The organism is Nocardioides sp. SRI_004 (assembly GCF_057586415.1).
The window spans coordinates 56,251-102,917 of the sequence record NZ_JBYCZV010000019.1; the positions used below are offsets into that span (position 1 = coordinate 56,251).

The 46,667-nt window shown below is 72.1% G+C and carries 51 protein-coding genes and 1 tRNA gene (1 of these 52 running past the window's edge); 14 read left to right on the plus strand and 38 right to left on the minus strand.

From position 1 onward, the window contains the following. Both AC2YHB_RS21825 and AC2YHB_RS21830 read right to left on the minus strand, forming a co-directional pair. Positions 1–371 carry the 5' end (the start) of a cellulase family glycosylhydrolase gene (locus AC2YHB_RS21825; protein ID WP_179650341.1) on the minus strand. The gene continues 1,117 nt to the left of window position 1, outside the view, so only the first 371 of its 1,488 coding nucleotides appear in the window; the start codon lies at positions 369–371; its stop codon lies off the left edge, out of view. A gap of 33 nt (positions 372–404) precedes the next feature. Beyond that, entirely contained in the window at positions 405–1,121 is a 717-nt protein-coding gene (locus tag AC2YHB_RS21830) for an SAM-dependent methyltransferase (RefSeq protein ID WP_179650339.1), read from the minus strand. Between the two features lie 126 nt (positions 1,122–1,247). Between AC2YHB_RS21830 and AC2YHB_RS21835 the strand changes: the two genes are divergently transcribed. Beyond that, positions 1,248–1,877, plus strand: a complete 630-nt coding sequence (locus tag AC2YHB_RS21835) for a ClpP family protease (protein WP_487354610.1) — start codon at positions 1,248–1,250, stop codon at positions 1,875–1,877. Further along, positions 1,874–2,476: a ClpP family protease gene (locus tag AC2YHB_RS21840; protein ID WP_036540962.1), complete on the plus strand. Its 603-nt coding sequence runs from the start codon at positions 1,874–1,876 to the stop codon at positions 2,474–2,476. The genes AC2YHB_RS21835 and AC2YHB_RS21840 overlap by 4 nt, the downstream gene beginning before the upstream one ends. An 11-nt stretch (positions 2,477–2,487) precedes the next feature. On the opposite strand, the gene AC2YHB_RS21845 is transcribed toward AC2YHB_RS21840, so the two are convergent. From AC2YHB_RS21845 to eno, 9 genes are all read right to left on the minus strand, one after another. Then, on the minus strand, positions 2,488–2,799 hold the full coding sequence (locus tag AC2YHB_RS21845; RefSeq protein WP_036540960.1) for a helix-turn-helix domain-containing protein: 312 nt from the start codon (positions 2,797–2,799) through the stop codon (positions 2,488–2,490). A 70-nt stretch (positions 2,800–2,869) separates the two neighbouring features. Next, a tRNA-Leu gene (locus tag AC2YHB_RS21850) sits at positions 2,870–2,943 on the minus strand. Positions 2,944–2,971: 28 nt separating this feature from the next. Beyond that, positions 2,972–3,526, minus strand: coding sequence for a peptide deformylase (locus AC2YHB_RS21855; protein ID WP_179650337.1), 555 nt, complete (start codon positions 3,524–3,526; stop codon positions 2,972–2,974). Next, complete coding sequence (locus AC2YHB_RS21860; RefSeq protein WP_308645618.1) at positions 3,523–4,047, minus strand: glycine cleavage system transcriptional repressor; 525 nt, start codon at positions 4,045–4,047, stop codon at positions 3,523–3,525. The genes AC2YHB_RS21855 and AC2YHB_RS21860 overlap by 4 nt, the downstream gene beginning before the upstream one ends. A 21-nt stretch (positions 4,048–4,068) precedes the next feature. Further along, positions 4,069–4,791 carry a uracil-DNA glycosylase gene (locus AC2YHB_RS21865; RefSeq protein ID WP_308645617.1) on the minus strand — a complete coding sequence of 241 codons (723 nt, stop codon included), beginning with the start codon at positions 4,789–4,791 and terminating at the stop codon, positions 4,069–4,071. Next, entirely contained in the window at positions 4,788–5,702 is a 915-nt protein-coding gene (locus tag AC2YHB_RS21870) for a Ppx/GppA phosphatase family protein (protein ID WP_179650335.1), read from the minus strand. Before AC2YHB_RS21870 ends, AC2YHB_RS21865 begins: the two co-directional genes overlap by 4 nt. 13 nt (positions 5,703–5,715) lie before the next feature. Then, the gene (locus AC2YHB_RS21875; RefSeq protein ID WP_179652408.1) at positions 5,716–6,210 is read right to left on the minus strand and encodes a DUF501 domain-containing protein; all 495 of its coding nucleotides are present in this window, start codon (positions 6,208–6,210) and stop codon (positions 5,716–5,718) included. A gap of 26 nt (positions 6,211–6,236) precedes the next feature. Continuing rightward, a complete protein-coding gene (locus tag AC2YHB_RS21880) occupies positions 6,237–6,845 on the minus strand; it encodes an FtsB family cell division protein (protein ID WP_179650334.1) in 609 nt (202 codons plus the stop codon). A 19-nt stretch (positions 6,846–6,864) separates the two neighbouring features. After that, positions 6,865–8,142, minus strand: a complete 1,278-nt coding sequence (gene eno, locus AC2YHB_RS21885) for a phosphopyruvate hydratase (protein ID WP_179650332.1) — start codon at positions 8,140–8,142, stop codon at positions 6,865–6,867. A 134-nt stretch (positions 8,143–8,276) separates the two neighbouring features. On the opposite strand from eno, the gene AC2YHB_RS21890 reads away from it, so the two are divergent. Further along, positions 8,277–8,660, plus strand: a complete 384-nt coding sequence (locus AC2YHB_RS21890; RefSeq protein ID WP_036540949.1) for a YidH family protein — start codon at positions 8,277–8,279, stop codon at positions 8,658–8,660. On the opposite strand, the gene AC2YHB_RS21895 is transcribed toward AC2YHB_RS21890, so the two are convergent. Then, positions 8,661–9,293: a TetR/AcrR family transcriptional regulator gene (locus AC2YHB_RS21895; RefSeq protein ID WP_487354611.1), complete on the minus strand. Its 633-nt coding sequence runs from the start codon at positions 9,291–9,293 to the stop codon at positions 8,661–8,663. 67 nt (positions 9,294–9,360) lie between these two features. On the opposite strand from AC2YHB_RS21895, the gene AC2YHB_RS21900 reads away from it, so the two are divergent. Continuing rightward, positions 9,361–10,269: a sterol desaturase family protein gene (locus AC2YHB_RS21900; protein WP_179650326.1), complete on the plus strand. Its 909-nt coding sequence runs from the start codon at positions 9,361–9,363 to the stop codon at positions 10,267–10,269. On the opposite strand, the gene AC2YHB_RS21905 is transcribed toward AC2YHB_RS21900, so the two are convergent. Further along, the gene (locus AC2YHB_RS21905) at positions 10,247–10,693 is read right to left on the minus strand and encodes a nuclear transport factor 2 family protein (RefSeq protein WP_036540941.1); all 447 of its coding nucleotides are present in this window, start codon (positions 10,691–10,693) and stop codon (positions 10,247–10,249) included. The two genes, AC2YHB_RS21900 and AC2YHB_RS21905, sit on opposite strands and share 23 nt — an antisense overlap. A 12-nt stretch (positions 10,694–10,705) precedes the next feature. Then, positions 10,706–11,407 carry a ferritin-like fold-containing protein gene (locus tag AC2YHB_RS21910; protein WP_036540939.1) on the minus strand — a complete coding sequence of 234 codons (702 nt, stop codon included), beginning with the start codon at positions 11,405–11,407 and terminating at the stop codon, positions 10,706–10,708. Positions 11,408–11,669: 262 nt separating this feature from the next. Here AC2YHB_RS21910 and AC2YHB_RS21915 point away from each other — a divergent pair, with 262 nt between their 5' ends. Continuing rightward, positions 11,670–13,163 carry a DEAD/DEAH box helicase gene (locus AC2YHB_RS21915; RefSeq protein ID WP_487354618.1) on the plus strand — a complete coding sequence of 498 codons (1,494 nt, stop codon included), beginning with the start codon at positions 11,670–11,672 and terminating at the stop codon, positions 13,161–13,163. A 63-nt stretch (positions 13,164–13,226) separates the two neighbouring features. Here the strand turns inward: AC2YHB_RS21915 and AC2YHB_RS21920 are convergent, their stop codons facing one another. Together AC2YHB_RS21920 and AC2YHB_RS21925 are read right to left on the minus strand one after the other, a co-directional pair. Continuing rightward, complete coding sequence (locus AC2YHB_RS21920) at positions 13,227–13,910, minus strand: L,D-transpeptidase family protein (protein ID WP_487354612.1); 684 nt, start codon at positions 13,908–13,910, stop codon at positions 13,227–13,229. A gap of 48 nt (positions 13,911–13,958) precedes the next feature. Next, on the minus strand, positions 13,959–14,750 hold the full coding sequence (locus AC2YHB_RS21925) for a ParA family protein (protein ID WP_487354613.1): 792 nt from the start codon (positions 14,748–14,750) through the stop codon (positions 13,959–13,961). A 48-nt stretch (positions 14,751–14,798) separates the two neighbouring features. On the opposite strand from AC2YHB_RS21925, the gene AC2YHB_RS21930 reads away from it, so the two are divergent. Beyond that, positions 14,799–15,560: an SDR family NAD(P)-dependent oxidoreductase gene (locus tag AC2YHB_RS21930; RefSeq protein ID WP_036540934.1), complete on the plus strand. Its 762-nt coding sequence runs from the start codon at positions 14,799–14,801 to the stop codon at positions 15,558–15,560. 172 nt (positions 15,561–15,732) lie between these two features. Here the strand turns inward: AC2YHB_RS21930 and AC2YHB_RS21935 are convergent, their stop codons facing one another. From AC2YHB_RS21935 to AC2YHB_RS21950, 4 genes are all read right to left on the minus strand, one after another. Next, positions 15,733–16,341, minus strand: a complete 609-nt coding sequence (locus AC2YHB_RS21935) for a MarC family protein (RefSeq protein ID WP_036540932.1) — start codon at positions 16,339–16,341, stop codon at positions 15,733–15,735. A gap of 2 nt (positions 16,342–16,343) precedes the next feature. Beyond that, complete coding sequence (locus AC2YHB_RS21940; protein ID WP_487354614.1) at positions 16,344–17,213, minus strand: PHP domain-containing protein; 870 nt, start codon at positions 17,211–17,213, stop codon at positions 16,344–16,346. A 58-nt stretch (positions 17,214–17,271) separates the two neighbouring features. Beyond that, positions 17,272–17,952 carry a DUF6758 family protein gene (locus AC2YHB_RS21945; protein WP_487354615.1) on the minus strand — a complete coding sequence of 227 codons (681 nt, stop codon included), beginning with the start codon at positions 17,950–17,952 and terminating at the stop codon, positions 17,272–17,274. A 63-nt stretch (positions 17,953–18,015) separates the two neighbouring features. Beyond that, the gene (locus tag AC2YHB_RS21950) at positions 18,016–18,576 is read right to left on the minus strand and encodes a histidine phosphatase family protein (protein ID WP_036540927.1); all 561 of its coding nucleotides are present in this window, start codon (positions 18,574–18,576) and stop codon (positions 18,016–18,018) included. A 57-nt stretch (positions 18,577–18,633) separates the two neighbouring features. Here AC2YHB_RS21950 and AC2YHB_RS21955 point away from each other — a divergent pair, with 57 nt between their 5' ends. Beyond that, positions 18,634–19,836 (plus strand): MFS transporter, encoded by a 1,203-nt coding sequence (locus AC2YHB_RS21955; RefSeq protein ID WP_179650318.1) that lies wholly within the window; start codon positions 18,634–18,636, stop codon positions 19,834–19,836. On the opposite strand, the gene AC2YHB_RS21960 is transcribed toward AC2YHB_RS21955, so the two are convergent. Genes AC2YHB_RS21960 through AC2YHB_RS21990 form a run of 7 tightly spaced genes read right to left on the minus strand, consistent with a single transcriptional unit; the run spans position 19,802 to position 27,647 of the window. Further along, positions 19,802–20,458, minus strand: coding sequence for a TetR/AcrR family transcriptional regulator (locus tag AC2YHB_RS21960; protein WP_218864738.1), 657 nt, complete (start codon positions 20,456–20,458; stop codon positions 19,802–19,804). The genes AC2YHB_RS21955 and AC2YHB_RS21960 overlap by 35 nt on opposite strands. A 16-nt stretch (positions 20,459–20,474) precedes the next feature. Next, entirely contained in the window at positions 20,475–21,041 is a 567-nt protein-coding gene (locus AC2YHB_RS21965) for a hypothetical protein (protein WP_036540922.1), read from the minus strand. Positions 21,042–21,057: 16 nt separating this feature from the next. Further along, positions 21,058–22,665 carry a hypothetical protein gene (locus tag AC2YHB_RS21970; protein ID WP_179650314.1) on the minus strand — a complete coding sequence of 536 codons (1,608 nt, stop codon included), beginning with the start codon at positions 22,663–22,665 and terminating at the stop codon, positions 21,058–21,060. Beyond that, entirely contained in the window at positions 22,662–23,381 is a 720-nt protein-coding gene (locus tag AC2YHB_RS21975; protein WP_179650312.1) for an ABC transporter ATP-binding protein, read from the minus strand. Before AC2YHB_RS21975 ends, AC2YHB_RS21970 begins: the two co-directional genes overlap by 4 nt. Next, positions 23,378–24,187: an ABC transporter ATP-binding protein gene (locus AC2YHB_RS21980; protein ID WP_179650310.1), complete on the minus strand. Its 810-nt coding sequence runs from the start codon at positions 24,185–24,187 to the stop codon at positions 23,378–23,380. Before AC2YHB_RS21980 ends, AC2YHB_RS21975 begins: the two co-directional genes overlap by 4 nt. Position 24,188: 1 nt before the next feature. Beyond that, entirely contained in the window at positions 24,189–26,156 is a 1,968-nt protein-coding gene (locus tag AC2YHB_RS21985; protein WP_179650308.1) for an ABC transporter permease, read from the minus strand. 12 nt (positions 26,157–26,168) lie between these two features. Next, on the minus strand, positions 26,169–27,647 hold the full coding sequence (locus AC2YHB_RS21990; RefSeq protein ID WP_179650306.1) for an ABC transporter substrate-binding protein: 1,479 nt from the start codon (positions 27,645–27,647) through the stop codon (positions 26,169–26,171). Between the two features lie 195 nt (positions 27,648–27,842). Between AC2YHB_RS21990 and AC2YHB_RS21995 the strand changes: the two genes are divergently transcribed. Next, a complete protein-coding gene (locus tag AC2YHB_RS21995) occupies positions 27,843–28,364 on the plus strand; it encodes a DUF6174 domain-containing protein (RefSeq protein ID WP_487354616.1) in 522 nt (173 codons plus the stop codon). Here the strand turns inward: AC2YHB_RS21995 and AC2YHB_RS22000 are convergent. The 3 genes from AC2YHB_RS22000 to AC2YHB_RS22010 all read right to left on the minus strand — a co-directional run bounded on the left by AC2YHB_RS22000 (position 28,351) and on the right by AC2YHB_RS22010 (position 31,718). Continuing rightward, positions 28,351–29,391 carry a MaoC family dehydratase gene (locus AC2YHB_RS22000; protein ID WP_179650302.1) on the minus strand — a complete coding sequence of 347 codons (1,041 nt, stop codon included), beginning with the start codon at positions 29,389–29,391 and terminating at the stop codon, positions 28,351–28,353. The genes AC2YHB_RS21995 and AC2YHB_RS22000 overlap by 14 nt on opposite strands. Further along, a complete protein-coding gene (locus AC2YHB_RS22005) occupies positions 29,388–30,443 on the minus strand; it encodes a glycosyltransferase family 2 protein (RefSeq protein WP_179650300.1) in 1,056 nt (351 codons plus the stop codon). Before AC2YHB_RS22005 ends, AC2YHB_RS22000 begins: the two co-directional genes overlap by 4 nt. An 81-nt stretch (positions 30,444–30,524) precedes the next feature. Further along, positions 30,525–31,718, minus strand: a complete 1,194-nt coding sequence (locus AC2YHB_RS22010) for an acyl-CoA dehydrogenase family protein (protein ID WP_036540909.1) — start codon at positions 31,716–31,718, stop codon at positions 30,525–30,527. Positions 31,719–31,857: 139 nt separating this feature from the next. On the opposite strand from AC2YHB_RS22010, the gene AC2YHB_RS22015 reads away from it, so the two are divergent. Next, a complete protein-coding gene (locus AC2YHB_RS22015; RefSeq protein ID WP_179650298.1) occupies positions 31,858–32,307 on the plus strand; it encodes a hypothetical protein in 450 nt (149 codons plus the stop codon). A gap of 36 nt (positions 32,308–32,343) precedes the next feature. Here AC2YHB_RS22015 and AC2YHB_RS22020 read toward each other — a convergent pair whose 3' ends face one another. The 3 genes from AC2YHB_RS22020 to AC2YHB_RS22030 all read right to left on the minus strand — a co-directional run bounded on the left by AC2YHB_RS22020 (position 32,344) and on the right by AC2YHB_RS22030 (position 37,173). Then, positions 32,344–33,465 (minus strand): hypothetical protein, encoded by a 1,122-nt coding sequence (locus tag AC2YHB_RS22020; protein WP_179650296.1) that lies wholly within the window; start codon positions 33,463–33,465, stop codon positions 32,344–32,346. 45 nt (positions 33,466–33,510) lie between these two features. Then, positions 33,511–34,812, minus strand: coding sequence for an endonuclease/exonuclease/phosphatase family protein (locus AC2YHB_RS22025; RefSeq protein ID WP_179650294.1), 1,302 nt, complete (start codon positions 34,810–34,812; stop codon positions 33,511–33,513). Between the two features lie 285 nt (positions 34,813–35,097). Continuing rightward, the gene (locus tag AC2YHB_RS22030) at positions 35,098–37,173 is read right to left on the minus strand and encodes an acyltransferase family protein (protein ID WP_179650292.1); all 2,076 of its coding nucleotides are present in this window, start codon (positions 37,171–37,173) and stop codon (positions 35,098–35,100) included. Positions 37,174–37,274: 101 nt separating this feature from the next. On the opposite strand from AC2YHB_RS22030, the gene AC2YHB_RS22035 reads away from it, so the two are divergent. Next, positions 37,275–38,339 (plus strand): endonuclease/exonuclease/phosphatase family protein, encoded by a 1,065-nt coding sequence (locus AC2YHB_RS22035; protein WP_179650290.1) that lies wholly within the window; start codon positions 37,275–37,277, stop codon positions 38,337–38,339. On the opposite strand, the gene AC2YHB_RS22040 is transcribed toward AC2YHB_RS22035, so the two are convergent. The 5 genes from AC2YHB_RS22040 to AC2YHB_RS22060 all read right to left on the minus strand — a co-directional run bounded on the left by AC2YHB_RS22040 (position 38,287) and on the right by AC2YHB_RS22060 (position 43,094). Next, positions 38,287–39,372: a hypothetical protein gene (locus AC2YHB_RS22040; protein WP_179650288.1), complete on the minus strand. Its 1,086-nt coding sequence runs from the start codon at positions 39,370–39,372 to the stop codon at positions 38,287–38,289. The genes AC2YHB_RS22035 and AC2YHB_RS22040 overlap by 53 nt on opposite strands. 22 nt (positions 39,373–39,394) lie before the next feature. Then, positions 39,395–39,607, minus strand: coding sequence for a DUF6752 domain-containing protein (locus AC2YHB_RS22045; RefSeq protein ID WP_051931414.1), 213 nt, complete (start codon positions 39,605–39,607; stop codon positions 39,395–39,397). Beyond that, positions 39,598–41,187, minus strand: a complete 1,590-nt coding sequence (locus AC2YHB_RS22050) for a class I SAM-dependent methyltransferase (protein WP_179650286.1) — start codon at positions 41,185–41,187, stop codon at positions 39,598–39,600. Before AC2YHB_RS22050 ends, AC2YHB_RS22045 begins: the two co-directional genes overlap by 10 nt. A gap of 2 nt (positions 41,188–41,189) precedes the next feature. Continuing rightward, the gene (locus AC2YHB_RS22055) at positions 41,190–42,551 is read right to left on the minus strand and encodes a phospholipase D-like domain-containing protein (RefSeq protein ID WP_487354617.1); all 1,362 of its coding nucleotides are present in this window, start codon (positions 42,549–42,551) and stop codon (positions 41,190–41,192) included. A 123-nt stretch (positions 42,552–42,674) separates the two neighbouring features. After that, positions 42,675–43,094, minus strand: a complete 420-nt coding sequence (locus tag AC2YHB_RS22060) for a hypothetical protein (protein ID WP_179650282.1) — start codon at positions 43,092–43,094, stop codon at positions 42,675–42,677. Positions 43,095–43,164: 70 nt separating this feature from the next. Between AC2YHB_RS22060 and AC2YHB_RS22065 the strand changes: the two genes are divergently transcribed. The 4 genes from AC2YHB_RS22065 to AC2YHB_RS22080 all read left to right on the plus strand — a co-directional run bounded on the left by AC2YHB_RS22065 (position 43,165) and on the right by AC2YHB_RS22080 (position 46,592). Further along, the gene (locus AC2YHB_RS22065) at positions 43,165–44,427 is read left to right on the plus strand and encodes a magnesium transporter MgtE N-terminal domain-containing protein (protein ID WP_036540888.1); all 1,263 of its coding nucleotides are present in this window, start codon (positions 43,165–43,167) and stop codon (positions 44,425–44,427) included. Then, positions 44,424–44,981, plus strand: coding sequence for a DUF1003 domain-containing protein (locus tag AC2YHB_RS22070; RefSeq protein ID WP_051931410.1), 558 nt, complete (start codon positions 44,424–44,426; stop codon positions 44,979–44,981). The genes AC2YHB_RS22065 and AC2YHB_RS22070 overlap by 4 nt, the downstream gene beginning before the upstream one ends. A 50-nt stretch (positions 44,982–45,031) precedes the next feature. Further along, entirely contained in the window at positions 45,032–46,177 is a 1,146-nt protein-coding gene (locus AC2YHB_RS22075) for an Mrp/NBP35 family ATP-binding protein (RefSeq protein WP_036540885.1), read from the plus strand. A 64-nt stretch (positions 46,178–46,241) separates the two neighbouring features. Continuing rightward, positions 46,242–46,592, plus strand: a complete 351-nt coding sequence (locus AC2YHB_RS22080; RefSeq protein WP_036540882.1) for a sec-independent translocase — start codon at positions 46,242–46,244, stop codon at positions 46,590–46,592. Positions 46,593–46,667: the final 75 nt, after the last annotated feature.

Sequence of the window (46,667 nt, forward strand, 5' to 3'; positions counted from 1 at the left end):
CGCTGCCAGCCCTGGCGGTACGACGGGTCGCCCACCCCCGGCGCGTCCGGGGTGATCCCCGCCCACAGGGTCCCGAGCCGTACGCCGTTGAAGCCGTACCGCGCGAGCCACTGCGCGTCGGCCGCCGTGAAGCCCTCCGCGGTCGCGGGCGGGACGTAGGGGTCGAGCTTCCACACCAGGTTGAAGCCGTGGACGATCACCACCCGGCCCTGGTCGTCGACGAGCCACCGGCCCTCGCGGCGCAGCTGCGGCTCGTCCTCGTCGGCGCTCGCCGCCGGCGCGGACGCGGCGGCACCGACCAGGCCGAGCAGCAGCGCGAGCGCGACCACCGCGACGCGTCGCAGGAAACTAGAACAGGTTGCAGGGAGCACGCCCGGCAAGGTACTCCAGCGAGGTGACGCGCGTCACCCCTCGGCGCGGCCCTCTCCCCGTCGCAGCCGGACGACGGTGTCGCGCACGTGGAGCGGGCCGTCGGCCGTCTCCTGGACGCGGTCGGGAGTCTCGGCGACCTCGACCGTCCACGGCGAGCCGGGCTCCCCCACACCGAGGGCACCGAGGACGCGGTCGGGCTCGAACAGCAGGCCCGGCCCGTGGTCATGACGGCTGCCGCTCTCGACGTCGTGCGGGTGGTGGGCGGTGACCAGCAGCCGGCCGCCGGGCGCGACGGCGTCGGCGATGCCCCGGTAGATGGGCACGAAGTCCTCCACCGGCACGTGGAGGAAGCTGACGGTGACGAGGTCGAAGTGGCGGCGCCCCGCGGGCCGCGGGTCGTCGAGCGCGTCGTAGAAGCCGAGCTTGAGGCGGTCGGCCACGCCGGCGTCCTCGGCGTGCTGCGCGACCTTCGCCAACGCCACCTGGGAGACGTCGACCGCGGTGACCTTCCAGCCCTGCGCGGCCAGCCAGATCGCGTCGCCGCCCTCGCCGCAGGCGACGTCGAGCGCGGTGCCCGGCGCCAGGTCGGCGACCTGCTCGACCAGCCGCTGGTTGGGCCGGCCGCTCCAGACGCGGTCGCTGCCGGCGTACCGCTCGTCCCAGAAGCCGGCGGTCAGGGCGTTGCGGAGGGCCTCGAGCGAGCTGTCGTGCTGGTGGTCGTGCTCGTGGTCGCGGTGGTGACGGTGCATGGGTCAACTGTGCTGGTTCAGGTGGACCTGAAGTCAACCGACCCGCCCCTGCTGCTCCCAGCAGCAGCCCTCCGCCGTCGGCAGAATCCTCTGGTCCCGGTGCCGGAGCCGACGCAGGGTGGCGCCATGACCCACGACAACGGCCCCCGGCTCTTCGACGACAAACGGCGGCGCGAGCTCTTCCAGCAGCGCGTGCTGGTGATGGACGGCGCGCTCGACGACGACAACGGCGTGGTCCTCGCGACCCAGCTCGTCGAGCTCGCGACCGCCGACCCGAACGCCGACATCGCACTGTGGATCCACTCGCCCGGTGGCTCGGTCCCGGCGATGCTCGCGATCCGTGACGTGATGCGCCTGGTCCCGTGCGACGTCTCGACGCTGGCGCTCGGCGTCGCCTGCAGCGCCGGGCAGTTCCTGCTCTCGTCCGGCACCCACGGCAAGCGCCGGGCGCTGCCGCACTCGCGCATCCTGATGCACCAGGGCTCGGCGGGCATCGGCGGAACCGCCGCCGACGTGGAGCTGCAGGCCGAGGACCTGCGGCACATGCGCGACACCGTCCTCGGCCTCATCGCCGAGGACACCGGCCAGCCGGTCGAGCGGATCTTCGAGGACTCGCTGCGCGACCGCTGGTACACCGCCACCGAGGCGCTGGACTACGGCTTCGTCGACGAGGTGGTCTCCACCTTCGACGCCGTCGCCCCACCTGTACGACGCCCGGTCGGCCTCGGCACGTTCACGACAGGAGTCTCGCGATGAGCAGCTACACCATCCCCAACGTCATCGCCCAGCACCCGCGGGGCGAGCGGATCATGGACGTCTACTCGCACCTGCTGACCGAGCGGGTCGTCTACCTCGGGACAGCGATCGACGCCGGGGTCGCCAACGCTCTCGTCGCGCAGCTGCTCTTCCTCGAGGCCGACAACCCGGACCGCGACATCCAGCTCTACATCAACTGCGAGGGCGGCGACCCGAGCGCGATGCTCGCCGTGCACGACACCATGCAGTACGTCCGGCCGCAGGTCGCCACCACCTGCGTCGGCCAGGCCGTCGCCGTCGGTGCGGTGCTGCTCGCTGCGGGCGCGCCCGGCAAGCGGGCGGCGCTCCCCCACGCCCGGGTCGTCCTGCACCAGCCGGCAGCGCAGGGACGCGGCCCGATCCCGGACCTGATCCTGCAGGCCGACGAGGTGGTGCGGGTGCGGGCCGACATCGAGCGGATCCTCGCGAGGCACACCGGTCAGGACGTCGGCACGCTGCGCGCCGACACCGACCACGACCGGGTGTTCAGCGCCGATGCCGCGCGAGACTACGGGCTGATCGACCAGGTGATCGCGGAGCGGTCGCCCGTGCTGGCGTGAGTCCGCGCCGGTCAGGCGGCGAGCGCCAGCGCGGTCACGCCGGACGGGACCGACCGCAGCGGGCGGGCCGGGCGGGCGTCGTACAGCTCACCGGCGACGGCGGAGGTGAGGTCGAGCAGCGAGCTGCCGAGCGCGCCGGTCACCGCGGCGATCATCTCGCTGCTCGGCTCCTTGAGCCCGCGCTCGATCTCGGAGAGGTACTGCGGGGAGATGCCCGCCCGCTCCGCGGTCTCGGTCAGCGTCTCGCCGCGCTCACGCCGCAGCCGGCGCAGCTCGCGACCCAGCAGGTCCCGCCAGAGCGGTTCGGTGTCGTCCTCGGCCATGCCTCATCGTAGGTCGGCCGGGCCGACCGCCGGGCGGGTCGCGGAGGAGTTCTGCTGTGGGCAGAAGAGGTGCCCCCGCCGGGATTCGAACCCGGACTGCGCCGAGTTTAAGTCGGCTTCCTCTGCCAGTTGGGATACGGGGGCGGGCGGTCCGCAGCGGGACCGGTCACTCCTATAAGTAGGTCTGGCGGGGGTAGATCGCGTGCGCGCCCGCGACCCGGTCGAGGAACAGGAACCCGTCGGTGTGGTCGATCTCGTGCTGCAGCGCGCGGGCCTCGAAGGCGTCGGTCGCGAACTCGACCTGCTCACCGGTGCCCGGCAGCTGGCCACGGACCGTCAGCCGCGACGCGCGCTTCACGTCGCCGGTGAAGTCGGGGACGCTCATGCAGCCCTCACGGGCCTTCTCGTTGCGGCTCGACTCGACGACCTCGGCGTTGCAGAGCACGAAGGTGCCGTGCAGGGTGCGGGACTTCGGGTGCTCGGTGACGTCGACGCAGAAGACCCGGACGCCCACCCCCACCTGGTTGGCCGCGAGGCCCACGCAGCCGGGGCTGACCCGCATCGTCGCGACGAGGTCGGCGGCGAGCTGGACGATCTCGGCCGAGGTCGGGTCGACGTCGGCACCGCGCGCGGACAGCACGCCGGCCGGTGCCTTCACGACGTCGAGGACGCGGCCCTCGACGCCGAGCTCGGCCTCGGTCCAGGCCGTGACGCGCTCACTGCTCACAGCTCGTCGGCCTCGGCCGCGCGCAGGGTGGCCGTCACGCCGACCCGCTCGGCCGCGGCACGGATGGCACCCTCGACCGCCGAGACGTCGGCGCCGACCGGCAGGTCCAGCTCGGCGACCAGCAGGTAGAGGTCGCCCGCGAGGCGCGTGGTCAGGTCGGTGATGTTGCCGCCCGCGGACGCGACCTGGCCGACCACCTCGGAGACGATGCCGGGGCGGTCGCCGCCGTGCACGGTCAGCACCCACGACGTACCCCCGGCGCCGGGCGCGACCTCATCGGCCACCGGGCGCACCGAGACGTCGAGGTCACCGCCGGCCGCGAGCGACGCGAGCGCACCCTCGATGGCCGGCGCCTCGACCGTGCCACGGCACAGCAGCATCATCGCGAAGTGCCCGCGCAGCAGCGTCATCGTGGAGTCCTCGATGTTGAGGCCCAGCTCCGCGAGGCCCGCCGTGGTCTCGGCGATGATGCCCGGCCGGTCGTGGCCCAGGACGGTGACGGCGTACAGGTCGTTGCTCACGGGCCTCATCATCCCAGCCCCTCAGGCAGACGCCACCTCGCGGGCGCGCTCGAACACCGCGTCGGTCATCGGCTCGGTCAGCCGGCCGGTGAAGGTGTTGTGCTGGCTGGGGTGGAAGCAGCCGAGCAGCGTGACGTCGGTACGACGGGAGCGGCGCGACGCCGGAGCGAGCACCACCTCGGCGCCGTGCCCGAAGCGCGGGCGCGGGCGCGGCTCCACCCAGCCCGCGCGGCCGAGCGCCCGCAGGGAGGCGTCCCATCCGATCGCCCCCAGCGCGACGACGACCCGCACCGACGGCGCCAGGATCGCCAGCTCCCGGTCCAGCCAGGGCGCGCAGCTGGCGCGCTCCTCCGGCGTCGGCTTGTTGGCCGGCGGGGCGCAGCGGATGGGCGCGGCCATCCGCACGTCGTGCAGCTGCAGCCCGTCACCGATGTGCGTGCTCGTCGGCTGGTTGGCCAGCCCGACGCGGTGCAGCGACGCGAACAGCCAGTCCCCCGAGCGGTCGCCGGTGAACATCCGCCCGGTCCGGTTGGCGCCGTGGGCGGCGGGGGCGAGCCCGATCACGACGATCCGGGCGTCGGCCGGCCCGAAGCCGGGCACCGGGCGCGCCCAGTACACCTCGTCGGCGTACGCCGCCCGCTTCTCCCGGGCGACCCGCTCCCGCCACGCCACCAGGCGGGGGCACCTCCGGCAGCGGACGACGCGTGCGTCCAGCCGCGCCATCGCCTCGCCGGGATCGGTCACAGCAGGGACCAGGCGATCCCGTCGAGGATGTCGGTCTCCGCGACCGTGACGGAGGGGACGGCGATCCGGCCGAGCACCATCGAGACGATCAGCGCGCCGGCGTCGATCACGTCGGCGCGGCCCGGGTGCATCCACGGCAGGGCGCGACGCTCGGCGACGCTCATCGCGAGCAACCGGCCGACCAGGCGCTGCACGTCGGTGACGGCGAGCTCGCGGCCGTGGATGAGGTCGCGGTCGTAGTACGGCAGGTCCAGGACCCCGGCCGCGATGGTCGTGTTGGTGCCGGCGACCGCGATCACGGTGGCCGCCGCAGCCGGGTCGACCGGGCAGGCGTCGAGCGCGGCGTCGATGTCCGTCACGATCGCCGCGATCTCGACCACGTCGACGGGGTCGTGCCGCACGTGGCGCTCGTGCAGCCGGACGGACCCGATGTCCATCGAGTGCGCGGCGGTCGGTCCGGCCGCTGGGTCGCCCAGGATCAGCTCGGTCGAGCCGCCGCCGATGTCCACCACGAGCACGGGCCCGGGGACCGCGTGACCGATCCCGCGGACGGCGCCGTCGAACGCGAGGCGGGCCTCCTCCTCCCCCGACAGCACCTCGGGCACGACACCGAGGCGGGACAGGACACCAGCGGTGAAGACGGCGGCGTTGCCGGCGTCGCGGGTGGCGGAGGTGGCGCAGAAGCGGAGCCGCTCGACCCCGGCGTCGGCGATGATGGCGGCGTACTCGTCGATCGCGGTGAACGCGCGCTCGAGCGCCTCGGGCGCGAGCACGCCCGTGGCGTCGACGCCCTGGCCGAGCCGGATCATCCGGCTCTCGCGGCGCACGCCTTCGGGGTCGTCGGCGGGGTTGCCGACCAGCAGCTTGATGGTGTTCGTGCCGCAGTCGATCGCGGCGATCGGGCCGGTCACCGGGAGGTCGCGATCACTCGGACGCGACGGCTTCGTCGACCGTCACGCACGGCCCCTTCGCCCACCACTCGCCGAGCATCTCGAGGACCTCGTCGCCGAACGGGTTGACGCCCGGTCCCGCCGCCAGGGCGTGGCCCGCGAGCACGTGCAGGCACTTCACGCGGGTGGGCATGCCACCGGCGGAGATGCCCTCGATCTCGGGCACGTCGAAGCCGCCCGCCTCGGCGATGGCCGCCCGGTCGGCGAGATAGGCCTCGTGGGCGGCCTGGTACCTCGCGGCCAGCTCCGGGTCGGCGGTCAGCCGGTCCTGCATCTCCTTCATGACGCCCTCGGCCTCGAGCGTGCCGATGCGGGAGGTCGCCCGCGGGCAGGTCATGTAGTAGGTCGTCGGGAACGGCGTGCCGTTGGGCAGCCGGGGCTCGGTCGTCACGACGTCCGGGTTGCCGCACGGGCAGCGGTGCCCGATCGCGTGCACGCCCCGGACCGGACGACCGAGCTGGGCGGCCATGATGGCCTCGTCGGTCTCGCGCTCGGTCACTCTGCTGGGTCCTTCAGGTCTTCCTTCGGCGCCTCGATCTCGTCCTTCGGAGCGGGCACCTTCGTGGGCGGGTTGCCGGCGAGCTTCATCGAGTCCCACGCCTCGTCGTACCAGGAGCGCTCGTCGGGATCGGCCACCGTCGACGGGTCGCCGAGCTCGGCCGAGGCGTCGATCGGCTGGCCGTCGGGACCGAGGGCGACGAAGGGCGTCTCCCCCTTGGGCACGTAGCCGAAGCGGGCGCGGGCCTGCTGGCGGACGTACTCCTCGTCCTGCCAGCGCTCCTTCTCCCGCTTGAGGTCGGCGATGGTCGCCTTGCGGTCGTCGATCTGGCTCTGCAGGGCGTCGATGTGGTCGCGCTGCTGCAGGTAGGCCCGCAGCGACGACGCGTAGGAGACCGCGAGGACCGCCAGCACGAGCACCAGGATCGCGGCCCGGCCGGTGAGCCGGGACCTGCGCTGGTGCTCGGCGCGGGCGCGCACCAACGCGGCCTCACGGTCGCGGGCGGCCTTCTTGCGCTCGGCCTTCAGGCGCTCGGCGTACCGCGGCCCGGACCGCCCCGCTGCGGGGCGGCCCGGCTTGCGGGACGTACGGCGCTCGTCGGCCATGGCTCAGGCTCCGGTGGGCTCAGCCCTGGTAGCGCGGGAAGGCAGCGGCGCCGGCGTAGCGGGCGGCGTCGCCGAGCTCGTCCTCGATGCGCAGCAGCTGGTTGTACTTCGCCACCCGCTCGGACCGCGCCGGGGCGCCGGTCTTGATCTGGCCGCAGTTCGTCGCCACCGCGAGGTCGGCGATGGTGGTGTCCTCGGTCTCGCCCGAGCGGTGGCTCATCATGCAGCGGTAGCCGTTGCGGTGCGCGAGGTCGACGGAGTCGAGGGTCTCGGTCAGCGAGCCGATCTGGTTGACCTTCACCAGCAGCGCGTTGGCCTGGCCGCCGGCGATGCCGCGCTGGAGGCGCTCGACGTTGGTGACGAACAGGTCGTCGCCCACGAGCTGGGTCTTGTCGCCGAGGGCGTCGGTGATGGCCTTCCAGCCGTCCCAGTCGTCCTCGTTGAGCGGGTCCTCGATGCTGACGATCGGGTAGTTGGCGACGAGGTCCGCGTAGTAGGCGATCATCTCGTCGGCCGACTTCTTGGCGCCCTCGAAGGTGTAGGCGCCGTCGTCGAAGAACTCCGAGGCGGCGACGTCGAGCGCGAGGACGACGTCCTTGCCCAGCTCGTAGCCGGCCTTGGCGACCGCCTCGCCGATCAGGTCGAGGGCGGCGCGGTTGGACTCGAGGTTGGGCGCGAAGCCGCCCTCGTCGCCCAGGCCGGTGGCCAGGCCCTTGTCCTTCAGCACCGACTTGAGCGCGTGGTAGACCTCGGCGCCGACGCGCAGCGCCTCGCGGAAGGTGGGCGCACCGATCGGCGCGATCATGAACTCCTGGATGTCGACGTTGGAGTCGGCGTGCGACCCACCGTTGAGGATGTTCATCATCGGGACCGGCAGCAGGTGCGCGTTGGGGCCGCCGACGTAGCGGTAGAGCGGCAGGTCGGCCGAGTCGGCCGCGGCGCGGGCCACCGCCAGGGAGACGCCGAGGATGGCGTTGGCGCCGACCTGGGCCTTGTTGGGCGTGCCGTCGGCCTCGAGCATGACCTGGTCGATCAGGCGCTGGTCCGCGGCGTCGAGACCCTCGATGGCCGGGCCGAGCACCTGGATCACGGCCGTCACTGCCTGCTGGACGCCCTTGCCGGCGTACCGGTCGCCGCCGTCGCGCAGCTCGACCGCCTCGAAGGCACCGGTGGACGCGCCACTGGGCACGGCGGCCCGGGCGAAGGACCCGTCATCGAGGAGGACCTCGACCTCGACAGTGGGGTTGCCGCGCGAGTCGAGGATCTCGCGAGCGCCGACGGCTTCGATGGCTGCCACTTCAGATGTGCCTTCCGGTGCGGGGGACGTCGCGGACCAGACTAGTGCGCCGGGCGGCCTGCTTCCGGCAGCGCCCACCGCGCGTTCCGGACGTTCCCCGACGGGGCGCGGAGCCGACCCGGCATGCTGGTGCCGTGACCGAGCCCGAGAACCGGCCCCGCAGCCGCCGCCCGCACTGGGTGTACGACGCCGGGCAGGAGCCCGAGGCGCGCGACTCGCTCGCCAACGAGCGGACCTTCCTGGCCTGGCTGCGCACCTCGCTCGCGCTGGTGGCGGGCGCCGTCGCGGTCAGCTCGCCGGCGCTGGAGTTCTCGGTGACCGCGCGGCTGCTCCTCTCGCTGGGGCTGGTGCTCGTCGCCGCCGTGGCGCTCGGCGTCGGGTGGCACCGCTGGACCAGGACCGAGATCGCGCTGCGGACGAACTCGACGCTCCCGGGCTTCACGGGGGGCATCGTGGTGCTGGCAGCCGTGGGACTACTGATGGCAGGGGCGCTCGCATCCGCCGTCGTCAGCCACTGATCAGTCGCGGGCCGACACCTGCGGGACGGCGCCGAAGACCGCACCGAAGAGCCGCTCGCACCGCGCGCTCATCTCCTCGGGCGCGATGCCGGGGTGCTCGCACCACCAGGTGACGAGCGAGGCGAAGACGTTGCTCCACACGGTCGTCATCGCGTCCAGGTCGAGGGCGTCGTCGTCGCCCGCCAGCGACAGCAGCTCGCCGACGCCCTCGCGCGCCAGCTCCTCGAGCCGCCGACGGTAGGAGCCGCCCAGCTCCCCTGCTCCGTCGGTGGTCGGCGCGGTCGGGTCGTTGGCGACGGCCCAGGCCCACGGCCGCTCCGCGAGCACCACGAAGACGCCGTCGAGGGTGACCAGCGCGCGGCGCAGGCCGACGGCACCCAGGCCCGCCGAGCGCTCGATCTCACCGATCAGCAGGTCGGCGGCCTCGCGCAGGCAGCGCTCGAAGAGGCCCTCCTTGGAGCCGAAGTAGTGGTAGATCAGCGGCTTGGAGATGCCGGCCTCGCGGGCGATGTCGGCGACCGACGTGGCAGCGAAGCCCCGCGCCCCGAAGACCCGGCCGGCGACGTCGAGGATCTGCTCCTCCCGGTCGGCCCGGGCGACGCCCTTGGTGCCCGAGCGGCGTGCAGAGGTCATGCGGATCACCCTACCGGGGGAATTGACTCCGTGGTAACTTACCCACGAGTCAATTCAAGGAGACCCGATGCACGACCTGCTCGACCCGATGAAGAACCCGGTGACCTACGCGATCCCGTTCTTCCTCCTGACGATCCTGATCGAGCTCGCCGCCCTGAAGTGGCTCGACCACGACGACGACCCCGTCACCGGGCAGCCGCCGACGGGCTACCTCGGCAGGGACACCCGCACCAGCCTCGCCATGGGCCTGGTCTCCCTCGTGTTCACGCTGGCGTTCAAGGTCGGCTCGTTCCTCGTCTACACGCTGGTCTTCGTGCACCTCGCGCCGTTCGAGCTCCCCACCGACGCGTGGTGGTACTGGCCGGCCGTCATCGTCGCCGTCGACCTCGGCTTCTACCTCTCGCACCGCTTCGTGCACCGGGTCAACGTCGGGTGGGCCGCCCACCAGGCCCACCACTCCAGCGAGTACATGAACTTCGGGACCGCGCTGCGCCAGAAGTGGAACCCCTGGTTCGAGTTCTTCTTCTGGCTGCCGCTGCCCTTCCTCGGCTTCTCGCCGTGGACGATCTACGTCGCCTTCGGCTTCAACCTCGTCTTCCAGTTCTTCGTGCACACCGAGACCATCGGCAGGCTCCCGCGCCCCATCGAGCTGGTCTTCAACACCCCGTCGCACCACCGCGTCCACCACGGCTCGGACCCGGAGTACCTCGACAAGAACTACGCCGGGATCCTGATCATCTGGGACCGCATGTTCGGCACCTTCCAGCCCGAGCTGCACCGCCCGACCTACGGCCTCACGAAGAAGGTCGAGACCTACAACCTGCTGAAGCTCCAGTACGGCGACTACGCCCAGATCACCCGCAACGTCCGCAACGCCGGCTCGTGGAGGGAGCGGGCCGGCTACGTCTTCGGACCGCCCGGATGGGCGCCCGAGGCCAGGGCCGGCGAGCGGCTCAGCGCAGCAGGTGCTGACTGAGGTCGCCGGTGAGGTCCGCGCGCATCGTGCGGCTCTCGAAGCGCCACGCACCGTCGGCCCGCCGGAAGGTGTCGGCGTAGCGGCCGACGATGATCGCCTGCAGGGGCAGCGCGTCGGTCGCCTGGAAGACCGTGTACGTCGACGCGGCGCTCGCCGCCTCGCCGCCCGGATCGGTCTCGACGACCACGTTGGTGGTGACGTGCCGCGTGCGGGGCGTGCCGTCGTCGTACAGGCGGACGAGGGAGCGGTAGAACGCCTCGACCGCCGCGCTCCCCTCCGCGAGGGTCACCGGACCGTCCGGCGTCTCGCCGCAGATCCGTCCCTCGCGGAACAGCTCGCCGACGGCGGCGAGGTCACCGGCGTCGACGGCGTCGGCGTAGGCGAAGAGCAGGCGCTCGATCGCGCGGGCGTCCTCGGCGCTCATCCGGCACTCGCCTCAGGCGTCGAGCCCGAGCTCGCCCATCCGCTCCATGTGCCGCTCGGTGAGCCGCGTGAACATCCGGCCGAGCGCGGCCAGGTCGAGGCCGGGCCGGTCGGTGCCTCCGGCGAGCAGCGCCGTGAGCGCGTCGCGGTCGGCGGCCACACGCTGCGCCTGGGTGAGCGCCTCCCCCATCAGGCGGCGGCCCCACAGCGCGAGGCGGCCGCCCAGCCGGTGGTCCTGCTCGATGCCGGCCCGGACGCGGTCGACGACGAAGGCGGCGTGGGTGCCCTCCTCCATCGACGTGATGACCAGGTCGCGCGTCTCGGGGTCGAGGTACGCCGCGATCTCGCGGTAGAAGTCGTTGGCCAGGCCGTCGCCGACGTACGCCTTCACCAGGCCCTCGTACCAGTCGGCCGGGGCCGTGTGGCGGTGGAACTCGTCGAGCGGCTCACGGAAGGGCTCCATGGCCACGAACGGGTCGGCGCCGAACGCCCGGATCCGGTCCGACAGCGCGTGCACCTTGGTCAGCTCGCCGCTCGCCATGCTGGCCAGGTCGACCTTGTCGGCGAGGCTCGGCGCGAGCTTGGCGTCCTCGGCGAGCCGCTCGAAGGCGGAGATCTCGCCGTAGGCGATCGCGGCCAGGAGGTCGACGACGGCCTCCCGGTAGGCCGGGTCGGCGTCGGCGGTCAGCGGGGTCGCGTCGGCGGATTCAGCCATGCGCCGAGCGTACAAGTACGATGATGTACGGCGAGAGCCAGTCCGGTCCCCCGATCGTGACCGGCCCGCCCGGGCAACCTGCCCACGTATGTGCGCGGCTGAGTGTGAATCGGCCGCTTTGATTCTGGCGCCTGCCACCCGGCCGACGACACTCACGAAAGCGAACAGAACACTGACTTCCAACGACATCACTGCTGCGTCCAGCGAGGCCACCGAGGCCACCACCGAGGCCGCGGCACCCACCTTCCGCGACCTCGGCGTCATGCCGCAGATCTGCGACGCGCTCGACCGCGCGGGCATCATCCACCCGTTCGCCATCCAGGAGATGACCCTCTCCGTGGCGCTCCTGGGCACCGACCTCATCGGCCAGGCCCGCACGGGCACCGGCAAGACCCTCGCCTTCGGCATCCCGGTCATCCAGCGCAGCATCGCGCCGTCCGACCCCGACTACGCCGAGATCCCGCAGGGCAAGCCGCAGGCGCTCATCGTCGCGCCGACCCGCGAGCTCGCCCTCCAGGTCTCCAGCGACCTGACCCTCGCCTCGGCCGACCGCGGCCTGCGCGTCCTCACCGTCTACGGCGGCGTCGGCTACGAGCCCCAGATCGAGGCCCTCGAGGCCGGCGTCGACATCGTCGTCGGTACGCCGGGCCGGCTGATCGACCTCGCCAACCGCCGCGTCCTCGACCTCTCCCACGTGCACGCCCTCGTGCTCGACGAGGCCGACGAGATGCTCGACCTCGGCTTCCTGCCCGACGTCGAGAAGCTGCTCCGGATGACCCCCGAGACCCGGCAGACGATGCTGTTCTCGGCCACCATGCCGTCCGCGATCGTCGCGCTGGCCCGCATCCACATGCGCCACCCGATGAACATCCGCGCCGAGTCGTCGTACGAGAACGCGACGGTGCCCGCCACCGCGCAGTTCATCTACCTGGCCCACGACCTCGACAAGCCGGAGATCATCGGCCGCGTCCTGCAGGCCGAGGACGCCGGCAAGGTCGTCATCTTCACCCGCACCAAGCGCCAGGCCCAGCGCGTCGCCGACGACCTCGTCGAGCGCGGCTTCAAGGCCAGCCCGCTGCACGGCGACATGGCGCAGGTGGCCCGCGAGAAGGCGCTGACCAAGTTCCGCGAGGACAAGATCCAGGTCCTCGTCGCGACCGACGTCGCCGCCCGCGGCATCGACGTCGCCGGCGTCAGCCACGTCATCAACTACACCTGCCCCGAGGACGACAAGACCTACGTCCACCGGATCGGCCGCACCGGCCGCGCCGGCGCCTCCGGCATCGCGATCACGCTGGTCGACGCGACCGACGTGCACCGCTGGAAGATGATCAACAAGGCGCTCGACCTGCCCTTCGACGAGCCGGTCGAGACCTACTCCACCTCCGAGCACCTCTACCACGACCAGGGCATCGCCCCGGGCACGAAGGGGCGCATCGCTCCCCCGGCCCCGCCGGCGCCGCGCGCAGACCGTGGTGAGCGCGGCGAGCGTGGTGGCGACCGTGAGCGTCGTCCGAGCGGCGAGCGCAACCGCAACCGGACGCGCACCCGCACCCGCGGCGGCCAGCCGGTCGAGGGCGAGAAGCCCGCGACCTCCGCGGCCTCGTCGGCCTCGTCGGAGTCGGGCGCGGGCGAGGGTGCCGAGCGCCCCGCCGGCGCGAGCCGCAACCGCCGCCGTCGTCGCCGCAGCAGCGGCTCGGGCGGCCAGGCTGGCGCCGGCAACCAGAGCGGCGCCGCGGAGTCGCAGACCGCCTGAGGCAGGCACCAGCAACGCGTCGTCGGCGCGGACCGGGCAACCGGTCCGCGCCGACTGCCGTTCTCAGGCCGTGACGACGACCGTCGTACCGATGGGCGCGAACTCCCACAGCGCGATCGCGTTGCTGCGCTCCTGGCGGATGCAGCCGTGGGACTGCGGGGTCCCGAGCTGGCCCAGGGTCTGGACCGGCTTGCCCTCGTCGACCGGGATCGTGTGGAAGCCGATGGCGGCACCGCCGGTGCCCTGGGTGAACCGGACGAAGTACTCCATCGTCCCCGAGTCGTCGATGCCGACGGCGTTGCGGCTGCGGGAGTAGACCGAGTAAGTGCCCTCGAAGAGGTTGTCGGTGAGGCTGCCCGAGACGAGGTAGGTGCGCACGATCTTGCCCGAGTCGTCGACCAGCCAGACCCGCTGGCGGCCCTCGCTGAACACGATCCGCCTGCCCTCGCCGGAGTCGGGGGGCAGGCCGGTCGTCTCGCTCAGGGCGGCGATCCGGCTGCCGTCCACGTCCACCAGCCCTCGGCTCGGCGTGGACGCACGGGCGTCCGTGCGCTCGGGGGTGGCCTTCGGCGCCGACTCCTGGGCCGTCGTGGTGAGTGAGGCCGCGGCGTCGGAGCGGTCACCGCCCGAGGGCAGCAGGCCGAACCCGCCGGCGACGGCCACGGCGGTCACCGCGACCGAGGCGCCCAGGGCGGTGATCCGGCCGTAGCGGGGGCGGACCTTCGTCGCCCTCCGCTTGCCCGCCACCGGTGCCCGGTGGCGGCCCTGGGGGTGTGCCCGGTGTGCGCCCACGGCTCAGCGGGCCGCCCGGTCGAGGAGGGAGCCGGCCACGTCGCGGTAGGCCTGCGCACCCTTGCTGCTGCGGCTGGTCGCGAGGATCGAGCGGCCGGCGGCCGGCGCCTCGGCGAACTTGATCGTCTTCGGGATCGGCGGCTCGACGACCTCGAGGTCGTAGGTCTCCGAGATGGTGTCGAGCACCGCGCGCGCGTGGTTGGTCCGGCCGTCGTACAGGGTGGGGAGGACGCCCCAGACCGCGAGGTCGCGGTTGGTGAAGCGGCGTACGTCGTGCACGGTGTCGAGCAGCTGGCCGACGCCGCGGTGCGACAGGGTCTCGCACTGCAACGGGATCAGCACGCCGTTGGCGGCCGTGAGCGCGGCCACCGTCAGCACGCCCAGCGAGGGCGGGCAGTCGAGCAGCACCCAGTCGTAGTGCGTGCCGGCCGCGGCGAGGTCCTCCATCACGCCGCGCAGGACGTGCTCGCGGCCGGTGCGGGTCAGCAGGTCGGCCTCGGCGCGGGCCAGCTCGATCGTGGCCGGGAGCAGGTCGACGCCGTCCTCGGTCTCGATGATCACCTCGTCGACCGCCGTGCCCTTGGTCAGCACGTGGTGGACCGAGAGCTCGAGGTCCTCGGGGTCGATGCCCAGCGAGAAGGTCAGGCAGGCCTGGGGGTCGAGGTCGACGAGCAGCACCTTCTGGCCCCGTTCGGCGAGGGCCGCACCGATCGACGCCACGGAGGTCGTCTTGGCGACGCCACCCTTCTGGTTGGCGACAGCCAGGATCGTGGAGCGGGGGGCCTTCGCGTTCATCAAGGGACATCATGCCGGACGATGGGTCGTCTGGTGTTGACTGGCGCCATGTCGACCGCACTCGTCACCGGCGCCACCGCCGGGATCGGCCTCGAGTTCGCCCGCCAGCTCGCCGCCCGTGGCGACGACCTCGTCCTCGTGGCGCGGGACGCGACGCGGCTCGCGACCGTCGCCGAGGAGCTCCGGTCGTCGTACGGCGTCGGGGTGGAGGTGCTCTCCGCCGACCTCACCGACGCGGGCCAGCTCGGCACCGTCGAGGCCCGGCTCGCCGATCGCGACCGCCCGGTCGACCTGCTGGTCAACAACGCCGGCTTCGGGCTCAAGGAGCGCTTCCTCGACAACCCGCTCGACGTCGAGCAGGCCCAGCAGGACGTGCTGGTCCGCGCGGTCCTGAGACTCACCCACGCGGCGCTCGGCGGGATGGTCGAGCGCGGCCGCGGCGGGGTCATCAACGTCTCCAGCGTGGCGGCCTTCCTGCCGCGCGGCACCTACAGCGCGGCCAAGGCGTGGGTGAACTCCTTCAGCCAGTGGGCCCACGCCGAGTACGCCCCCCAGGGCGTCACCGTGATGGCCCTGTGCCCCGGCTTCGTGAAGACCGAGTTCCACGAGCGCCTCGGCATCGACCGCGACTCCTCCGCCCCCAAGCCCCTGTGGCTCGAGCCGGACCGCCTGGTCCGCGACGCCCTCGCCGACTTCGACAAGGGCCGCGCGATGTCGATCCCCTCGAAGCGCTACAAGGCGATCGTCACGGTGACCCGGCTGGTCCCCCGCTCGGCCCTCCAGCGCCTGCAGTCCCTCGGCCGCAAGTAGCCCTCTCCGCCGACTTGCCACTCTCGCGGGTCGAGTTGCCACTCTCGCGGGTCGAGTTGCCACTCTCGCGGGTCGAGTTGCCAGGTCGGCGCAGCCCGACGGGACAAAGTGGCAAGTCGACCGGCCGAAGTGGCAACTCGGCGCGGGAAAGTGGCAAGTCGGCGGGGCGGGATCAGCCTTCGCCGGCGATGAAGGCACGGACAGCGTCGGCGACGAGCTGGACCGCGATGGCCGACAGCAGGAGGCCGGCGATGCGGGTGACGAGCAGGACGCCGCTCTCGCGGATCAGGCGCAGGATGGGCAGGGAGTAGCGCATCGCGGCCCACAGGGCGAGGTGCACGGCGACGATGCCGAGGGCGACGGAGATGCCGCTGGCCCAGTCGTCGATGTCCTGGACGAACAGCATCGTGGCGACGATCGCGCCCGGCCCGGCGAGGAGCGGGGTGCCGAGGGGGACGAGCGCGATGTTCGCGTCCCCGCTGGCCTTGTGCTCCTCCTCCTTGCCGGTGAGCAGCTCGAGGGCGACCAGGAGCAGCAGCAGGCCGCCGGCGCACTGCAGCGCGGGCAGCGAGATGTGCAGGTAGTTGAAGATCTGCTGGCCGAAGAAGGCGAACAGCGTGATCACGAGGAAGGACACCGCCACCGCCTGCCACGCGGCCCGGCGGGCCGTCGCCGGACTGCGGCCGGCCGTGAGCGACAGGAAGATCGGCACGGTGCCGACCGGGTCCATGATCACGAAGAGGGTCACGAAGACCTCGACGAGCAGTACGTGCTCGACCATGCTCAGCGCTCCCTTCCGACGATCGTGGTGGGCGACCCGAGGGTCGCGGCCAGGTCGAGGATCCGCGCCAGCTGGTGGGGCGCCGTGGTCTCGCAGCCGAGGTCGTGGCCCGTCTTGCCGGTGCCGTGGTGGTCGCTGGAGCCGGTCACGACGAGGTCGAGGCGGCCCGCGATCTCGCGCAGCCGGTCGCGCGTGTGCGGGTCGTGGTCGAGGTGGTCGACCTCGAGGCCGACCAGCCCCGCCTCCTTGAGTACGACGATGGCGGGCTCGTCCAGGACGTGCGCCGAGCCGCGTCCCCACGGGTGGGCGATCACCGGGACGCCACCGGCACCGCGCACCAGCGCGATCATCTCGACCAGGTCGGCGGCGTACCGGTCGACGAAGGCGGGGCCGCCGTCGGAGAGGTACTCGGCGAAGGCCTGGTCACGGTCGCGGACGACGCCGAGGCGCACCAGCAGGTCGGCCACGTGGGGGCGCCCGGTGATCTCGCTGTCGCCCGCGGACGCGGCGAGCGCCTCCTCGGTGGCGGGGATGCCGAGGTCGCGCAGGCGCGCCAGCATGGTGGGCACGCGGTCCTCGCGGCCCTGGACGATCCGGGCCAGCTCGGCCTGCAGCGCGGTGTCGGCGGGGTCGGGCAGGTAGGCCAGCAGGTGCACGCCGGCGTCGTGGAAGCGCGTGCTGACCTCGATGCCACGGACCAGCCCGATGCCGACCTCCTCGGCGGCGGCCGCCGCCTCGTCCCACCCGAACGTGGTGTCGTGGTCGGTCAGCGCGACGACGTCCAGGCCCGCTGCCTTGGCGGCGTGCACCAGGTCGCGCGGCGCGGCGGTGCCGTCGCTGACGCGGGAGTGGGTGTGGAGGTCGATCGTCACTGGACGAGGTTAGTGCCGCGGATTGTCAGACAACGACGCGTCGTCGCGGTGAGCGTCGTCACCACGGGGGCGCCGCGCCGCCGAACGGCAGCGCCACCAGGCCGGGACCCGTGGCCGAGACGTCGCGCAGGATCCAGTCGTCGCGCAGCAGCAGGATCGCCGACGCCGGTCGCAGCACCAGCCACAGCCACCGTCCGCCGGCCTCGCCGGCGACGACCGAGCGGTCCCACTCCCCCGGCGTCGCGCTGACCGACACCGGCCACAGGCCCACCGGGTGCTGGTCGACGCGCACCCGCACCGGGGCCGGCCCGTCGCCGATCTCGTGGCCGGGGTCGAGCCGGGCGGCCCCCTCCTCGGTGAGTCCGGCGACCCGGGCGCCGAAGCCGGTCCCCGGCTCCTCGCTGACCACGATCACGTCGACCGGCCCGTCGAGCTGGCTGGCGCCCGACACGCAGGTCATCGTCGCCCGAGCCTCACCGTCGCCGGTCGCGACCGCGGCGAAGTCGGTGACGCTCCAGCCCGGTCCGAGCGGCCACGGGAGGTAGGTCGGGAACCCTCCGACGCGCTGCAGGTGGCTCGCGAAGGCGTCGTACGACGAACCGGTGGGCCGCCACAGCGGGACGACGATGCCGTGCTCGGGGCACGACCAGCGTCCGTCACCGGTCTCGGCGACCGGCGCGGGGCAGCGCGGGCACTCGACCCGGACGCCGCCCGCGGCGCCCTGCTGCTCGCTGGACATGTCCGCCACCGTGCTGCGCGAACGCGGGTTCGTCAAGTACCGCCGCGCCGGGCCGCGACGGCGTCAGGAGTTCCAGCGCAGCAGCACCGGCGTCTCGCGCTCGTGGCCGAGCACGGAGATCGTCGAGGTGTCCAGCCGGAACAGGCGTCCCTCCGACGGGGGCAGGCCGAGCCAGCGGGCGGTCAGCACGCGCAGCACGTGGCCGTGCGCGAAGACGAGGACCGGACCGGACGCGGCGCGGATCCGCTCGACGACGCGGTCGCAGCGCGCCGCGACCTCGTCGGCCGACTCGCCGCCCGGGGCGCCGTGGGTCCAGAGCGTCCAGCCCGGCACGTCCTCGCGGATCTCCGCCGTACGGCGGCCCTCGTAGTCGCCGTAGCGCCACTCGACGAGGTCGTCGCAGATCTCCGCGTCGGGGAAGCCGGCGAGCTCGGCGGTGCGGCGGGCGCGCTTCAGCGGGCTGGTGAGCACCTCCGCGAAGCTCGTCCGCTCCAGCCGGGCCGCCACGTCGAGCGCGCCCTGCTCGCCCTCCGGCAGCAGCGGCAGGTCGGTCGTCGAGGTGTGCTGCCCCGACACGCTCCACTCCGTGGCGCCGTGGCGGACGAGGGTCACGGTGTCGGCCATGGCCCCAATCCTGCCAGTCGCCGCGCCGCTGCCCCGCGGCAGTGGCAGGATCCGGACATGCCAGAAGCCGGGGTCCCGATCGCCCGCCGCCGCCTCGCCGTCGCCGGGGCCTTCGCCACCCAGGGCTTCGTGTTCATCGGGCTCACCACCCGGCTGCCCGACATCAAGGACCGATGGGACCTCGGCGAGCTCGGCGTCTCGGCCGTGCTGCTCGCGATCGTGCTGCTGGCAGGCCTCGGCTCGGTCGTCGCCGAGCGGCTGGCGCCCCGCACCTCCAGCGCCCACCTCCTGCGCGCCGGCCTCGTGCTGGTGGGTGCGGGCGCGGGGTTGATGCTGGCCGCGCCCGTGTGGGCGGCGTACCTCCTCGGCGTCGGCGTGTACGGCGTCGCGCTCGGCGTCGTGGACGCGTCGACCAACATGCAGGCGGTCGCCATCGAGCGGGCCTACGGCCGGCCGATCCTGCCGAGCTTCCACGGCGGGTGGACCTTCGGCGGGCTCCTGGGTGCCGCGACCACGCTCGCCACGGCGGACCTCGACCTCGGCTGGTCGGCGCTCATCGGCGTCGTGGCCGTCGCCATGGCGGCCGCCGGCTTCCTGCCCCGCGAGGCGAGCCGGGCCTTCGACCACGCCGCCGGCGGCGACCTGCCGGGCGTGCCGTGGCGGCCGATCCTGATGGTCGGCCTCGGCATGGTGGTCTTCTACATGGTCGACACCGCCGCCCAGACGTGGGGCGCGGTCTACATCGACGAGGTGCTGCACGCGCCGTCGCGCTGGGTCGCCCTCGCCACGCTGCCCTACCTGCTCGCCAGCCTCCTCGTCCGGCTCGCCGGCGACCGCCTCGTGCAGCAGTACGGCGCCGTGCCGGTCCTGCGCGTCGGGGCGGTCGTCGCCTCGGCGGGGCTGGTCGTGGTCAGCGTGGCCCCGTCCTGGCCGGTCGCCGTGCTCGGCTTCACGGTCGTCGGCACCGGCATCTCGGTGGTCGCGCCGCTCAGCTTCTCCGCGGCCGCGCGGATCGCCGGTGGCTCGGTCGAGCGGGTGGACGCGGTGATCGCCCGCTTCAACCAGTTCAACTACGTGGGCGGCCTGCTCGGCGCGGTGCTCACGGGCGTGGTCGGCCAGGACCAGCTGCGGTTCGGGTTCGTCGTACCGACCGTGCTGGTGCTCGCGCTGCTGCCGCTGGCCCGGTGGTTCAGCACCCCGTCCACGGCCGGTGCCGGCGCCGCGGTCAGCTCGTCAGGTAGGCCGTCAGCGCGTCCCTGAGGCCCTGCCGGGCCTCCTCGACGTCGACGTAGCCACCGAGGCCACCCTCGGCGAAGAGCCCGCGCAGCGCGCTCGGCAGCAGGTGTCGCACCCGCATCACCTTGCTCGCGTCGAGGCCGAGGCCGGCGAAGGAGCGCTCGCACAGGGCGGCCCACTCCTCGTCCCAGCGGGCGATCGCCTGGGCGGTGCGGGGGAAGGACTCCTCGAGCTGGTCGCGGCGGTGGGGCAGGCCGGACCGGAGCTGGTAGAAGGCGGCCGCGGTCGGCAGCTGGACCGAGCGCCACATCAGGTCGATGACGGCCTCCACCCGGTCGGCCACGCTCGGGTGGGCCGGCACGACCAGCTCGGCGAAGCCGGCGAGACCGGCGATGTGGTCGAGCACGGCCGCCCACAGCCCGTCGGCGTCGCCGAACTGGTGCTGGATCGTGCCCCACGTCGCGCCCGCCCGCCGGGCGACCGCGTTGGCGCTGACGGCCTCGGGACCGCCTTCGGCGAGGCAGTGGACCGCCTCGCGCAGCAGCAGCCGCCGGGTCTCCAGGCCGCGACGGTTGAGCCGGGTGCCCTTGGCGCTCAGCAACGTGCCGGGCGGTGCCCCTGGCGGTGTCTCCGTCGCGACGTCCACACCCGGCATCGTTCCACTACCTCGATCCCGGCCGGCAGACCCGACACGCGGTGAGGTGCGCGTTGGCCTCGCCGACCGGCGCCAGGTCGTCGCGATGGGCGATCAGGGCGCAGTCACGGCGGTGCATGGTCGTCCCGTCGCCGGCCGTGACCGGGATGGCGCCCAGGTCCACGCCGCTCGCGTCGGTGGTGGCACCGGTGGCGCTGACCTCGGCGAGCAGCAGCAGCGTGTCGGCCAGCCGCTTCGACGACTCCCGTCCGTCGGCGGCGATCCGCGCCAGCCACGCCCCGAAGTAGAGGAACCCGCCGCAGAAGGTCAGCCCGAGGCCGAGCAGGCCGCCGGAGACCAGGTAGGACAGCTGGTCGTACTGGTACGGCGTGTTCGCGGCGCCGTACCAGCCGAGCACGATGACCACGAGCCCGAGCGGCAGCAGGATCGCGCCCACCCAGAAGAGCACGACCTGCAGCAGGGCGGCGTTGTCGTTCTTCAGCGGCGCGATCCCGGAGCGGGACTGGCCCGCCTTCGGCATGGCCCCGAGGCTTCCGGTCCGGGCACCGCTGGCGGGGGTGGAGGAGACGGTCATGGCTCAGACCTTTCGATCAGGCTTTGCGGAGGTCGGGGAGGCCGCTCTCGAGGCCGTGGGCACAGGGGGCACCGGCGCCGAGGGCGGCGGCGCCGAGCCGTCGGAACCAGCTGCCCGCGATGGCCGCCGCCAGGAATGCGGCGACCAGGAGCATGCCGGGGATCGAGCCCAGCGGCGGCAGGCCCGAGCTGGCCGGGGCCGCGTCGACGAGGTCGGCGACCGGCGTGTCGGCGGCGGGCGCCGGAGCGGCGCCGGCGGGGGCCGGAGCACCGGCAGCCGGAGGTACGCCGACCGAGCCGGCCGCGGGCTTGGGCGTGCTGGTCGTCGGCGGGGTCACCGTCCCGCCCGGGGTGACGGGCGGGACGTCGATCGGGGGCACCGTGTCGACGCTCGCCCGGGCCACGCCGACGGTGAGCACGATCTTCGGCGACAGCGTCGAGAGGCCCGACAGGACGCCCTTGAGCTGGCCGGCCTGGCCGGGCATGTCCGGGATCAGGCTGGTGATGGTGCTGAGCGGGAGCGCCTTGAGCAGCGGCGAGAGGAGCTTGGTGTCGATGGTGATCCGCAGGCCGGCGGACTCGCTGGTGGCCTGGTCGCCCTCGACCGTGCGGACCGGCTTCGGCACCGAGATCGTGATGCCGAGCTGCTCGAGCGCGTTGGCGGGAAGGTCCTGCAGGCCGGGGATCGGCATCGTCTTGCCGCTGACGATGGCCCCGTCGGGACCGAAGCCGAACTCCTGGCCGGCGATCGCCATCTTCCCGTAGACCGCCTTGCCGCTGGCCTTGCCGGTCGCGCCGTCGGTGGTCGCGCGGGCGACCGTCTCGACCCCGCCCAGGGTGATCAGGCCGCCGAGCAGCCGGATCTCACCGAGGGTGGACCGGGAGACCGTGGAGACCGGGGCCGCCTTGTTGGCGCCGGTCGCGTCCATCTTGCTGACCGACACGTAGCCGTCGACGTCGACGATGAGGCCGAGCGGGTTGCCCGGGGCGGCCGTCGCCTTGGCACCGCCGAGCCCACCGGTGAGCAGGCCCTGGAGCTGGTCGGTGAGGTCGGTGACCGGGTTGCCGGAGCCCCCGCCGCCGCCACCGTCCTCGTCGGGGCCGAGCACGGCCCCGTCGGGCGAGAAGCCGGTCTCGGCGATCGCCGTACGGTCACCGGACGTCGTCTGCTGGATCGTCCCCGGGATCTTGTTGTCCTTCTGGGTCGGGGTGTCGCCGGGGTACTGCGAGTTCACCTGGACCGGGTAGCCGTTCTCGGTGAGGGGCGTCGGCGGCAGGCCGAGCTGCTCGGCGAAGGTCTTGAGGCCCTCGCCGACCGGGTCGCCGGGCCAGAACAGGCTGGAGCGGCCGCTCGACATGCCGGAGTCGGCCTTCACCTTGCTGTAGCCCATGTCGAACTCCAGCTGGGCGATGCCGGCGTCGACGGGGATCGGCAGGCTCGGCTCGAACACCTCGATCCGGACCGGGCTCGACCAGGCCTGGGCCGTGAAGCCGCCGTACGACGGCTCCCCGTCCGCGGCCTGCGCGGGCTGGGCCGCCAGGGGCGCCCCGGTCAGCGGGAGCGTGGACGCGAGGATCCCGCCGGTGATCAGGAGTCGGGTCCTGCGTTGGTTTCGACGGGTCATGCTGCCCCTCCCAGGATGACGTCGGCCATGGTCTCGAGGATCTCGCCGGGCTCGCCGGTCGCCACGATGCGGCCGCCGGACATGACGGCCGCGTAGTCGGACACCCGCAGCGCGGTGCGGGCGAACTGCTCGATGCACAGGATGGAGACACCGGACGCCGCGATCTGCGCGACGGTGTCGTAGAGCTCCTCGACGATCAGTGGCGCCAGCCCCATCGAGAGCTCGTCGAGCAGCAGCAGGGCCGGGTCGGAGGCGAGCGCCCGCGACATCGCGAGCATCTGCTGCTCGCCACCCGACATCGTGCCGGCCAGCTGGTTGCGCCGCTCGTGGAGCCGCGGGAAGTAGCCGTAGGCGGTCTCCAGGACGGCGCCCGCCGGCACGCCGGCATACGACATCAGGCGGAGGTTCTCCTCGACCGTGAGGTTCGGGAACACCGAGCGGCCCTCGGGCACCGTGCACAGCCCGACCCGGGCGAGGTCGTCGGGGCCGGTGCCCTTGCTGCCGGCCTTGACGTGGACGCCGGCGAGGTGGATGTCGCCGGACGCCGCCTGCTTCTGCCCGCTGATCACCTTCACCAACGTGGACTTGCCGGCGCCGTTGGGCCCCAGCAGCGCCATCACCGCGCCCTTGGGGACGGACAGGTCGACGCCGCGCAGCACCTCGATCCGGCCGTAGGCCGCGTGGAGGTCGACGACGTCGAGGATCGGGACGCTCACGACACGACTCCCAGCTCGGTGGTGTGGTCGATCTCCCCGTCGCCGGAGTGGTCCACCTCGGCGTAGCCGAGGTAGGCGCGCTGCACGACGGGGTCGGTGCGGATGTCGGCCGGCGCGCCCGAGGCGATGATCTGGCCGAAGTCGAGCACGTGGATGTCGTCGCAGACCGCCATCACCAGGTCCATGTCGTGCTCCACCATGAGGATCGCGGCGCCCTCGGCGGCGAGGTCCTTGAGCAGGTCGCCGAAGGCGTCGGTCTCCGACTCGTCGAGCCCGGAGGAGGGCTCGTCGAGCAGCAGCAGCTGCGGGTTGCAGGCCAGTGCCCGGGCGAGCTCGAGCAGCCGGGCGGTGCCGGTCGGGATCGAGTCGGCCCGCTCGTCGGCGTACTGCCCGATGCCGACGCGGTCCAGCAGTACGTCGATCTCCAGCGCGGACCGTCCGGAGGGGCGGACCCACGCGAGCGGGCCGCCGTGGATGTCGCGCGCGACGCGCACGTTGTCCCGCACCGTCAGCGAGCCGAAGGCCTCCAGCCGCTGGAAGGTGCGCCCGACGCCGTGCTTGGCCCGCCTGTGGACCGGCCACCGGGTGACATCGCGGTCCTGGTAGCGGACCCGCCCCGACGTCGGCTTCTGCAGCCCGGTGATCACGTTGAAGCACGTGGTCTTGCCGGCGCCGTTGGGCCCGATCAGCCCGGTGATCTGGCCGCGGTGGGCGCTGAAGGTCGCGCGGTTGACCGCGGTGACGCCGCCGAACCTCACGATCACGTCGTCGACCTCGAGCAGTGCCGAGGAGCTGTGTCGACCCATGTCAGCCCACTCCCTTCGGTTCCTCGATGCCGGCATCGACCAGGGCGTCGATCGAGCGGGCGGGCTCGGGCCGGGTCGCCTTGAGCAGCCCGTTGAGCCGCTCGCGCAGCTGCTCCTCCCAGCGCGGCAGGACCCGCCCGGTCCCCCACCGGCCGAGCTTGAACAGGTGGTTGGCGATCCCGTTGGGGTCGCGGCCGAGCAGGACCGCACCGAAGCCGAGGACGGCGAACAGCAGGCCGGCCAGCTCGGGCTGCGAGGACTGCCAGACCGGCAGCAGCATCAGCGCGGTGCCGCCGAGCAGGGCGCCGGTCACCGAGGTGACCCCGAAGACGACCGCCAGCAGCAGCACCAGCAGCGACTGGAAGTAGAGGAAGTCCGCGGCGCCGACCGTCCCGCGCAGTCCGGCGAAGAGGCCGCCGGCGAGGCCGGCCATGCCGGCCGACAGCGAGAACAGCCCGACCCGGAACCACCGCAGGTCCAGCCCGAGGGTGCCGCAGCCGGACGGGCTGTCGCGCATCGCGATCAGGATCCGGCCCAGGGCGCCTCGGCGCAGCCACAGCAGGAGCAGCCCCATCAGCACGAAGCAGAGGACCATGAACCACACGTAGGACGTGTCGCTGCCGATCCGCACGCCGAGGATCGAGAGCCGCTCGGTGGCGAGCGTGCCGTTGAACTTGAAGGCGAACTCGGCCTGGAAGATCATCTTGTCCATCAGCACCGCGAAGGCCATGGTCGACAGGGCGAGGTAGAGCCCGGTCAGCCGCAGCACCGGCAGCGCGACCAGGGCGCCGACCGCCGCGGAGATCAGCGCGGCCATCGCGAGCCCGAACAGGTTGGGCTCGTCGAGCTTGGCGTAGGCCAGGGCGCCGACGCCGGCGAAGGTGAACTGCGCGAGGGAGACGTGGCCGCCGTACCCGGTCAGCAGGACGAGGGACAGCATGACCATCGCGTACGTCGCCGCGACACCGATCAGCAGCACGTCGGCCCGCGACACCAGCGAGATCAGCACGAAGGCCACCGCGAGCAGCCCGGCGCCCGAGCCCACCGCCTTCGTCACCGAGGGCACCGGAGCCGCGATGATGCCCTTCACCTGGCCGATGCGCAGCTGCGCCTGTGGCATCAGCACCACGATCGCGAACAGGAACAGCGCCGGGATGACCGGGCGCACCGTGGACCAGAAGCCGTCGGTGGGCAGGTAGGCGACCGCCCACGACTCGAGGATGCCCAGGCCCATCGCACCGGCGAAGGTCAGCGGGAGGCTCTTGAGCCGGCCCAGCATGGCGGCGGCGTACGCGTTGATGACCAGCAGCGTCAGGGCGTAGTAGTCGAGGCCGACGACCGGCGTCAGCAGGATGCCACCGAGCGCGGCGAGCGACATGCCGATCGCCCAGGCGAGCGCGGCGACCGTGTCCGGTCGGCCGCCGAACAGCTTGAGCAGCTCGGGGTTGTCGACGGAGGCCCGCATCGCCGTACCGATCCGGGTGCGGTTCAGCAGGAGGTAGAGCCCGACCGCGACGACGACCGAGCAGATGATCGTGACGACCTGGTGGGCGGTGATGTAGGTGTCGCCGAGCTGCCACCCGGTGTCGGCGTAGAACGGCAGCAGGACCCGCGCCTCCGGCTTCCAGATCTGCTGGGCCAGGCCGATCAGGCCGACCAGCAGCCCGACGGTCACGACCAGCGCGACCGAGACCGGCCCCTCCCCCAGCCCGCGGGTGACGAAGCGCTGGATGAACCAGCCGATCGCGGGCGCCACCACCCCGAGCACGAGGAACAACGAGAGCAGGGTCGGCAGCCCCTGGCGCTGGGTGAAGTCCCAGAACGTGAAGGCCAGCACCATCCCGAACGCGCCGTGGGCGATGTTGAAGACCCGCGTCGTGGTGTAGGTCAGCACCAGGCCGGAGGCCATGATCGCGTACGCCGCTCCGGTGAACAGGCCCAGCAGCGTGAAGGCGAACAAGGAGCCCATGTCGAGTCCGCCTCAGCCGCCGATGCCGGTGTCCACGACCCGGCCGCACATGTAGGAGCCCGGCGAGACCTGCTGCCACCGACCGCCCTTGTACTGCGCGACCTTGAGGCACGGCGGGGTCTTCGCGGAGCCGAGGTTCATCGGGGTGTGCGCGCCGTTGCCGGTCCAGTTCGTCGTGCTGCGCACCGCCTGGACGAGGGACGCGCGGTTGAGCTTGCCGCCCAGCGCGATCGCCTTCTCGACGAAGAGCCGGGTGGCGGACCACGCGTAGAGACCGTAGTAGTTCGGGATCGCGCCGGGCTTCACCTGCTGCAGGTACGACAGGTACAGCTGCACCTCGGCGTTGCCCTTGTTCTCGAACAGGTCGTTCGCGGCGTAGATGTAGTCACCCTCGGCCAGGCTGCCCGCCTGGTCCAGGTAGCGACGGTCGTAGATCGTCGGGTCCTGCAGGTAGAAGTCCGGCTTGAAGCCCTGCTGCTGCATGGCCTGCTTGAGCTTGACCGCGAACTGGTAGGGGCCCTGGTAGGCGACGGCCTTGATGCCCTTGTCCTTCATCTGCTGGACGTAGGGCGCGTAGTTGAACTCCGCGACGTCGATGCCCTGCAGGTACTTCACGTCCCAGCCGGCGCCCTTCTCGTAGCCGGCCGCCATGCTCTTGGCGTTGACCGGCGCGGCGCCGGCGTTCACGTACATCACGGCCGCGTTCTTCACCGCGCTCGGGTACTTCTGGGCGAGCCACTTCGCGGCCGAGTCGGGGATGATGTTGGTCCGGATGGCGTACGCCGCGAAGCACGACTTGCACGCCTGGCGCTCCGGGTTGACCGTCACCGCCCGGAGGTCCGGCAGGCCGCACGCGTTCGCGGTCCCGGCGCCGCCGCTGTCGAAGGCCGACATGGACCCGACCGCGGCGAAGGCGTTGTCGCACGCCTTGACGTAGGCCTGCTGGTCCGCGCCCGCGTCGGCGCGGCTGTCGAGGTTGACCAGCTCCAGCTTGCGCCCGCAGATGCCGCCCGTGGCGTTGAAGTACTTGATGTACGCCGCCGTGGCCTGCTGCGCCGACTCGAAGATGCCGGGCACCGGGCCCGAGATGTCGGAGATGTTGGCGAGGGTGATCGTCTTGTCGGTGATCCCCTTCTGGTTCTTGAAGCCGGCGCACGAGCCGGCCTTGACCCCACCGGTCGCGGAGCCCTTCCCGCCACCGCCGCCGGTGCTGCCACCGGAGCCGGAGGAGCCCGTGCCGCCGGAGCCGGAGGAGCCGGAGCCGGACCCGGTGTCGCCACCGGCCGCCGCACCGTCGTCCGCGCCGGTGTCCCCACCCGCGCCCGTGTCGCCGGTGCCGCCGTCGGCGACGCCCTGGCCTCCGTTCCCGGAGCCGTTGGTGTCACCGCTGGCCCGCGCGACCGTGTCCGGGTCGAGCTGGGAGCCGCACGCGGCGAGGAGGAGGACGAGCAGCGACGCGCCGACGAGGCGCGCGAGACGTACCAGAGACAAGACCCAATCCCTTCGGGAGCAATGCCGGGATCCGAAGTCTCGATGAGACCTCTATCAGAGTAACGACGGCGTGTGACCGGGGTCACGCCCTGCGTCCAGAAAATGAGAACACGTTCCACCCCCGGTGCGGAAGGGTGGTCCAGACCGGTGGGGAACCTGGGCGCCTCGCCACCCGTCACAGGCATCATGAGCACCATGCAGATCCGCCGCGCCGCCCTGCCGACCCTCGCCGCCGTGCTCGCGCTCGGCCTGTCCGCCTGCGGTCGGGAGGACGACGAGAAGGCCGCGGACCCGGCGAGCGACGCCCCCTCGTCCGGTACGACGACCGGCGACCCCACGGGCGACCCCACCGACGACCCGACCACGCAGCAGTGGCCGGCCTTCGCGGCGACCGACTACACCTACCGCCTCGAGGTTCTGTGCTTCTGCCCGTTGACCGGTCCGCTCCGGGTCACCGTCGCCGACGGCGAGGTCACCTCGGCGGTCCGGCTCACCAAGCCGGGCAAGGGCACCCAGGCGCCGGACTTCGCCCGGCTGGGCATCAACGACCTGATCGCGAAGGCCAACGACCCGACCGTCTTCAAGGCCGACGTGACGTGGCCCGCCGGCACGGACCACCCGACGAAGGTCGTGATCGACCAGATCGAGAACGCCGTCGACGACGAGGTGACCTACACGATCAGCAACGTGCAGGTGACCCCGGTCAGCGCGGGATGAGCGCCCAGTAGTCCAGGTCGAGGAGCACGCCCTCGGCGTACTTGCCGTCCTCGCCGCGCAGCGTCATCGACTCGTCGCGGCCCTTGGTCGCCACCAGGCGCAGGCGCAGGGCGCCGACGCTGGGGACCGGGGTCTCCGCCTTGTCGAGCACCTCGGACCAGGCGTAGACGGTGTCGCCCGCGAAGGCCGGTGAGGTGTGCGCCCCGGCGTTGATCGCCGCGACCAGCTGGGCGTTGGCGAGCCCGTTGAAGGAGAGCGCGCGCGCCATCGAGATGACGTGGCCGCCGTACACGAGGTTGCGGCCGTCGGGGCGCGCCTCCTTGTTGAAGTGCACCTTGGCGGTGTTCTGCCACAGGCGGGTGGCCTGCTGGTGCTCCGACTCGGTGAGCGTGACGCCGTCGACGTGGTCGATCCTCTCGCCGACCTCGTAGTCGTCGAAGCGGTGAGGCTCCCCCGCCGCCGCGAAGTCGTAGCCGGAGAAGTCGAGGCCGGCGGGCAGCACCAGGTCGGCGGCGGCCACCGCCGGCGCCAGGTCCGGTACGACGGCCTCCGGCGCGGGTGCGTCGAGGTCGCGCTTGTGCACCATCACCCAGCGGGCCCACTCCAGGGCGACCTCGCCGCGCTGGTTGGTCGCGGTCGAGCGGACGTAGACCACGCCGCTCTTGCGGTTGGAGTTCTGCTTGAGGCCGATCACCTCGGAGGTGGTCGACAGCGTGTCGCCGGGGACGACGGGCTGGTGGAAGCGGCACTCGGCGTAGCCGAGGTTGGCCACCGCGTTGAGCGAGATGTCCGGGACGGTCTTGCCGAAGGCGATGTGGAAGGCGATCAGCTCCTCGACCGGGTGCTGGGTCAGGCCCACCGACGCGGCGAAGGACGCGGACGACGGCACGGCGAACCGGGTCGGGTAGAGCGAGCCGTAGACGGCCCGGTCACCCTCGGTGACGGTGCGCGGCGTCGCGTGGACGAGCCGCTGGCCGATCGTGAAGTCCTCGAAGAAGTTGCCGGGGTTCGTCTTGCTGGCGCTCACGAGCGGCCATTCTTCCGCCACCACGACTTCTTCCCGTCACCGGCTCCAAGGTGTGAGAGCACCTCCTGGACGGGCCCGGCCGGCTTGCAGACCCCGAAGGCGTCCTTGGGCTGGTCGGCGAGCGCGGCGAGGGCCTCGGCGAGCTGGTCGCGCGTCTCCAGCAGCTGCGGGGTGTGGGTGCCCTGCGTGGGGTCGGCCTCGACGAGCAGGCCGAGCTCGCGCAGCGTGTCGAAGTCGTCCTCGGTGGTCGCCTCGAAGATCCGCGTGAGGTACTGCTCGCGCAGCTCGGGGGTCAGCGGCTTGCCGATCAGCGCCTGCACCGCCGCCTTGGTGCGCTCGCGCACGGGCCGAAGGCTGATCTCGGGCCCGGCGGCCAGCATCGCGCTCCACTTCCGGACGAAGTCCTCGCCCGAGTACGACTCGTAGTGCAGGACGGTGAGCCCCGGGGCGGTGAAGTGCGGCACCTCGTCGCGCTTCTCGTCGACCGTGCGGTGGATGGTCAGCCAGCGGTCGAGGCGCGGCCGAGTGGCCGTCTTGCCCTCGACGTGGCCGTGGAAGAGATGGCCGTTGGCCGGCTTCTCGATCACGCCGAGGACCTCGAGCAGCTTGAGGTCGGGCTCGTCGAGCAGCTTCTTGAACCAGGTGGGGCTGCCGTCCCAGTGCTTGCGGCTGACCGCCTCCAGCGGCGCGAGCCGCACGGCGTCGTACGACGGGGGGACGGCGTCGATCGCGGCCCGGTCGATCTGGCAGATCTCGTCGGCGTCGACGTGGAAGAGCCAGTCGACGCCCGGTACGACGGTCAGCACCGCCTTGGCGATGTTGGCGTGCATCCGCTGGCGGTTGTTGAGGTCGGCGGGCCGCTTGCCGCCCCACCACGCGTCGTCGGCGACCAGGTGGGTCACGTGCTCCTGGCTCGCGAGCCAGGCCTCGACCTCGGGGTCCGGGCCGTCGAGGAAGACGACCATGTGGTCGACGCCTCCGGCGAGGTTGCCGCGGACGAACCGCTGCACGTTGGCGAGCGTGTCCTTGACGGTGCTGACGGTCGCGATCACGCGGACGACCCTACCGAGGCGGGGCCGGCGAAAACGACGACGGGCCGCCCCGGTGGGGCGGCCCGTCGCGGAGTCAGCTGCTCAGAGCTTGTAGTCCTTCAGCAGGCTGCGGCCGATGATCATCTTCTGGATGTCGGAGGTGCCCTCGCCGATGAGCATGAACTTGACCTCGCGCATCAGGCGCTCGATCTCATACTCCTTGGAGTAGCCGTAGCCGCCGTGGATCCGGAAGGAGTCCTCGACGACCTCGTTGGCGTACTCGGAGGCGACCATCTTGGCCATGCCGGCCTCGACGTCCATCCGCTTGCCGGTGTCCTTGAGGCGGGCGGCGCGCACCATCATGTTGTGCGCGACCTCGACCTTGGTCGCCATCTCCGCGATCCGGAAGAGCACCGCCTGGTGCTCGGCGATGACCTTGCCGAACGTCTTGCGCTGCTGCGCGTAGGCCACGCCCAGCTCGAAGCCGCGCCAGGCCAGGCCGCACGCACGGGCGGCCACGTTGACACGGCCGACCTCGACGCCGTCCATCATCTGGAAGAAGCCCTTGCCCGGCTCGCCACCGAGGATCTGGTCGGCGGCGATCTGGTGGCCCTCGAGGATGAGCTCGGTCGTCTCGACGCCCTTGTAGCCCATCTTGTCGATCTTGCCGGGGACGGTGACGCCCTGGGCGGTCTCGCCGAAGCCGGCCTCCTTCTCGACGAGGAAGGTGGTCATGTTCTTGTAGACCGAGTCCGCACCCTCGTCGGTCTTGGTGAGCAGCGCGACCAGGGTCGAGGTGGCGCCGTTGGTCAGCCACATCTTCTGGCCGGTGATGGAGTACGAGCCGTCGTCCTGCTTCGTCGCCTTGGTCGACACGGCCGACACGTCGGAGCCGAGGCCCGGCTCGGACATCGAGAACGCGCCACGGACCTCGCCGGTCGCCATGCGGGGCAGGTACTTCTGCTTCTGCTCCTCGGTGCCGTGCTGCATGAGCAGGTAGGCCACGATGAAGTGGGTGTTGATGACGCCCGACACGCTCATCCAGCCGCGGGCGATCTCCTCGACCACGAGGGCGTAGGTCAGCAGCGACTCGCCCAGACCACCGAACTCCTCGGGGATGGTCAGGCCGAACACGCCGAGCTCCTTGAGCCCGTCGATGATGTCCTGCGGGTACTCGTCCTTGTGCTCCAGGTCCTGGGCGACCGGGATGATCTGCTCGTCCACGAAGACGCGTACGGCCTTCAGGATCTCGGTCTGGTCCTCGGTGAGTCCCTCGGTCTGACAGAGCTTCGGCATCGCTTCCCTTTCGCTGGTGGTACCGCCAGCGAACAATACCCGCGAGTAGCCGCCACAGGACCCTCCGAACGGGGGGCGAGACCGTGACGTGAGGCACGTCACCGAAGGCCCCTGCGCCGGTTCACCTAGCCTGTCCCCCATGAGCGAGTACGACGTCCAGAGCCCCGCCGTCGCCCACGACCCGACCGGCGGTGACCCGGCCGGCGACCCCGGCCGGCGCTCGCGGATCCGGACGGTGCTCGACGTCGACCAGACCATCAACAAGCTCGACGCGACGGCCGACCGGCTCAACGTCACGCTTGACACCTTCGGCGCCCTGCTGGTGGACTTCACCGCCGCGCTGAACCAGTTCAACGAGAGCGTGGCCGGCTTCAACGGCACCGTCGGCGACTTCCAGACCGTGGTGCAGCGCGCCGACGGCCTGCTCGGCCGCGCCGAGCAGCTGCTCGCCCCGCTGGCCGCCACCCAGCAGGTCGGCGACCAGCTCAAGGCCGCGAGCCAGGTCGCCGGCCAGGTCGCGAGCCAGGTGGCCAGCGCCGCGGTCAAGCGCGGCGTGGCGGCGAGCAAGGGCCTGGCCGCCCGCGGCTGAGGTCGGCCGGGGCCCAGGCTGAGTCGCCGCCGGGGCTCAGCCGCGGCCGAGCCGACGGCGCACGGCGCCGAGCGCCCGTCGTACACCGCGGGGGGTGGGGGCCGCCCCGGGCTGCGCGGCCGCGGTCGCCCCGGCCCGGCGGGCCAGGCGCTGCTCGAGGCGCTCCTCGAGCACCGCACCGAGCGCGCGGGTCGCGGCCTCCAGCACCGCGGCCTCGTCCGGTCCGCCGGTGTCCTCGAAGACGTCGCTGTCGGGGAGCAGGTCGGCCACGTCGCCGACGATGTCGCAGCCGAGCTCGCCGATCACGCGGACGGACTCCTCCGCCCGCTCGCGACACCACTCCTCGTGTGCCCGGCCGAGCCGGACCGGCGCCGAGCCGGCGCGGGCGAGGATGCCCATCGCGAACCAGCGCTTGCCCACCTCGCCGTAGGGGACGCGGCGCCGGTAGCGGTCGGGCACGCGCTCGTTGACGCGACGCAGCAGCTCGGCCTCCGCCTCCCCCAGGCCGGGATTGCCCGGACCGGCCTTGTCCGGGTCGAGCGCGCCGGGGTCGACGCCCAGCACGGCGCAGTAGCGCTCCAGCAGCGCCTCACGAGGTCCGTTCGGCCCCGGCACGGTGACCACGTGGACCCGCTCGGGCGGGACGGCCTGCGCCCACCGCCCCAGCACGCCCCCGAGGTCGAGCCGGCGCCACACCGTGCCGGACCGGCCGTCGGGACCGCGGAGCTCGGCGACGTACTCCTCCAGCGTGTCCGAGCGGCCGGCCTTCAGCCCCTCCTGCCACAGCGAGGGGACCTGTCGTCCGATGTCGCGGGCGGTGACGACCACGTGCACCTCGTGACCCGCACAGGCCTCGAGCAACCGGCTGATCTGGGCCGCCGAAGCGGAGGCCAGCGTCTCGTGGGTGATCAGCGCCGACGGCGTGGTCACGGCGGCCAACTGCTCCGGCAGCAGCTCGACGGAGCGCCCCACCCGCGGCACGTCGTGCGCGTCGATCCGCTGGCGCACGTCGAGCGCGAGCCAGAAGGTCTCGATGCGCCCCTCCGGCACCATCGTGACGCCCTGGCCGCGCAGCTCGTCGACCGAGCTCCAGCAGAGGTTCTGCAGGTACGACGTGCCCGTCTTCTGCAGGCCGATGTGGAGGTAGAGCCGCGTCACGCGGCAATGTCTACCGGATCAACCTGTCAGCGTGCTCGGCGCCACCTATCGGATCTGCCGGCTGAAGCCGGCGCGGAGGGCAAGGAAGTCCTCCTTCTCCAGCGTGAACTGGCCGCGGGCCAGGCGCAGCGCCATCCGGTAGTCGAGCGGCTGGTCCACCTGGACACCGAGGAGCTGCACGTCGGCCGTGCGGTTCACCATCACGGCCGTGGCCGGCAGCCCGGCGCTCTCGCGCCAGGGGCGCTGGACGGCCCACGAGGTGCGCGTCTTCGACGTGCCGAGCAGCGACATCAGCGCCTTCTCCTGGGTGGAGAGGTGGGCGTTGGTGGTGACCAGCTGGACGTTGACGCCGCGCTTGTACGCGTTGCGCAGGGCGTTGAGGACGACGGGGTCGCCGAGGCGCTGGGTCGCGACCTGGACCGTCGCGCCGGCCGGGGCCAGCCCCACCGCCTTGATGACCCGGCTGATCACGGCGCGTCGCGAGACCGCGCTGGTCGACGTCGGGATGTTGACGACGTGGCCCCGGACGAAGGTCGGAGCGGTGCGCGCCACCGTGATCCGCGGGTTCAGCGTCAGGTTGGCGACGACCGCGTTGTGGTCCGAGTAGAGGTCGCGGGTGACCTGCCGGGTGACGGCGAACTGCGCCGCGTTGCGCACGAAGATGTAGTCGATCGTGGCCTTGGTGTGGGTCGGCAGCATCGTCCCGGTCATGTCCCACGTCGGCGTCATCAGGTACGACGACAGCAGGGTCCGCGGGTAGAGGCGGCCACGGTAGTGCTGGTTCAGGTCACCGGCGAGCAGCACCGGGCCGTCGGCCGCGAGCTGGTTGGCCAGGCCGCCCAGCTTCTCCACCGACGGGAGCAGCAGGTCGCCGATCGGCTCGGTCTTCGGCGCCACGTGGTAGGAGACGACCGAGATCGTCTGGCATCCGTCCACCGACTTGAGGGTGACCCAGTTGGCATAGCGGATGCCGAGCTCGGTGGTCTGCGTCGAGAGCTTGCCGCCGACGTTGGAGATGTACATGGTGCCCTGCGCCATCACGTTCCAGCGGTCGGTGCGCCACACCACCGGGTTGGCGCCGGTGTAGCGACCCGGCGTGCGCCAGATGGCGTAGCCCGCGGGCGCCAGCATCGCGTCGGAGCGGCCGGCGACCTCGTTCATCGCGACGAAGTCCGGCTTGTCGGCGAACACCTTCGCGAGGTCGGCCTTCGTCTGGGCCTGGGTCATCCCCGACTTGATGTTGGCCTCGACCATCTGGAAGGCCCGCGTGGTGGTGCAGGTGTCCGTGGCCGCGAGCCGGACGGGGTCACCCCCGCCGGCCAGCCCGGGCAGCACCGCGAGGCCCAAGGCCCCGACTGCCAGGGCGGTTGCCAGTCGCCGTACTCCGCTGAACCGCTGGCGCATTCGCTCATTCCCCTCATTGAGACCATCGCCTCTAAACAACAAAAGTCACATGAATCTCATCAGTCACTTTCGACTCTCGCAATAGGAACCGAATAACTACAAACGTGTAATTCGGATAATCACAACCATGTAATTCCGAAAGGCACCACAAATGCGAGAAGCCGACCGACACGAGTCGATCGGCGCGCGCGGAGCGGACCTGAGGAAGGCCGGGACCGGGTTCCGGGATCAGCCCTCGGCGATGCCGAGGGCGGCGGCGATCGGGTCGGCCAGGAGGGTGGAGTACTCGACCGTCACGTGCTCGCGGTCGCGCAAGGGGACGACATTGCCGATCACCGCCGGGCACCGGTCCTCGGCGCAGAACCAGCGGCGGGCGTCGACCCAGGTCATGCCGAGGTCCTCGACCGTCTGGCGGAACTGTCCCTGGATCCGGGTCGGACCGGTCTCGGGCTCCTGGAGGCAGTCGCCGAGGTCGACGTCGCGCTCCGAGATGCAGGTGCCGGGCGCCTTCGGGAGCTTCGGGCTGTCACCGATCATCGCAACCTTGCCGGCGAGCGGCCGCAGCAGCTCGAGCTGGTCGCGCAGGGCGCCGACCTGGCGCTTCTTCATCGCCGCCGACTGGTAGGCGTTGTTGGCGAGCACGACGAGGTCCGGGTGCAGCTCCCGCACCTGGCCCAGCGCCCACTCCTTGAAGTCGGCGCACTCGGTCCAGGGTCGCCCGCCGTCGGTCAGCCGGGTGAAGGTGATCGCCGGGCAGCCGCTGTAGACGAACACGTAGACGCGGTAGCCGTGCTCCCTGCCGATCGCGTCGATCGCCGGGCTCCAGTGGCGCGCGTGCGAGTCGCCCATCAGCGCGATGGTGCGCTCGGCGTCCGGGTCGCCGAAGGCGCACAGCTTGCGGGTGCCGGTGCGGTAGTCGCAGTCGCCCAGCGGCGCGACCGACTCCCGCACCGACCCCAGCGCCGGCTCCAGGCCGCCGGGCACCGGTCGGTCGTCCTGCGCGGCGAGCACGGACGCCTCGACGAGCGCGACCGTCGGGTCCTTGCTGAGCGCGTCGCGGCCGTAGTCGGAGACCGCGATGCCGGGGTTGTCCTCCAGGGCGGCGATCTGGCCGTCGACCCACGCGTGGGCGCCCACCGCCGTGACCACGACCATCGCGAGGCTCACGGGGTAGAGCGTGATCGCCCGCAGCCGGGGCCGCCACCGCACGCCCTTGCGGAAGGGCTGCTCGACCAGGTGGTAGCTGGCGGCGCTCAGCGCGAAGATCAGCACGAGCGCGACCGCCAGGTGCGGCTTGGACAGGCGCGGCTCCTCCCAGTACTCCTCGCACAGCCGAAGCACCGGGAAGTGCCACAGGTAGAGCGAGTAGGACCAGTCCCCCACCACCCGCGCCGGAGCGATCGAGAACAACCGGAAGAGGTACGTCGACGAGGCACCCGTCGTGCTGCCCGCGGCCAGCATCAGCGCGGACCCCAGCACCGGCACCAGCGCAGCGCTGCCCGGGACCGCCGTCTGCGCGTCGAAGCGCAGCGTGGCGAACGCGATCAGCGCCAGGCCCACGGCGAGGACCGCCTCGGTGGCCCAGCGGCCGAGCCTCGGCGCCCGGCCCCAGACGAGGGTCGCCGCGAGGCCGCCGATGCCGAGCTCCCAGGCGCGGGCGGCGGTCGAGAAGTAGGCACCGGTCGGGCTCGTCGCCGTCACGTGGATCGACCACGCGAGCGAGGACAGCGTCACCGCGGCCAGGACCACGAAGACCGTGCGCCGGAGCACCCGCACCCGGTCCGCCTCCGCGGCCTCGCCGGCGCGGCGTCGTACGACCACGGCCACGGCGAGCAGCAGCAGCGGGATGACGATGTAGAACTGCTCCTCGACCGACAGCGACCAGTAGTGCTGGACCGGCGAGGGCGGCTCGCCCTGGGAGAAGTAGTCGGTCTCGACCAGGCTGAACCGGATGTTGGCGGCGAAGAAGGCCGCCCAGACCGAGTCCTTGATGACCTCGGCACCGCGCACCAGCGGCAGGACGTACGCCGAGGCGACGGCCGTCGCCACGAGCACGATCGTCGCGGCCGGGATCACCCGGCGCGCGCGGCGCGCGTAGAAGTCGAGGATCGAGATGCGTCCCGACTCCCCCGCCTCACGGACCAGCAGCCCGATGATGAGGAAGCCGGAGATCACGAAGAAGACGTCGACGCCGATGAATCCGCCCGACGCCGTGCGGAAGCCGGCGTGGGCGAGGATCACCAGGCCGACCGCGAGCGCGCGGAGGCCCTGGATGTCGGAGCGGAAGGACCGCGTGTCCGCCACGACAGTCCTCCTGGTCACTTCGGGTCACGACGTCTCGGCCGGTCGACCGGGACCTGCCGCGAACCCTGCTCCTGCGCAGGGCCTCGGGTAGGGTACCCGCCATGCCCGAGCACTCCGGACCACGGCGTCACGCCGCGCGTTCGGAGCTCATCCCGGTGGTCGCCGTGATCGTGCTCGGAGCCCTCCTGCTGGGCGTGGCGATCTTCTGGGACGGCGGCGCACCCGACGCCGCCACCGACCCCGTCGCCGCCCAGGCGGACGTCGCCCAGGCCGCCGACCCGACCCGTGAGCGCCACGACGCCGACGAGCGCGAGGTCGACGGCCAGCTGATCGAGCCGCTCTCCGACTCGGCCGCGCCCCCGAAGGACGGCGACCCGAAGAGCGGCGACCTGGAGGAGCTGCGGGTCGCCGCGGAGTCGCAGAAGACCCGGATCCGCGAGGTCTCCTTCGGGATCGCGACCTTCAACGTGCTGGCCAGCCAGCACACGGACGCGGGCGGCGAGCAGGCGTCGTGGCCGAGCTCGAGCTGGCGCACCCCGCAGGAGGTCGCCTACATCCGCAACTCGGGCGTCTCCGTGGTGGGCCTGCAGGAGGTGAAGTCCGGGCAGCTCGCCGGGCTGACCTCGGGCCTCGGGTTCAAGGCGTGGCCGGGCGGGTCGGACCCCGACAACTCGGTCATCTGGGACCCCGACGTCTTCGAGTTCGTCTCGGGCGACGCCTTCTACATCACCTTCATGCACGGCACCCGCATGCAGCCGATCGTGCGCCTGCGGCACAAGAAGACGAACCTCGAGTTCTACTTCCTCAACATGCACGCGTCCGCCGGCGGCGGACAGTACGCCGGCAGTCGCGCGGCCGGCCACAACACCGCCGCCGCCACGGTCAACCGCCTCAAGAAGGACGGCATCCCGATCTTCCTGACCGGCGACATGAACGACCGCGAGGCGTTCTTCTGCCGGGTCCTCCCGCAGACCGGCATGGTCGCCGCCGTGGGTGGCTCGACCTCGGGTGGCTGCCGCCCGCCGGGCGGCATGCCCGTCGACTGGATCGTCGCGACCAACCAGGTGTCCTTCAGCAACTTCTCGAACGACAAGTCACCGGTGGCCCGACGGGTCAGCGACCACCACTACGTCTCCGCCACAGCGACCGTCCAGGGCGCCGGCTGACGTCGTCACCCTTGCGGGAGGCGTTGCGCAGGTCGCGGACGTCGCCCAGCAGCACGGCGACCAGCTCGGTGGCAGCCGCGGCGACCTCCGCCTCCGTCACCGAGTCCGGCGTCCGCCGTACGGGCAGCTCCTCGGGGACCCGCAGGTGCTCGATGTCGCCCACCACGTCCACGCCGCGGGCGGTGAGGTAGTCGATCGCGGCGACGGACCGCTCCCGGCAGTCGGCCACCTGGTCGGGATAGGGCCAGAACGGCTCGCCCTTGCGCGGCACCAGGCGCTCGTCGGCGAGGAAGGTGCGGATGTAGACGCCGCGGTCGAAGGCCTTGTCGAAGGAGTCGAGGTGGGCGTTGACCCGCCGCAGCACCTCGGCCTCGACCACGCCCATCGACTCGTTGGGGAACGACTGCGAGAGGTCGTAGTCGGCGGTGCGCAGCCCGAGCAGGCCGCCGAAGCGGTGCCAGATCTCGTCGCGGGGCGCCGTCCGGTCGAGCGGCAGCACGTGGATCCGGTCGTGCGGCACGGCCTGCGACCACCGCTCGAGGACGAGCCGCAGGTCGAGGGTGCGCCAGTTCCAGATCGCGGTGGGGTTCGGCGAGACCGTGCGCGAGTAGTCCGCCATCGGTGTGGTGGCCTTGTTCTTCAGGCTCTCCTGCCAGCTGGCCGTGAACAGGCCCAGCGGCTCCCGGGCCGTGACGACCACCTCGACCTGCGCCGGCGCGAGCGCCTCCACCATCGCGACGGCCTGCTCGGCGCTGGCCGCGGCGAAGAACTCGTGGCTCACCAGGCCGTCGCCGTCCCAGGCCGCGAGCTCGGCGCGCAGCCGGTCCCACGAGGTCTGCTCGCGCTCCGGGCGCTTGCGGATCGCGTCGCCCTCGCGGACCACGCGGCTGGCCCACAGGTGGTCGCGGCGCTCGGTGCCCGGCAGCAGCAGGCCCTCGGCCCGCAGCTGGTCCCGCGAGGACCACAGGATGGTCTGGAGATAGCTCGTGGCCGTCTTGGGCAGGCCGATGTGGAGGAAGACCCGTTTCGCCATGTCGGAACCCGTCCCCGGCGGGCTACATGCCCTGCTGGAACTTGTCGATCGCCGCGTTGACGCGGTCCTCGTCGCGGCTCGCCAGCGGCACGAGCAGCTCCTGCACGAGGTCGGTCAGCTCCGCCAGCCGCAGGTGGTGGCGGCGCAGCTCCGCGATCGACGCCTCGATGCCCTCGACCCGGGCGCGGAGCTCGTCGAGCTCGTTCCGCGCCGCCCGGCCAACCCTCACGCCCACTGTGCCACCCATCGTCGGATCTGGTTCTCGGAGCCGTCCTCTGCAGGGACCGGATCCATGGAAAGGACCGCGCCACCGTGTCGCTCGGTGAGCTCGACCAGGTGGTCGATCGCGACCGGACGGAGCCCGAACGGCGGCTCCCCGCCCCCCGTCCAGACGTCAGCATAGAGCGTGCCGCCGCCGCGCAACGCGAGCGAGGCGAAGCGCATCAGGCCCTCACGGCCGGTCCGGTTGGTCGCCTCCAGCACGTGGCGGGCGAGGATCACCCGCTCCCCCGGCTCGCGCACGACGCGGGCGCCCTCGCTGAGCACGGAGCGGAAGTCGGTGAGGTTCAGCGGCCGCGACGTGAGGTCCACGCCCCGGCGCTCCGCGCCGACCAGCGCGCCCCGGCTGGCCCGGGTGACGTAGTCGTACGCGGTGACCTTCCGGCCCTGCACGGCGAGCCACAGCGCGTCGACGCCCAGGCCGGCGCCGACGTCGAGGACCTCGGCTCCCTCGGGGGCCTGGCCGGCGACGTACCGCGCGAGCCCGGAGGGCACCGGCTTGGGGACCCGGCCGCCGGCACCGACCAGCTTGCGCTCCCACTCGCGGCGGTAGACCGTCATGCCGCGGAACCAGTCGTTGAGGCGCACCGTCGTGGACCGCGGCGTCTCGAACTTGAACGCCGGGTCGGGAACCCGCCACGAGGCGCCGTACATCGCCTCCAGGAGCTTCTCCGGACGCGCCGGGGCCGGGTACTCACGGCCGGCGAGCGTGCAGGTGCCGAACGGGTGGAGCCAGCTCTCGTCGTAGTCCGTGCCGACCTCACCCATCAGGTAGAGCCGGCCACCGTCCATGAAGCCGCCGAAGAGGTCGAGCCCGCGCACCGAGCCGTCGCTCTCCTCCACGTCGATCCGGAAGGCGGCGCCGCTGTAGCGGTAGGTCGCGAAGCCACGCTCGCTGACGGCGCGCTGCAGTCGGTAGGACTCGGTGACCACGTCGACCGGCACCGTGTGCCGCGACACGTAGCCGAGGTCGGCGTCGGAGTCGTGGCCGAGGAACTGCCCCTCCCGTACGGCGCCCAGCAGGGTGCCGTAGGCCGGGAACGCCTGCACGTCGAGCTCGGCGAGCATGGCGATGACGGTGTCCATCGCGTCGAGGAGCGGCTCGAGCTGCTCGGCGGTGCGGCCACCGAAGGTCGGGCTGAACCGGCCCGACTTGTCGAGGCTGATCTCCAGGCCCTGGGCGTTGACGAACGCGACCCGCGCGTCGGAGTCACCGAACTGCTGGTCGAAGCGCCCGATGTCGGCACCGAGCACGTGGTCGCGGAACACCAGCTCGGTGCGGCCCTTGAGGTAGGGACGCATCCGGTCCGGCCACGCGACCGTACGACGGCTCAGGCTCCGCGGCACGCGCACGGTGTCGCGGACCAGCCAGAACGACCAGATCCGCCGGCCGTCGAAGAGGACGTCGACGACGCGGTCCTCGCCGTGCACGACGAGTCCCATGCCGGTGTCGTCGACGCGGACGACCCGAGTGCGTCCGACCTTCCCGACGACCCGGCGGGCCGTCGCGACGGCCCGCCCGGTCAGGTCGGCCACGGTCAGTCCATCTCCATGTTCGCGTAGGGGTCGACCTTCGCGGGGTCGATGCCCGGCAGCAGCGGCCGGCTACGCGGCGGGTTCGTGAACCAGGTGTCGATGTAGTTCTGGTACTTCAGGGTGACCGAACGGTACTTGAAGACGCCGATGTTCTCGTCGGAGATCTTCGACAGGTCCGAGACGTTCGAGGAGCCCTGGAGCGTCCACCAGTAGCTCTTGTCGTCGCTGCCGCTGGCGTCGGAGCGGCCGTTGATCGTCCACGCCTTGAGGTGGAAGTACTTGTCGAACTCACCGTCGCCGTCGGCGTCCTGGGCGAGCTGGCGCAGCGGGACCGGGCCGCGGCCGGCGGTGCTGCTGAGGTACTTCTTCACGTCGACGCCGATGACGGTGTAGCCGACCTTGACGTTGCAGCCGTTGTTCCAGAGGCGACGCAACTCCTTGGCGACCGTCATGCCCCACGTGCCGCGGAAGACGTCCGGAGCGGCGCGGATGATGGTGCGGCCACCGCTCGTGCCGGCGCCGGAGGCTCCGGTGCACGTCACGTGCTGGAGCTGGTAGGTCAGCGGGTCCGTCTCACCGCTGAGGCGCGGCGAGAAGTGGAGCTCGTAGGTCGGCTGCTTGTACGACACCCAGGTGGGGCTGACGTACTGGTCGCGCCACATCTGGTTGTAGACGCCGTTGACCCACTTGTAGAGCCCGGCGTTGTCGACGTAGGTGTAGAGGTCGTTCCACTGGTTGCCGGCGGCGGCGTTGGTCAGGTTGGCCGAGCCCTGCATCACGACGTTCCGCGAGGCGCCGACCTTGGAGAACATGTAGTACTTCGAGTGCGCGGACGCGGCGACGCCGCGACGGCAGGAGCCGGCGCACTTCTTCGCGTAGCTGTAGCGGCTGGTCGGGAACTTCGACGACTTGGCCGCGTTGGCCGCACGCAGCCCGCGCACGAGCTTGGTGAAGCCCGGGTTCGGGACGTCCCGGCTCTGGTTGGCCGCGTCCATGATCACGCGGACCCGGACACCGCGCTGCGCGGCGTCGATCAGCGCGCTCACGGCGGAGTCGGACATGATGTTCCAGCTCATGATCTGGATCGAGCCGCTCGACGGCGTCCGACGGATCGTCGAGATGATCTTGTTGATGATCGCCCACTTCTGCGCGCGGGTGCCGTTGGCGGAGCTGAACGTGACACCCCCGGTGATCCGGCACGTGGCGGTCGCGGAGCGCCAGCACGTGTAGGGACCGGCTGCAGCGGCAGCGGCGCGGGCGGGGGCGACCTGCTCGACCACCGGGCTCGCGTCGGCGGCTGGGACCGCCCGACCGAGTGGCAGGAACAGGACGACAGTCACGAGCACCAAGAGCAGGCGACGCACGTTGAACGACCTCCGAGGGTCCTTTTGGGTACCGGATGCTGGTTGGCAACGCCGTTGCTGCCCAAGGGCCGGACCGGGCCCTCCCACGCCGGGTACCTTAACCCACGGTGACAGGCGAAAACGTCATCCGCGACAGGTAGCGACCGCGTCCTTGTACTCCTTCGACTGCGTGAGCGCAACGTCCCCGCCGGAGATGGTGCCGCCACGGACGGCCCAGAACCGCTCGTCGTACCGCACGATCGTCTGGCCCGAGGAGCAGCCCAGCCCGTCGGGCGCGACGAGCAGCCCGTCGGCGGCGCAACCGCCGTAGGCCCGCGGCAGCTTGCCGCCGGCCTGCCAGACGTCGGCGCACTCCGGCGTGCCGGCCGGGGCCGGCGTGGTGGTCGGCGACGGGGTCGCGGAAGCGGCCGTCGAGGACTCGGAGGTGGTCACGGTCGGCGAGCTGGTGTCGTCGGCCGTGCCGTCGTCGTCGGATCCGCAGCCCGCGAGGAGCAGCGTCGCGGCGGTGGCCAGGCCCGCCCAGGCCGTCATTCGTGCACCCATGGAGCAAGCGTAGTGGCCATGCGGGGCGCCGGAGCCGGGTTCGCGCGGTCCGGCGGTAGCGTTGGCCAGCGTGAGCACCACCCCGTCCCGCGTGTTCGCGGCCAGGCTGGTCGGACTCCCGATCTTCGACCCCCAGGGGGACCAGGTCGGGAAGGTCCGCGACCTCGTCGTCGCCATGCGCGCTGAGGGGACCCAGCCGCGCGTGCTCGGCATGGTCGCCGAGGTGTTCGGCCGGCGCCGGATCTTCGTCCCGATGACGCGGGTGACCAATATCGACAGCGGCCACGTCTACACGACCGGGCTGCTCAACATGCGCCGCTTCGAGCAGCGCTCGACCGAGACGCTCGTGATCGGGCAGATGCTCGACCGCACCGTGACCATCAAGGACTCCGGCGTCACCGGCTCCGTGTACGACGTCGCGATGGAGCCCGCGCGCAACCGCGACTGGGTGCTCAGCCGGGTCGCGGTGGCCGAGCCGTCCAAGGGCTTCCGCCGCCGGGGCCAGACCCATGTCGTCGAGTGGCGCGACGTGACCGGCCTCAGCCGGGTCGACGACACCCAGGGCGCCACCCACCTGATCGCCGCCCTCAACGAGATGCGGCCCGCCGACGCGGCCAACATCCTGCACGACCTGCCGGCGGAGCGGCGGACCGCCGTCGCGCTGGCGCTCGACGACGAGCGGCTCGCCGACGTCCTCGAGGAGATGCCCGAGGACGACCAGGTCGAGATCCTCAAGGGCCTCGACTCCGAGCGTGCCGCCGACGTCCTCGAGGAGATGTCCCCCGACGACGCCGCCGACCTGGTCCGCGACCTGCCGCCCGAGACCGCGGAGATCCTGCTCGAGCTGATGGAGCCCGAGGAGGCCGAGGACGTGCGCCGCCTGATGTCCTACGTCGAGGACACCGCCGGCGGCATGATGACCTCCGAGCCGGTGATCCTCGGCCCGGACGCGACCATCGCCGACGCCCTCGCCCACGTGCGCAACCCGGAGCTGACCCCGGCCGCCGCGGCGCTGGTCTACGTGTGCCGCCCGCCGCTGGAGACGCCGACGGGGAAGTTCCTCGGCGTCGCGCACATCCAGCGGCTGCTGCGCGAGCCCCCCTCGACCCTGGTCGCCGGGGCGCTGGACGACTCGCTCGAGCCGCTGCGCCCCGAGTCGACCATCGAGGAGGTCGCGGCCCACCTGGCGACGTACAACCTCGTGGCGGCGCCGGTAGTCGACGAGGACAAGCGCCTGTTGGGCGCCGTCACCGTCGACGACCTGCTCGACCACATGCTGCCGACCAACTGGCGCGACCGGGCGCGCTCGTCGCGGACCGGGGGCACGCGATGAGCAGCACGCGCCCCACCGCCGAGCGGCTGGACACCCCGCGCGACCAGCGCCGCCAGCTGGTCCGGCGCCCGACGTTCAACAAGGACGCGTTCGGCATCTTCGCCGAGCAGTTCGCGCGGTTCATGGGCACCGCGACCTTCCTCATCTACATGACTCTGTTCGTCGTCGTGTGGGTCGGCTGGAACCTCGCCGCGCCCGAGGACCTGCGCTGGGACGACTACCCGTTCATCTTCCTGACCCTGATGCTGAGCCTGCAGGCGTCGTACGCCGCCCCGCTCATCCTGCTCGCGCAGAACCGCCAGGAGGCGCGTGACCGGGTGGTCGCGGAGCAGGACCGGCAGGCCGACGCCCGGGCCCACGCGGACATGGAGTTCCTCGCCCGGGAGATGGCGTCGCTGCGCATGGCGGTCGGCGAGGTCGCCACCCGCGACTACATCCGTTCCGAGCTGCGCTCCCTGCTCGCCGACCTCGACGAGCGCGCCGAGGAGCGCGAGGAGGATCGTGCGGCGTCTCACGAGGACGCCGAGGAACAGTCCCAGCCGCCCACTGCCTAGACTTGCGTGTCGTGAGCAGTGCGCAGCAGTTCCCGTCCGTCGAGCAGGTCATGACGGCCCTGAGCCGGGTCAACGACCCGGAGATCAAGCGGCCGATCACCGAGCTCGGGATGGTCGACAGTGTCGACATCGCGCCGGGCGACGGTGGCTCCGTCGTCTCGGTCAAGGCGCTGCTGACGGTCGCCGGCTGCCCGCTCAAGGACACCATCACCCGCGACGTCACCGCCGCGGTCGCCGCCGTCCCCGGCGTGACCAACGTCAACGTCGAGCTCGGCGTGATGACGGCCGAGCAGCGCTCCGGCCTGCACGAGACGCTGCGCGGAGGCCAGGCCGAGCGGGAGATCCCGTTCGCCAAGCCCGGCTCGCTCACCAAGGTCTTCGCGATCGCCTCCGGCAAGGGCGGCGTCGGCAAGTCGTCGGTGACGGTCAACCTCGCCCTCGCGCTGGCCAAGGCCGGCCGCAAGGTCGGCGTGGTCGACGCCGACATCTACGGCCACTCGGTGCCGGCGATGCTGGGCGTCGCCGACTCCCGCCCGACCCAGGTCGAGGACCTGATCATGCCGGTGCCGACGGCCTCCGGCGTCTCCGTCATCTCGATCGGCATGCTCAAGCCCAAGCGCGAGCAGGTCGTCGCCTGGCGCGGACCGATGCTCGACCGCGCGCTCGTCCAGATGCTCGCCGACGTCTACTGGGGCGACCTCGACGTCCTGCTGCTCGACCTGCCCCCGGGCACCGGCGACGTGGCGATCTCGCTGGGCCAGCACCTGCCCGGCGCCGAGGTGGTCGTCGTGACCACCCCGCAGGAGGCGGCCGCCGAGGTCGCCGAACGGGCCGGCACGATGGCCTCGATGATGCACCAGCGCGTCGTCGGCGTCGTCGAGAACATGTCCTACCTCCCCTGCCCCCACTGCGCGGCCGAGGGCAAGGAGCACAAGCTGGAGATCTTCGGCTCCGGCGGCGGCGACCGGGTCGCCGAGACGCTGTCGCAGCGCTTCGGGTACGACGTCCCGCTGCTCGGCTCGATCCCCCTCGACGTCTCGCTGCGCGAGGGCGGCGACGCCGGCAAGCCGATCGTCGAGTCGGACCCGACCTCACCGGCGGCCACCGCGCTCACCGCGATCGCCGACCGGCTCGACGGCCGCGGCCGCGGCCTGGCCGGGATGCAGCTCGGCCTGACGCCGACCAGCAAGTTCTGATCCGGACCACGCGGGCGACACGGACCACACGGGCGACACGGCGCGGGCCAGGCAGGGGACCACGATGTTCGGAATCGGCTTCGGCGAGCTCGTCGTCATCGCCTTCCTCGCCGTGCTCGTCTTCGGCCCGGACCGGTTGCCCGAGCTCGCCCAGCAGGCCGGACGCTTCATCCGCGAGCTGCGCAAGTTCGCCAACAACGCCCGCGACGAGCTGCGCAACGAGCTCGGCCCGGAGTACGCCGACCTCGAGCTGTCCGACCTCGACCCGCGCGCGATCGTCCGCAAGCACATCGCGGAGGCGATGGCCGAGCTGGACGAGCTCGAGGACGTCATCCGCGAGGACGCGCCCGACGTCGAGCGCCCCGAGCCGCTGGCCGAGGGCGAGCGGCCGCCGTACGACATCGACGCGACGTAGCGGGGGCGACGTCACCGGTGGCGTCGTGGTGACGTCACTTGTTGCGGTTTGGGACCAATCCGCAACACTTCAGGC

Bases quoted from the DNA above. Each gene is read 5' to 3' on its own strand.
- AC2YHB_RS21945 (WP_487354615.1), bottom strand. From the start codon at position 17,952: ATGTCCAGCGAGCAGCAGGGCGCCGCGGGCGGCGTCCGGGTCGAGTGC.
- AC2YHB_RS21835 (WP_487354610.1), top strand. From the start codon at position 1,248: ATGACCCACGACAACGGCCCCCGGCTCTTCGACGACAAACGGCGGCGC.
- AC2YHB_RS22060 (WP_179650282.1), bottom strand. From the start codon at position 43,094: ATGGGTGCACGAATGACGGCCTGGGCGGGCCTGGCCACCGCCGCGACG.
- AC2YHB_RS21970 (WP_179650314.1), bottom strand. From the start codon at position 22,665: ATGACCCGTCGAAACCAACGCAGGACCCGACTCCTGATCACCGGCGGG.
- AC2YHB_RS21985 (WP_179650308.1), bottom strand. From the start codon at position 26,156: ATGGGCTCCTTGTTCGCCTTCACGCTGCTGGGCCTGTTCACCGGAGCG.
- AC2YHB_RS22035 (WP_179650290.1), top strand. From the start codon at position 37,275: ATGCCCGAGCACTCCGGACCACGGCGTCACGCCGCGCGTTCGGAGCTC.
- AC2YHB_RS21895 (WP_487354611.1), bottom strand. From the start codon at position 9,293: ATGACCTCTGCACGCCGCTCGGGCACCAAGGGCGTCGCCCGGGCCGAC.
- AC2YHB_RS21845 (WP_036540960.1), bottom strand. From the start codon at position 2,799: ATGGCCGAGGACGACACCGAACCGCTCTGGCGGGACCTGCTGGGTCGC.
- AC2YHB_RS21830 (WP_179650339.1), bottom strand. From the start codon at position 1,121: ATGCACCGTCACCACCGCGACCACGAGCACGACCACCAGCACGACAGC.
- AC2YHB_RS21955 (WP_179650318.1), top strand. From the start codon at position 18,634: ATGCCAGAAGCCGGGGTCCCGATCGCCCGCCGCCGCCTCGCCGTCGCC.
- AC2YHB_RS21915 (WP_487354618.1), top strand. From the start codon at position 11,670: ATGCCGCAGATCTGCGACGCGCTCGACCGCGCGGGCATCATCCACCCG.
- AC2YHB_RS22080 (WP_036540882.1), top strand. From the start codon at position 46,242: ATGTTCGGAATCGGCTTCGGCGAGCTCGTCGTCATCGCCTTCCTCGCC.
- AC2YHB_RS21880 (WP_179650334.1), bottom strand. From the start codon at position 6,845: ATGGCCGACGAGCGCCGTACGTCCCGCAAGCCGGGCCGCCCCGCAGCG.
- AC2YHB_RS22070 (WP_051931410.1), top strand. From the start codon at position 44,424: ATGAGCAGCACGCGCCCCACCGCCGAGCGGCTGGACACCCCGCGCGAC.
- AC2YHB_RS21900 (WP_179650326.1), top strand. From the start codon at position 9,361: ATGCACGACCTGCTCGACCCGATGAAGAACCCGGTGACCTACGCGATC.
- AC2YHB_RS21935 (WP_036540932.1), bottom strand. From the start codon at position 16,341: ATGGTCGAGCACGTACTGCTCGTCGAGGTCTTCGTGACCCTCTTCGTG.
- AC2YHB_RS21905 (WP_036540941.1), bottom strand. From the start codon at position 10,693: ATGAGCGCCGAGGACGCCCGCGCGATCGAGCGCCTGCTCTTCGCCTAC.
- AC2YHB_RS21910 (WP_036540939.1), bottom strand. From the start codon at position 11,407: ATGGCTGAATCCGCCGACGCGACCCCGCTGACCGCCGACGCCGACCCG.
- AC2YHB_RS22015 (WP_179650298.1), top strand. From the start codon at position 31,858: ATGAGCGAGTACGACGTCCAGAGCCCCGCCGTCGCCCACGACCCGACC.
- AC2YHB_RS21950 (WP_036540927.1), bottom strand. From the start codon at position 18,576: ATGGCCGACACCGTGACCCTCGTCCGCCACGGCGCCACGGAGTGGAGC.
- AC2YHB_RS22075 (WP_036540885.1), top strand. From the start codon at position 45,032: ATGACGGCCCTGAGCCGGGTCAACGACCCGGAGATCAAGCGGCCGATC.
- AC2YHB_RS21930 (WP_036540934.1), top strand. From the start codon at position 14,799: ATGTCGACCGCACTCGTCACCGGCGCCACCGCCGGGATCGGCCTCGAG.
- AC2YHB_RS21980 (WP_179650310.1), bottom strand. From the start codon at position 24,187: ATGGGTCGACACAGCTCCTCGGCACTGCTCGAGGTCGACGACGTGATC.
- AC2YHB_RS21995 (WP_487354616.1), top strand. From the start codon at position 27,843: ATGCAGATCCGCCGCGCCGCCCTGCCGACCCTCGCCGCCGTGCTCGCG.
- AC2YHB_RS21840 (WP_036540962.1), top strand. From the start codon at position 1,874: ATGAGCAGCTACACCATCCCCAACGTCATCGCCCAGCACCCGCGGGGC.
- AC2YHB_RS22040 (WP_179650288.1), bottom strand. From the start codon at position 39,372: ATGGCGAAACGGGTCTTCCTCCACATCGGCCTGCCCAAGACGGCCACG.
- AC2YHB_RS21965 (WP_036540922.1), bottom strand. From the start codon at position 21,041: ATGACCGTCTCCTCCACCCCCGCCAGCGGTGCCCGGACCGGAAGCCTC.
- AC2YHB_RS21925 (WP_487354613.1), bottom strand. From the start codon at position 14,750: ATGAACGCGAAGGCCCCCCGCTCCACGATCCTGGCTGTCGCCAACCAG.
- AC2YHB_RS21875 (WP_179652408.1), bottom strand. From the start codon at position 6,210: ATGGCCGCCCAGCTCGGTCGTCCGGTCCGGGGCGTGCACGCGATCGGG.
- AC2YHB_RS22010 (WP_036540909.1), bottom strand. From the start codon at position 31,718: ATGCCGAAGCTCTGTCAGACCGAGGGACTCACCGAGGACCAGACCGAG.